Annotated in this window: 45 protein-coding genes (1 of these 45 only partly in view); 27 read left to right on the top strand and 18 right to left on the bottom strand. The window is 29.3% G+C overall.

Going from position 1 to position 53,069, the window contains the following annotated elements; genetic code table 4:
* From VBN07_RS02645 to rpmA, 5 genes are all read left to right on the top strand, one after another.
* Positions 1-5, top strand: partial view of a trigger factor-related chaperone gene (locus tag VBN07_RS02645; protein WP_323177728.1) — the 3' portion only. Its footprint begins 1,141 nt before the window's first position; 5 of the gene's 1,146 nt are visible here — the last part of the coding sequence; its start codon lies beyond the left edge, outside the window; it ends in the stop codon at positions 3-5.
* A gap of 220 nt (positions 6-225) precedes the next feature.
* On the top strand, positions 226-1,608 hold the full coding sequence (locus VBN07_RS02650) for a YitT family protein (RefSeq protein WP_323177729.1): 1,383 nt from the start codon (positions 226-228) through the stop codon (positions 1,606-1,608).
* 54 nt (positions 1,609-1,662) lie between these two features.
* Positions 1,663-1,905: a hypothetical protein gene (locus VBN07_RS02655; RefSeq protein WP_323177730.1), complete on the top strand. Its 243-nt coding sequence runs from the start codon at positions 1,663-1,665 to the stop codon at positions 1,903-1,905.
* A 204-nt stretch (positions 1,906-2,109) separates the two neighbouring features.
* Positions 2,110-2,409, top strand: a complete 300-nt coding sequence (rplU, locus tag VBN07_RS02660; RefSeq protein ID WP_257089080.1) for a 50S ribosomal protein L21 — start codon at positions 2,110-2,112, stop codon at positions 2,407-2,409.
* A 7-nt stretch (positions 2,410-2,416) separates the two neighbouring features.
* The gene (rpmA, locus tag VBN07_RS02665) at positions 2,417-2,677 is read left to right on the top strand and encodes a 50S ribosomal protein L27 (protein ID WP_257089078.1); all 261 of its coding nucleotides are present in this window, start codon (positions 2,417-2,419) and stop codon (positions 2,675-2,677) included.
* A 55-nt stretch (positions 2,678-2,732) separates the two neighbouring features.
* Here rpmA and VBN07_RS02670 read toward each other — a convergent pair whose 3' ends face one another.
* Positions 2,733-3,458 (bottom strand): DNA-processing protein DprA, encoded by a 726-nt coding sequence (locus tag VBN07_RS02670; protein WP_323177731.1) that lies wholly within the window; start codon positions 3,456-3,458, stop codon positions 2,733-2,735.
* Between the two features lie 168 nt (positions 3,459-3,626).
* Between VBN07_RS02670 and VBN07_RS02675 the strand changes: the two genes are divergently transcribed.
* Genes VBN07_RS02675 through VBN07_RS02685 form a run of 3 tightly spaced genes read left to right on the top strand, consistent with a single transcriptional unit; the run spans position 3,627 to position 7,941 of the window.
* Positions 3,627-4,664, top strand: a complete 1,038-nt coding sequence (locus tag VBN07_RS02675; protein WP_323177732.1) for a 2-hydroxyacid dehydrogenase — start codon at positions 3,627-3,629, stop codon at positions 4,662-4,664.
* Complete coding sequence (locus tag VBN07_RS02680; protein ID WP_323177733.1) at positions 4,657-5,742, top strand: aquaporin; 1,086 nt, start codon at positions 4,657-4,659, stop codon at positions 5,740-5,742. The genes VBN07_RS02675 and VBN07_RS02680 overlap by 8 nt, the downstream gene beginning before the upstream one ends.
* Positions 5,743-5,799: 57 nt before the next feature.
* Positions 5,800-7,941, top strand: coding sequence for a Tex-like N-terminal domain-containing protein (locus VBN07_RS02685; RefSeq protein WP_323177734.1), 2,142 nt, complete (start codon positions 5,800-5,802; stop codon positions 7,939-7,941).
* Positions 7,942-7,984: 43 nt separating this feature from the next.
* Here the strand turns inward: VBN07_RS02685 and VBN07_RS02690 are convergent, their stop codons facing one another.
* Together VBN07_RS02690 and VBN07_RS02695 are read right to left on the bottom strand one after the other, a co-directional pair.
* Complete coding sequence (locus VBN07_RS02690; protein ID WP_323176731.1) at positions 7,985-8,674, bottom strand: ribonuclease HIII; 690 nt, start codon at positions 8,672-8,674, stop codon at positions 7,985-7,987.
* Positions 8,674-9,582: a Cof-type HAD-IIB family hydrolase gene (locus VBN07_RS02695; RefSeq protein WP_323176730.1), complete on the bottom strand. Its 909-nt coding sequence runs from the start codon at positions 9,580-9,582 to the stop codon at positions 8,674-8,676. The genes VBN07_RS02690 and VBN07_RS02695 overlap by 1 nt, the downstream gene beginning before the upstream one ends.
* A gap of 311 nt (positions 9,583-9,893) precedes the next feature.
* Between VBN07_RS02695 and pyrH the strand changes: the two genes are divergently transcribed.
* The 6 genes from pyrH (at position 9,894) to VBN07_RS02725 (ending at position 15,785) form a co-directional block, all read left to right on the top strand.
* A complete protein-coding gene (gene pyrH / locus VBN07_RS02700; RefSeq protein WP_323176729.1) occupies positions 9,894-10,613 on the top strand; it encodes a UMP kinase in 720 nt (239 codons plus the stop codon).
* Positions 10,613-11,164, top strand: coding sequence for a ribosome recycling factor (gene frr, locus VBN07_RS02705; protein WP_323177735.1), 552 nt, complete (start codon positions 10,613-10,615; stop codon positions 11,162-11,164). Before pyrH ends, frr begins: the two co-directional genes overlap by 1 nt.
* A gap of 54 nt (positions 11,165-11,218) precedes the next feature.
* Positions 11,219-12,586, top strand: coding sequence for a tRNA uridine-5-carboxymethylaminomethyl(34) synthesis GTPase MnmE (mnmE, locus tag VBN07_RS02710; protein ID WP_323177736.1), 1,368 nt, complete (start codon positions 11,219-11,221; stop codon positions 12,584-12,586).
* Position 12,587: 1 nt separating this feature from the next.
* Entirely contained in the window at positions 12,588-13,391 is an 804-nt protein-coding gene (locus VBN07_RS02715) for a TatD family hydrolase (RefSeq protein ID WP_323177737.1), read from the top strand.
* Entirely contained in the window at positions 13,391-14,170 is a 780-nt protein-coding gene (gene rsmA / locus VBN07_RS02720) for a 16S rRNA (adenine(1518)-N(6)/adenine(1519)-N(6))-dimethyltransferase RsmA (RefSeq protein WP_323177738.1), read from the top strand. The genes VBN07_RS02715 and rsmA overlap by 1 nt, the downstream gene beginning before the upstream one ends.
* Positions 14,171-14,333: 163 nt before the next feature.
* A complete protein-coding gene (locus tag VBN07_RS02725; RefSeq protein ID WP_323177739.1) occupies positions 14,334-15,785 on the top strand; it encodes a DUF2130 domain-containing protein in 1,452 nt (483 codons plus the stop codon).
* A gap of 35 nt (positions 15,786-15,820) precedes the next feature.
* Here the strand turns inward: VBN07_RS02725 and rsmI are convergent, their stop codons facing one another.
* From rsmI to dnaX, 6 genes are read right to left on the bottom strand one after another with little or no spacing between them, the layout of a single operon-like run.
* The gene (gene rsmI / locus VBN07_RS02730) at positions 15,821-16,528 is read right to left on the bottom strand and encodes a 16S rRNA (cytidine(1402)-2'-O)-methyltransferase (RefSeq protein WP_323176723.1); all 708 of its coding nucleotides are present in this window, start codon (positions 16,526-16,528) and stop codon (positions 15,821-15,823) included.
* Positions 16,521-17,444, bottom strand: coding sequence for a hypothetical protein (locus VBN07_RS02735; RefSeq protein ID WP_323177740.1), 924 nt, complete (start codon positions 17,442-17,444; stop codon positions 16,521-16,523). The genes rsmI and VBN07_RS02735 overlap by 8 nt, the downstream gene beginning before the upstream one ends.
* Positions 17,444-18,094 (bottom strand): dTMP kinase, encoded by a 651-nt coding sequence (tmk, locus tag VBN07_RS02740; RefSeq protein ID WP_323177741.1) that lies wholly within the window; start codon positions 18,092-18,094, stop codon positions 17,444-17,446. The genes VBN07_RS02735 and tmk overlap by 1 nt, the downstream gene beginning before the upstream one ends.
* Positions 18,095-18,121: 27 nt before the next feature.
* Complete coding sequence (locus tag VBN07_RS02745; RefSeq protein WP_323176720.1) at positions 18,122-18,706, bottom strand: toprim domain-containing protein; 585 nt, start codon at positions 18,704-18,706, stop codon at positions 18,122-18,124.
* 5 nt (positions 18,707-18,711) lie between these two features.
* A complete protein-coding gene (locus VBN07_RS02750; protein ID WP_257089044.1) occupies positions 18,712-18,996 on the bottom strand; it encodes a YbaB/EbfC family nucleoid-associated protein in 285 nt (94 codons plus the stop codon).
* Between the two features lie 8 nt (positions 18,997-19,004).
* Positions 19,005-21,467: a DNA polymerase III subunit gamma/tau gene (gene dnaX / locus VBN07_RS02755; protein ID WP_323176719.1), complete on the bottom strand. Its 2,463-nt coding sequence runs from the start codon at positions 21,465-21,467 to the stop codon at positions 19,005-19,007.
* 571 nt (positions 21,468-22,038) lie between these two features.
* Between dnaX and VBN07_RS02760 the strand changes: the two genes are divergently transcribed.
* On the top strand, positions 22,039-24,627 hold the full coding sequence (locus VBN07_RS02760) for a DNA topoisomerase (ATP-hydrolyzing) (protein WP_323177742.1): 2,589 nt from the start codon (positions 22,039-22,041) through the stop codon (positions 24,625-24,627).
* An 86-nt stretch (positions 24,628-24,713) separates the two neighbouring features.
* Here VBN07_RS02760 and VBN07_RS02765 read toward each other — a convergent pair whose 3' ends face one another.
* Both VBN07_RS02765 and VBN07_RS02770 read right to left on the bottom strand, forming a co-directional pair.
* The gene (locus VBN07_RS02765; RefSeq protein WP_257089038.1) at positions 24,714-25,106 is read right to left on the bottom strand and encodes a hypothetical protein; all 393 of its coding nucleotides are present in this window, start codon (positions 25,104-25,106) and stop codon (positions 24,714-24,716) included.
* An 80-nt stretch (positions 25,107-25,186) separates the two neighbouring features.
* A complete protein-coding gene (locus VBN07_RS02770; protein WP_323177743.1) occupies positions 25,187-25,744 on the bottom strand; it encodes a hypothetical protein in 558 nt (185 codons plus the stop codon).
* Between the two features lie 125 nt (positions 25,745-25,869).
* On the opposite strand from VBN07_RS02770, the gene uvrB reads away from it, so the two are divergent.
* The 7 genes from uvrB (at position 25,870) to VBN07_RS02805 (ending at position 37,582) form a co-directional block, all read left to right on the top strand.
* Positions 25,870-27,867, top strand: a complete 1,998-nt coding sequence (gene uvrB / locus VBN07_RS02775) for an excinuclease ABC subunit UvrB (protein WP_323177744.1) — start codon at positions 25,870-25,872, stop codon at positions 27,865-27,867.
* A 13-nt stretch (positions 27,868-27,880) separates the two neighbouring features.
* Positions 27,881-30,721 carry an excinuclease ABC subunit UvrA gene (uvrA, locus tag VBN07_RS02780; protein WP_323177745.1) on the top strand — a complete coding sequence of 947 codons (2,841 nt, stop codon included), beginning with the start codon at positions 27,881-27,883 and terminating at the stop codon, positions 30,719-30,721.
* Positions 30,722-30,784: 63 nt separating this feature from the next.
* Positions 30,785-31,723: an HPr(Ser) kinase/phosphatase gene (gene hprK, locus VBN07_RS02785; RefSeq protein WP_323176713.1), complete on the top strand. Its 939-nt coding sequence runs from the start codon at positions 30,785-30,787 to the stop codon at positions 31,721-31,723.
* On the top strand, positions 31,716-32,702 hold the full coding sequence (gene lgt, locus VBN07_RS02790) for a prolipoprotein diacylglyceryl transferase (protein WP_323177746.1): 987 nt from the start codon (positions 31,716-31,718) through the stop codon (positions 32,700-32,702). Before hprK ends, lgt begins: the two co-directional genes overlap by 8 nt.
* Positions 32,703-32,916: 214 nt before the next feature.
* A complete protein-coding gene (locus tag VBN07_RS02795) occupies positions 32,917-33,834 on the top strand; it encodes an NAD(P)/FAD-dependent oxidoreductase (RefSeq protein ID WP_323177747.1) in 918 nt (305 codons plus the stop codon).
* Positions 33,835-33,861: 27 nt separating this feature from the next.
* Positions 33,862-35,655, top strand: coding sequence for an ABC transporter ATP-binding protein (locus VBN07_RS02800; protein ID WP_323177748.1), 1,794 nt, complete (start codon positions 33,862-33,864; stop codon positions 35,653-35,655).
* Complete coding sequence (locus tag VBN07_RS02805; RefSeq protein WP_323176709.1) at positions 35,648-37,582, top strand: ABC transporter ATP-binding protein; 1,935 nt, start codon at positions 35,648-35,650, stop codon at positions 37,580-37,582. Before VBN07_RS02800 ends, VBN07_RS02805 begins: the two co-directional genes overlap by 8 nt.
* Before the next feature lie 92 nt (positions 37,583-37,674).
* Here the strand turns inward: VBN07_RS02805 and VBN07_RS02810 are convergent, their stop codons facing one another.
* From VBN07_RS02810 to VBN07_RS02835, 6 genes are all read right to left on the bottom strand, one after another.
* Positions 37,675-39,699: a lipoprotein 17-related variable surface protein gene (locus VBN07_RS02810; protein ID WP_323177749.1), complete on the bottom strand. Its 2,025-nt coding sequence runs from the start codon at positions 39,697-39,699 to the stop codon at positions 37,675-37,677.
* 200 nt (positions 39,700-39,899) lie between these two features.
* Entirely contained in the window at positions 39,900-42,830 is a 2,931-nt protein-coding gene (locus VBN07_RS02815) for an AAA family ATPase (RefSeq protein WP_323177750.1), read from the bottom strand.
* On the bottom strand, positions 42,830-43,510 hold the full coding sequence (gene rnc / locus VBN07_RS02820; protein WP_323177751.1) for a ribonuclease III: 681 nt from the start codon (positions 43,508-43,510) through the stop codon (positions 42,830-42,832). The genes VBN07_RS02815 and rnc overlap by 1 nt, the downstream gene beginning before the upstream one ends.
* Before the next feature lies 1 nt (position 43,511).
* Positions 43,512-44,531, bottom strand: coding sequence for a phosphate acyltransferase PlsX (gene plsX, locus VBN07_RS02825; RefSeq protein ID WP_323177752.1), 1,020 nt, complete (start codon positions 44,529-44,531; stop codon positions 43,512-43,514).
* Positions 44,531-46,195, bottom strand: coding sequence for a DAK2 domain-containing protein (locus VBN07_RS02830; protein WP_323176704.1), 1,665 nt, complete (start codon positions 46,193-46,195; stop codon positions 44,531-44,533). The genes plsX and VBN07_RS02830 overlap by 1 nt, the downstream gene beginning before the upstream one ends.
* The gene (locus tag VBN07_RS02835; RefSeq protein ID WP_323176703.1) at positions 46,188-46,514 is read right to left on the bottom strand and encodes a hypothetical protein; all 327 of its coding nucleotides are present in this window, start codon (positions 46,512-46,514) and stop codon (positions 46,188-46,190) included. The genes VBN07_RS02830 and VBN07_RS02835 overlap by 8 nt, the downstream gene beginning before the upstream one ends.
* A 94-nt stretch (positions 46,515-46,608) precedes the next feature.
* Between VBN07_RS02835 and recO the strand changes: the two genes are divergently transcribed.
* The 5 genes from recO (at position 46,609) to VBN07_RS02860 (ending at position 51,754) form a co-directional block, all read left to right on the top strand.
* A complete protein-coding gene (gene recO, locus VBN07_RS02840; protein WP_323177753.1) occupies positions 46,609-47,280 on the top strand; it encodes a DNA repair protein RecO in 672 nt (223 codons plus the stop codon).
* A gap of 28 nt (positions 47,281-47,308) precedes the next feature.
* Positions 47,309-48,451 carry a DnaJ C-terminal domain-containing protein gene (locus VBN07_RS02845; protein ID WP_323176701.1) on the top strand — a complete coding sequence of 381 codons (1,143 nt, stop codon included), beginning with the start codon at positions 47,309-47,311 and terminating at the stop codon, positions 48,449-48,451.
* An 87-nt stretch (positions 48,452-48,538) separates the two neighbouring features.
* Positions 48,539-48,922 carry a YigZ family protein gene (locus tag VBN07_RS02850; RefSeq protein WP_323177754.1) on the top strand — a complete coding sequence of 128 codons (384 nt, stop codon included), beginning with the start codon at positions 48,539-48,541 and terminating at the stop codon, positions 48,920-48,922.
* Between the two features lie 4 nt (positions 48,923-48,926).
* Positions 48,927-50,294 (top strand): leucyl aminopeptidase family protein, encoded by a 1,368-nt coding sequence (locus tag VBN07_RS02855; RefSeq protein ID WP_323177755.1) that lies wholly within the window; start codon positions 48,927-48,929, stop codon positions 50,292-50,294.
* Positions 50,295-50,374: 80 nt separating this feature from the next.
* Positions 50,375-51,754, top strand: coding sequence for a M17 family metallopeptidase (locus VBN07_RS02860; protein ID WP_323177756.1), 1,380 nt, complete (start codon positions 50,375-50,377; stop codon positions 51,752-51,754).
* Between the two features lie 770 nt (positions 51,755-52,524).
* On the opposite strand, the gene VBN07_RS02865 is transcribed toward VBN07_RS02860, so the two are convergent.
* On the bottom strand, positions 52,525-53,069 hold a 545-nt coding region (locus tag VBN07_RS02865; RefSeq protein ID WP_323177757.1), incomplete at its 5' end, for a hypothetical protein.

The raw sequence follows: 53,069 nt of genomic DNA on the forward strand, positions 1-53,069 counted from the left end.
AATAAATGTATTAAATCAAAAACACCTCAATAATGCCACGAGGTGTTTTTGATTTTTTATAAACTGATTACAAAATCTTCTAGCTTGAACTGATTATATGTGTTTTTGTGTACTTAAAAATTAAAGTTTTATGACTATTTTGCAATTCTAATTATCATAAGAATATTACTTATATGACTAGGAATTTTTTAATTATTTAATGGATAATAATATAAAATATGTTTCATGAAGAATAAAGATAATTTTGCAAATGAAAATTGCAATAAAACTACTACACCAAAATCATCTTGAATTACTAATTATTTCAAATTTAAGTCAAAGAAAATTGACCTTATTAATAAAGCTTCAATGAATCTGGATGCTAATAATTCAGCAGTGATAATTAACCCTGCTGATATTAAAAAAGAAGAAGAAAAATTAAAATACAAGATGGCCAAGTATTTAAATAATTCAAAACAAAGTAAGCTTACATTTAAGACGTTTTGGGTTAAATATTGATTAAAACTAGTGCTTACTTTTGTATCAGCATTAATTTTTAACTTTGGAATTCACATCTTTTTATCAAAAGCAGACACGATTCCTTCTGGAATTACAGGAATTCCTACTATTTTGCAATATTTATTTCCTGTTTTAAGAAACTATTTTGCTTTAATTTATTTTGCATGTAATTTACCTTTATTCATTATATTTTGAAGAAAAGTCAAGTTTAGTTTTATAGGATTAACTTTATTCTTTATGCTTTGTTTACAATTAACAAACTTTATTTTCACAGAAGAGCATGTTCATTCATTCTTGTTTGAGAAAATCAATTTAGTTCCTATTGACTATGATAATTACAATATATCAATTAAAGATACTAAAGCAATTGTTGAAGTCGCTTCAACACCTGGGCAATCTAATTTAAAAGAATTAATTGATTTTAAACTAAACCCAAGTGCATTTAGTGCTGAGAAAGCTGCAGAATTTGAAAAATACGCTCAATATTCAATTGAACAATTAACACAATTAGCTTGATATTCAGATGGAATTAGCTGAGGAGTTTTACTTTATGGATGTCTTGGAGCAGTATTTATTGGTACAGGAATAGCTATTTCATGAAAAGCTGGTGGTTCAACTGGTGGAACAGATATTATTGCTTATTACTTTTCAACAAAACATAAGAAAAGCGTTAGTTTAATTCTTGTTATTGTTGGTTTCGTAACAGCAGTTACATTTGTACTTATTTATGGATTTGTTCGTCCGAATCAAAATGGTGAGTTATTCGGAATGAGAGAACTTTCAACATTCTCATACTTAATAGTTACTAACTTAGTTGTTGGTATGTTATATCCTAAATATAAGAAAGTAAACTTAACAATTATTTCATCAAATCCTGAAACAATTATTGCTTACTTCAAACTTATTAATTATTGACACAGTTACAGAATTGAACGTTTCAAATCAGGTTACACAGGTAAAACTTCAATTAAAATTGAAACTACAATTCTTCTTCTAGAAGAAAAAAACTTAATTGCTGATTTAAAAATAATCGATCCTACTGTTTGAGTTTCTTGCTCAAAAGTAGCTAAAGTTTCTGGTAATTTCAATACAAACTATGTAGAACAGTAAAAAAACTGTTCTTTTTTGATCAATTTTTACTATATAAATGAAAGGAGGCTAACTATGAAACTTAATGATCTAAAACCACTAGAAAAAGAAAAGTATTCGCAAATTCAACCTGGGTTTTCATTTGCTACTTTAGTTCCGTTAATTCCATCGATAGTTCAAGGCGCAATATCTATTCTTGGTTTATTTAAGACATTTACATCAAATTCAGGTTCAGTTAAAGGAAAAGATCAAGAATTCAAGTGAGATAATACTGTTAAGAAGACTTCTAATGTAATTGAAAATTACTTATTATTTTAAAGAAATCCTTATTCATAATTTTTCAATTTAAAGTCATCATTTCATTGAAAAAAATTTGTATAACTTCTATATTTTAAGACTAAAAAAACTTACTAATTTGACTTTATTGCTATATAATAAGCATGTTACATTTGTAACCGTACTAAAGAGGTTCATCAAGTGCATAAGCCACCTCAAAGACGAGCCACATTTTGGAGGTATTGCATGTTTGCAATTATCGAATCAGGTGGAAAACAACTTTTAGTTAAAGAAGGTCAAACAATCTTCGTTGAAAAACTTGAAGGTCAAGAAAACTCAGAAGTTAAATTTGACAAAGTTTTATTAGTTAACGATAAAGTAGGGAGACCTTACTTATCTAATGCTGTAGTTTACGGAACAATCGAAAAACAAGGAAAAGCAAAGAAAATTGTTGTATATCGTCACAATGCAAAGTCTACTCACAAAAGAAAATTAGGACACCGTCAACCTTACACACGTGTTAAAATTACAAAAATCGAAGGGTAATTAGAATATGGCACACACGAAAGCCGGTGGTTCTACCCGTAACGGTCGTGATTCTCATAGTAAGCGTTTAGGTGCTAAATTAGGTGATGGACAATTTGCAACAGCAGGATCAATCATTTACCGTCAAAGAGGAACAAAAATTTTCCCAGGACAAAATGTTGGTCGTGGTGGAGACGATACATTATTCTCAAAAATCGATGGATACGTAAAATACGAAAGCAGAAGAAACAGAAAGTATGTTTCTGTATATCCTGAAAGACAAAACTAATTTTAATTTATATAGTAAAACGCGTCACAGCAAGTATGTGACACGTTTTTTATTTCTAAATTTCAGTAACAGAAGTAATTAAAGTAGCTCCAGACTTAATAAGCTGATTATTCAAATCACTAAAATCATCACTAGGGAAACATTTTATATCCTTACCAATATCAGCAAAGTAATTTACTAACTGTATTGCTTTTGAGTCTCCTTTTAAGGAAAATGAAATAAATTGTTTGCTTAATAAAGAACTTAATAAATTTGCTTGTTTAAAATATTCTCTTCTAGGATGACAATTTAAGGGATACTGAGATATATAAAGTTCATTTGGTTTTAAGTTTTGTTTTAAAATTTCATCATTAAAACCTTCTTTTAGAATGTGAATAATAGAACCATTGTGATTTCTATAAAAATCAACAATAGATTTTTCACTTTCTTTATAGTCATTGGTAATTAGCACATGAGAATTAACCATATTTTCAAGCTGTTTTTCAGAATTAAAACTATCTAGGATGTTTCTTTCATCGACTAGATAAATTTTATTTTTGTTTTTAAGTAGTGTAGTGTTTCCATACATATAAAGTACATAAGGTGGATATTTAATAATGTTTAAATTCAAAGGATATTCTTCATCTAAAATGGTGATGAACTTTATTTTCTTTTTCACATACTCTTTTACTCATTGTGTTAATAGATTCATATCGATTTTAGGAACGCTTTTAAGATTTTTATAAATTATGTAGTTATTTCCCTTGTGTAAGTTAGATAAATAAAATAATATTAAGTTCATTTTCTCCTCCTATTTACAATAGTAAATTTAGTTGAAAATGAACTATTTTTATACCTAGCACACTATTAGTTTAGTTTAAATAAAAAGCCTTTGTTTTAGTGTAAATTTAATATAATTACTTTAAAAATTATTAGGTTTATTTTTATTCATTTTTATCTAGGAGAAAATATGAGAATTGCATTTTTCGATTCTAAAGATTACGATATTAAATACTTTGAAAAATATAATGATGGAAGACACGAAATTACTTTTTTTAAAGAAAACTTAAACTTAGATACAGTTAAGTTAGCTAAAGGTTACGATGCTGTATGTGGGTTTGTTAACACTTATGGTGACAAAGTAATTTTAGAAGTCTTAGCAAAAATGGGTGTAAAAGTTTGATTGCAAAGATCAATGGGATATAACAAAATTGATGTTGCTAAAGCTAACGAGTTAGGGATTCACGTCTACAGAATTTTTAACTACTCAGCTGAAAGTATTGGTGAATTTGCTTTTGCAGGATTATTAGCGCTTAACAGAAATCTTTTAATTGCTAATAAAAGAGTTAAAGATTACAACTTCTCATTAAATGGACTTGATGGACTTTGTGTTGGAAACTCAACAATTGGGGTTGTTGGTTCAGGAAAAATTGGACAAACATTTATTAAAATTGCTAAAGCAACAGGTGCTAGAGTTTTAGTATTTGATGCATTTGCTCAAGATAACTTCCCTCAATTAGCTGAACAATTTGGATTTGAATGAGCTTCATTTTCAGAAATCTTACAAAACTCAGATTTTATTTCAATCCACTGTCCTTTATTACCTTCAACAAGATACTTATTCGATAAATCTGCTATTGATATGCTTAAACCAGGAGCAATTATTATCAACACAGCCAGAGGGGAAATTATTGAATTACAAGCAATGATCGATGGGCTTAAATCAGGTAAAGTTCGTGGATTTGCAACTGACGTTTTAGAAAGAGAAGAAGGAAGATTTTACGAAGACATTTCTTCAAGAATTAAAGAACTTAAAGATCAAGATCCTCAATGAGCAGAATTAATTGAAATGGACAACGTTTTAGTAACATCACACCAAGCATTCTTAACAGATTTAGCTTTAACTCAAATAGCTAAAACAACATTAGAAAATGCAGATGCTGCGCAAGCAGGAGATTACTCAAAAGCATTAGTTTTATTAGAGAATGGAAAAATACAAAATGGTTAATACACAGGAATTATTAATTAAGAAAAATAGCTTTTTCAAAGATTTATTTAGCTTCTTTAAATTAAGAACATCAGAAAGACAAAATGCTGAGAAACCAGCTGATTTAAAAACTTGAATTATCCACGGTTTATCAGAATTTATCGGAACAATCTTTTTATCGCTTGCATTAGCAGGTCTATCTATTTACACATCTTCAGGTAAAGTTGCTGAAGAATATATGTTACATAAAATCATTGTTGGATTTTATGCAGGATTTATTGCTGTTGGGGTAGTGTTATTCATCTTCTTACGTTGAAGTTGTGACCTTAACCCAGCTGTAACTATTTATCGTTATATAAACGGTAGAAATAATGGTTACTATGCTTTATATAAAATTGCAATTCAATTCTTAGGAGCATTTGCTGCTGCAGGATTTATCTATTTATTTGGATACTTATCAGTAGGGAAAGATCATTTACCTAATGCCCCAATTACTGCAATTGGAGCTTACAAAGCTTCTTTTGTTGCAGAATTAGAAAAAGGTTCAAATCCATCAGCAAACCACGTTTTAGCAAGTGGAACAGCGTGAATTTTCTTTGTTGAGTTAGTTATGACAGCTATCTTATTGTTCCCAATTTTTTCACCAAACATTAACAATAAATACCGTGATTTAATGATTATGTTCATCATTTCATTATCAGTATGAATGGGATTTTTAGGTGCCACAGCGGCTATTAACCCAGCTAGAGGATTAGCTCAACAATTACCTGCATTCTTTACATCAGAAACTCATGTTGGTAAGCATTTAGAAGCACAAATTACTGGAATAGCCCCTGATTTTGGGTTCGATACTTCAGTAACATTGGATCAATTAAAAAATTCAAAAAATTCATTTGCATTTGATTCATTAGTTTACGCAACATTTGCTATGTTATTAGGAGATTTATTAGCTCCAGTATTCTATGCATTTATTCAAGGATTTACACAAAGAGTTGTAAACCCATTTGTTGTTAAAGTTATTGCATTTAAAAACTTTAGAACAGACTCAATGACAACGCCAGAAAAAGAAGCAAATAAACCAAACAACAATAAACAATAATAATCTTAAGAATCACTTCTTAAAGTGATTCTTTTGTTTCTAATAGGAAAGGATAATATGAAAAATAACGAATTAGCCTTGGAGTTAGCTTCAAAAGAATTAAACATTCCTACAAATCAAGTTCAAATAGTTTTAGAAATGTTATCTAATGGAGATACAGTTCCGTTCATTTCACGTTATAGAAAACAACAAACTGGTGGGCTTAATGAAGAACAAATCTATCAAATTGAATCTATTTACAAATACAAAGAAGAGCTTTTAGATAGACAACAAGCAATTATTAAAATTCTAAGTGAAAAGAATTTACTTACAGACAAGCTTAAGGAACAAATCTTAAATACAACTGTCAAAAGTGAATTAGAGTCAATTTATGAACCATTCAAGGTTGGTAAAATCACAAAAGCAACAAAAGCCGTTGAACTCGGTTTAGAGCCACTTGCAAAGAGAATTTTTGAGAATAAAAACCCTCAATTTGATGTTGCAAGAGAAGCTAAAAAATATTTAACAGAACAAGTGCCTACAGTTGAATTTGCTATTGAGCAAGCTAATTTCATTATTGCACAGTGAATTTCACAGAATGTAGAAATTAAAAAACAAATTAAAGAATCAATCTACAATTTTGGAAGAATTAAAACAACAAAGTCAAAAAAAGTTAATGATGAAAATGATGATTTAGTATTCTTAAATTACTATGATTTTTCAACACCTATTAAATACATTAAAAACCACAATGTATTAGCAATTAATAGAGGTGTTAAATTAGATAAACTGAAACTTGAATTTGAGTACAAACACGAACCATTAGTTATTATCATTTTAAAAGCTATCGATAAAACAAGAAACAATAAAGACAATGTTATTGATGCGATTAATGATTCACTCAAAAGACTTATTTTACCTAGTGTAGAAAGAGAAATCTTTAGTGACTTATTTGAAATAGCTGAAAAAGCAAGTATTAATATATTTGCAAATTCAGTTGAAAAATTATTAACTGCTCCAGCAATTACAGGGCACAATATTTTAGCCATTGACCCTGCATATGTTAATGGATGTAAAATAGCTGCATTATCTGAAAATGGAGAAGTTTTAGGTATTGCTAAAATTTACCCTAACAAACCACAAGAAAAAGTTGCAGAAGCAACTAAGGTAGTTTTAGATTTTATTAACAAGTATAAAATTACTATTGTTGTTATTGGAAACGGAACAGCTTCAAGGGAAACTGAATTATTTATTTCTAATATTATTAAGCAAAACAATTTAAAAGTTAAATATGCTATTGTTTCTGAAGTTGGAGCTAGTGTGTATTCAGCTTCTCAAATTGCAATCGAAGAATTCCCTAACTTAAGTGTTGAAGAAAGAAGTGCAATTAATATCGGTAGAAAATTCTTAGACCCATTAAATGAGTTAGTCAAAATTGATCCTAAGTCAATTGGTGTGGGTCAGTATCAACATGACTTAAATCAAAAAGAATTAGAACAATATTTAAACTTTAAAGTTCAAAAAGTAGTTAATGAGTTTGGTGTTGACTTAAACACTGCTACAAAGCATATTTTGATGTATATAGCAGGTTTAAGCAAAAAGATAGCTCAAAATATTATTGAATACAGAAATAGTAAAAAAAGTAAGAATTTCGAAAACAGAAATGAACTTCTCAAAGTTCCTGGATTAGGTCCAAAAAGTTTTGAGCAATCAGTTGGTTTCTTAAGAATATTCACTTCATCAAACTTCTTTGATAAAACAATAATTCACCCTGAATCATATAAATTAGCATCAAGAATTGTTGAAAAATTTAACTTACAACCTAATGAGCAAGGGATAGATGTTTTCAACTTAAATGCACAAACAATTGCTGATGAGTTAAATTCGGACATTTATACAGTTGAATTAATACTTCAAGCATTATCAAGTCCTACTAAGAAAATTGTTGATAATAAATCAGGATTTATCTTAAAAGACAGTGTGTTAGATGTAAATGATTTAAAAGTTGGAGATACAATTCAAGGAACTGTTGAAAATATTACTGATTTTGGTATATTTGTTTATATCGGAATTAAGAAGAATCTATTTATTCACGTAAGTAATTTAAACTTAAACGGAAATGAATCGATTTTTGATAAGTATTATCCAGGTTTAGTGATTAACTCTGAAATCACTGAAATTGACTTACAAAGAAATCGTTTAAGTGGTAAAGTTTTATAGGACTAAAAAAATGAATAGACCAGTGTATAAGGTCTATTCATTTTTATTTAAGCTTAAAATTAAGTTTTAAAACAGAGTTTAATGAGCTTTCTCCATAAGTTTGTGTGAACTCGTGGATTTGAGCAACAACGTGCTTGCTAGCTCCAAGTAAGAAATTGAAATTTCAATTCTTGCATTGTTCTTCCATATATTGCAATAAATGGTATCTTGCAATAATTGAAGCACATGCAACTGATAAGTGAATATCTTCAGCTTTATTAACTAGCAATGTTGGTAATTGTAATTCATTTAATTTAGCTCAGTTATTTTCAATAAAGAATTTTTGATGATATTTTAATATTGAATTAGTTGTCGAATATTTATCAATAATAATTGCAGTTGCTTGAATTTTGTATTTTTTAGCTAATGAACTCAATGCACTTGCATGAGTGAAAAATTTAAGTTCATTAGCATTATAAGACTTGCTTAATTTGTTATATCCAGCTTGAGTAAGTGTGTAAACGGAATATTCAAGAAATTCCATTAATCTAGGAGCTAAAGATAAAATTTGTTTATCAGATAGTTTTTTAGAATCCTTTACACCTAATGAAGCAACAAATTGTTTAAGCTTATTTGGTAAATAAACTGCACAAGAAACAAGTGGTGTTCAGTAATCGCCGACCCCTGTTTCATCAACCCCGATTACTTGTTCTAAATCAACATTAAGTTGTTTGATATCATCAAGATATTTCATTATTCTTCCTCGATAGCTTGAATTTTTCTTTTACGTGCGTTTGATTTTTCTATCTCGGCTTGTGGATTGTCTAAGAATTTGTGAATGTATTCTCCAACTCCACCTTCTTTGTTTGTTTTAGAAATTCTAATTGATGCATATTTTTTAACGTCTTTTGAAGCATTAGCCATAGCTACTGAAATGTTTGCGATTTTAAACATAGGAACGTCGTTAAATCCATCTCCTAATGCAATTGTGTTTTCAACTTTAACGTCGTAGTATCTAATTAACATACTTAAAGCTTTACCTTTGTTAGCTGTAATGTTAGTCATATCAAAAACAGGTGTTAAACCTTCTCCTTTTGATCAGTATGAGAATTCAGCTAAGTCACCATATCTTGATTTAAGGTATTTTCTAAGTTCTTCAATGTTTGTTGTCTCTTTAACGTCAAAGATAATTCCTGTAGGCATCAAAGGAATTTTGTATAAGTCTAAACCGATACGTAATTTTGAACTTGTTTTAAATCCGAAAACTTTTTCAAGTTCTTCATCGCGGTGATCTAATTGAACTCAGTCTGGTCCTTCAATAGCGATGTTTGAAACTTCTTTTTTAACTTTAGGATCACCTAAAATGTATAATGCTTCATTTAAGTTTAAATATTTAATGTAAGGGATGAATTCTTGATCATATGGATGGTGAATATGCGCTCCATTGTAGTTAGCAACGATTGTGTCAAGACCTAATGATTCATAAATGAATTTAGTACTTCTTCAAGGTCTTCCTGTAAGGATACATACAACGTGTCCTTCCTCTGTTGCTCTTTTAATTGCGCTAAGTGTTCTGTCGTGAATAACACCTGTTGCACTAGATTGAAGTGTTGTACCATCTAAGTCAATAGCAAATAAAAATTTTTCTTTTTCTGCTGCCATAATCTACCTCTTTCTTTAAATTATTTTTGGAAAATTTTATTCCTATGGCATAGGAATATTAATTGAAAATACAACATATTTGTAAAATATGTTTATAAATTATAAAGTATTTTTTAAAAAACGGTAATTTGTGAGAAAAATTGTGAAAAATTCCATAAAAAAGTGAAAAATTGCAGTTTTTATCCTTAAATTTAGAGATTTTGTAAAAAGTTAAAAAAAATAGACTGAAAAATCTTTTTTCTATATAATTAGTTTAAACATTATTATTTATATTAAATAATAAAAACTTAACTTGTTAAATAGAGGTAGTGATGATTAAGTATCAAAGAATTCTTTTAAAACTTTCCGGAGAAGGTTTTGCAAACAAAGAAAAACATTTAGCAATTGACTATGATTTAGTTCACAAAATTGCATTACAACTTAAAGAAATTGTAGCTAAAGGTATACAAGTATCAGTAGTTATTGGTGGAGGAAACTTCTGAAGAGGTGCTTCTGCTGAAAAAAATGGAATTAACAGAAATAAAGCTGACTATATTGGAATGCTTGCTACAATTATGAATGCTATTGCCTTAGGTAGCGGTTTCGAGCGTGTCGGACTTAAAGCTAGAGTTCAAAGTTCATTAAACATTGATCAAAGAGTAGCTGAATATTACATTAATGAAAAAACAATCAAATACTTAGAAGATGGTGAAGTTGTTATCTTTGCCGGAGGGACAGGTCGTCCATTCTTTACAACAGATACAGCAGCAACATTATATGCATCAGAAGTTGGTGCTCAAGTTATTTTAATGGGTAAAAATGGAACTGATGGAATTTATGATTCAGATCCTAAGAAAAATCCTGATGCAAAACATTATGATCACATCACTTATGATGAAATCTTAGAAAAGAAATTACAAGTTATGGACTTAACAGCCACAAGTATGGCTAGAGACAACAATATTAATTTAATTGTGTTTAACTTATTAGAAGAAAATTCAATTTTAAATGCACTTGAAGGAAAAATCAAACATACAGAGGTTACTAAATAATGGAATTAGATATTTATTTATTAGATTTTGCTGAAAAAGCAGAAAAAGCACTTTCACATTACCGTTTTGAATTATCAAAAATTTCAACAGGTAGAGCTAACCCTCAATTGATCAAAGGCATTCGTGTCAATTACTATGACACACTTACACCACTTGAAGAATTATCAAACATTTCAGTTCCTGAACCACAACAATTATTAATTAAACCTTATGATATTACATCAGTTAAGGAAATTAATAAAGCTCTTGAAAAAGCAAACTTAGGTGTTATGCCAATTGATGAAGGAAGTCAAATTAGATTAAACTTCCCTCCTCTTACAACTGAAAAACGTAAGGAAATGGTTAAATCATTATCTAAGTTAACTGAAAATGCTAAAGTAGGTGTTCGTAATGCTCGTCAAGAAGTTAATAAAGCTATCAAAGCTAATGAAGAGTTATCAGAAGACGAACAAAAAAGATACTTAGATGTTATTCAAAAAGAAGTTGATAAAGAAATTAGTAAAATCGACAAAATTACAAGTGAAAAACAAGAAGAATTAATGAATAAATAAATGTCAAACTAGCTTTTTAGCTAGTTTTATTGTATTTATAAGAAAGGAGACAATATGACTAATGAAACAATTGCAGCAATCAGCTCAGGTTCTCATATAAATCAACCAATTTCAATTGTTCGTGTATGTGGTCCTGATGCAGTAAATGTTGTTTCTAAAGTTTTTAAAGGAAAAATTGGCGCAGATCACACAATTTCATATGGTTTCATTCACGATAATGGACAACTTATTGATGAAGTTTTAGTTATGTCATTTGTTGGTAAAAAAGATGCAAATGGTAATGATGTATTCAATAACTATGTTGGCGAACCTTTAATCGAAATTAACTGTCACGGTGGAATTGTTGTTACAAACAAAGTTTTAAGTTTATTACTTGAAAATGGTGCTAGATTAGCTGAACGCGGAGAATTCACTAGAAGAGCTTTTTTAAATGGAAAAATGGACTTAATTAAAGCTGAAGCTATTCATGATTTAATTATGGCTCAAACTTCGTCTCAAGCACTTGCATCAGTTAATAAATTCAAGGGTAAAACTTCAGGTTTAATTGATGAGTTCTTAAATAAGATTGCTGTTTTAATAGGTCTTGCTGAAGTTAATATTGACTACCCTGAATACGATGATGTTGAACGTTTAGATTCAATTAATATGTCAGAGAAAATTTCAGTTTTAGTCAGTGATCTAGAAAAAATAGTAAAAATTTCAGAGGATTCGAGATATGTTTTTGAAGGTGTTAAAGTTGCGTTTTTAGGAAAACCTAACGTTGGAAAAAGTAGTATTTTAAATGCACTTTTATCAGAAGATAAAGCAATTGTTACAGATATCGCAGGAACCACAAGAGATTTAGTTGAAGCCACCTACAAAATCAATGATATGTTATTTAAACTTGTTGATACTGCTGGTTTAAGAAACACTCAAGAAATTATTGAAAAAATTGGTATTCAAAAATCATTAGATCAAATTGAAAAAAGTGATCTTGTAGTTCACGTTGTATCTGCAAATGAATCTGAAGATGATTTTGATAAATTGATTGAGCAAAAATCAAAAGAGTTAGGTAAGTTCTATTTAAAAGTTATGAACAAAAAAGACTTGCTAGAGTCAGATAAGTCATTAGATGATAACGTTATTTATATTTCTGCTTTAAATAACGATATTGAAGCATTAGAACAAGGTTTAGTTTCAAACTTCCAGAATATCAACATTTTAGATGAGCGTATTTTTTCAAATACACGTCAACTTTCACTTATTAAGCAAGCTTTAAATTCGCTTAAGGATGCTAAAAATGCACTTGACAACTATGCAACTTTTGACATGATTATAATCGATTTATATGCAGCGTGAGATCAATTACAAAATATTAAAGGAAATGTAAACAGAGAAGACTTATTAGATGTTATGTTCAGCACTTTCTGTTTAGGTAAATAATATGAGTTCAAAGAAAAATAAATTTGTTGATGCACATAATCATTTATCAATGACTGCTTACAAACACGAAGATATTATTGATATGATTTGTGAGCAAGCTTATGCTAATAGACTTGAATTTATGATTGTTAACGGTGGTCATGCTGAAGAAAACAAAGAAGTTATCAAGTTAGCTAAAAAGTATCCTGATTTAATTAAACCTGTTATTGGAATTCATCCTGAAGATGGAATTGATGAGAATGATTACTTAAGATATAAGGATTTAATTGATGAAACTATTGTTGGAATTGGGGAAATTGGATTAGATTACTTCTATGAAGAAGGTGTTCCGACAAGAGAAAATCAAATTAAATCATTTAGAAATCAAATCAAATTAGCACAAGAATTAAACCTACCAATTGTTGTTCACATTAGAGATAAAATTGACCAATACCAAGCTTACCAAGATGTTTATGATATTCTAAAAGATTTTCCTAACATTAAAGTTATGCTGCATACATTTGCTGGAAATATGGAATGAGCTAGAAAATTCTTAGAATTTAAAAATCTTTATTTTTCATTTAGTGGTGCTGTTACATATGGGACAACAAACCAAACTAGAGACATTATTGAGTTTTTACCACTTGAAAGAATTCTTACAGAAACTGATGCTCCATTCTTAAGAGTTCATCCATATACAGAACAAAAAAATGAACCAAATACAGTTTTATTCGTTGCTTACTACATAGCAGGAATTAAAAAAGTTGGTATGGATAAATTTACAGATAGAATTAATAAAAACTTAAGGACTTTATTTAATTTATAATGCAAAATAAAAAAGAAGTTTATGCAAAAAAGAAGTTTGGACAAAACTTCTTAAAAGATCAAAACATTTTACGTAAGATAATCAATGTATTTGATGTAAAAGAACAAAAAGTGTTGGAAATAGGACCAGGTAGAGGTGCTTTAACTAATTATCTTCTAAATGCAGGTGCTTATGTAACTGCTTTTGAAATTGATACTGATATGGTTGATGTTCTAAATAAAGAAATAAACAATCCTAATTTTAAACTTATTCATCAAGACTTCCTGGAAGCTGATATAACTAATTTTAAGGACACTTACATTATTGCTAATATTCCTTATTACATAACAACTGATATCCTATTTAAAATATTTGAAAACAAAGATAATTTTGAGGGTGTATTAGTAATGGTTCAAAAAGAAGTAGCTCAAAGGGTTTGCGCTAAACCTAATAGTAAAGATTATTCAAAATTATCAGTTTCATCACAGTTTTTAGCTGATTGTAAATTAGAATTTATTGTTCCTGCAAATGCTTTTTCACCTGCTCCAAAGGTGGATTCGGCTATTTTATCTTTGAGATTTAAAAATAATGTTTCATTAGATGAATGAAATTCAATTAAGGATTTCTTCAAATTATGCTTTGAAAACAGAAGAAAGAAACTTTCTTATTCATTACAAAATAAATATTCAAAAGATCATATTCTTAATATATTTGAACAATTAGGATATGATGACAATTTAAGAATTCAACAATTATCAGTAGAGAAAATTGTTGAACTATTTAATATGTTAGAAAAGTAAGTGCAACCACTTGCTTTTTTCTAACATTATAAAAAGTAAAATATTATAAAAAATACTAATAGTATTTAAAATAAGGCATATAAAAATTAGGGGTGAATGTAAAAAAAAAAAAAAAAGTATAATAAAAATATAGGACAAAAAACAAATCAGAAAGGATGTTTGTATGAAAAAGATTGAATTTAGATTTAGTGAACAAAATCCAATGAAATTGGTTTTGGTTGAAAATGCTTGTGCTGGTGATATTATTGATTTGTCAAGCTTAAGTAATAAAGAATTATTCATTTTAAGTAGCAGCATAAACAATGAAAGAAATGATGATATTAGAAATCAAGTAAAAACAGAAATACTTGAAAATCTTACAAATTTACCTGAATATAAGGTTAATGTTCAAGGTGTGATTGATGAGTATAATAAAAAGATTACTGATCTAAAAACAGAACTTGAAGTCTCAAAAAAAGCAAGACAAGACGAAATTGCAAAATTAGAATCATCATTTAAATTAGCTCACGAAATAGAAAAACAAAAGCAAGCTGATGCTTATAATGATTTAAAAAATAAGTTAAGTGAATTAAATGCTTCAATGAATTCAACAATTGAAGCTGAAAAAAGCAAGTTTGAAGTAAATAATATTAAGGCAATAGAGAAAGCTAAAGAAGAATACAAAAAAGAATTAGAAAAAGAAAATAAAGTTAAGAATAATCAAATTATCGAAGAATTAAGAAACAATTATAAAGAGCAAATTGAAGAACTTAAAAAAGAAAAAATTGAAGTTCAAAATAGATTAGAAGCTGCCAACGACACAATTGATGCTCTTAAAACAAGTAAATCATTATTATCTTCAAAGAGAGTTGGAGAAAACTTTGAAGAACAAATTGCTCACTTATTGGATCAGTACACGAACTTGGATGATTTAGTTGATTATGAAAAAACAACAACTAATATTGATGGTACAAAACCAGACTTCTTAGTTACTTTCTACAAGAACGAAAATAATAATAGAGTGAAAATTGGTTCTGTTGTTATTGAAGCAAAATCAGAAACAGAAAATGGTTCACAAAAGAACTCACAATTCATAAATAAATTAATCAAAGATCAAAAAGCTCGTCACGCAGAAACTGCATTCCTAGTTACTGAATTGGAAAAAGAAGATGACTTTCTTGTAAAGATTGAAAGAGATAAAGATAACAAGAACCAAGTTTGAGTAATAAGATTACCATTTATGATTCAAATGTTGCAACTACAACGTTATATGTTTTTAAAGGCTTCTGAATTCAATTTTGTCGAACTTAGAGATAAAATGAAAATTCTTGAAGAATTTGAACAATTCAAAAATAAACTTTTAGAAACAAGATTAGAAGCACTTAATAAAGTTGCGACTGATATGAAGAAACAAGTTGAAAAAATTCAAGATTCAGCTAATACACTTGAAAACTTACTTACAAATGATCTTGAAAGAAAATTCAGATACTTAGTTGATGAAGTTGAAAAATTCAAATTAACTAAGAAAATGAAAAAAGTTAATTGAGATAGTGCACCACAATCTGTCGAAGCTAAAACTCCACATTTAATCGAGGGAGCACAAGAAGCTCACATAGTTGAAGTAGAAGAAGAATAGAAAAAGAAAATCAGCAAATAAACTGCTGATTTTTTCTAATCCTTTTTATATTTATTTACTTTTTCTCTTTTGATTTTAGGTAAATTCAGAACCATTGTAAACTCACCTTTAATAGAGTCTAAATTTGCAAAGTGCTGAAGAATTTCGCTAGCAGACCCATAAAAAAGATTTTCGTGTAGTTTTGTAAGTTCTTTAGCTAAACAAATTTTTTCTTGTCCATTAAATACAGAATTAATGTCTTCTAAAGTTGAGATTAATTTATGAGGCGACACATAATAAATGTGTGTACCGATATTCAATTCTTTAAGTTGATTAATTCTTTGTTGAGTTTTGTCTTTAATAAAACCGTGAAATGTAAAGTCATTAGTAAAGTTAGAAGCAACAAATGCTGTTATAGCTGCATTTACACCTGGAATAATTTCGATATCTATGTTGTTTTTTCTTGCTTCTGCAATAACTTCAAATCCAGGATCTGATACAACAGGCATACCTGCATCAGATACTAAAGCAACGTCTTCTCCATTAGATATTAAGTTAATAATCCCTTGAGCACTATGTTTTTCGGTGAAATTATTGTATGTTAATAATTTTTTATTTGATATTTCATATCTTTGAAGAAGTTTAGAAGTGACTCTTGTGTCTTCGCAAGCAATTATGTTTACCTCTTGTAAAGTTCTTAACGCCCTTAAAGTTATATCTTCAAGATTACCGATTGGTGTTCCTACAATATATAATTTAGCCATAGTACTCCATTAATTTGTTTAATAAAAGTTGTTTATGTAATTCAAAATTACCTTGAAAGTTTTTTGATGAGTTATTAAAGTCATCTAAGTCAACTATAAATGTTAATAAGTTAGGGTGCTTTTCTAATAATTCTTGTCTTAGTTTATTTAGTTCTTTGTGCAATGGTAATGTTTGGAATTCTAAAAACTTACCTAATATGAATGCTTTTAATAGTGATAAAACAAAGTGTGCATCTTTATCGTTATCCTTATTTATTAGTGTTCTATCTAAATATTCAAACATATAAATTTTATTTAATAAAGATTGTCTCGTAGCAATTATGAAACCTGCAATAAGGTGTTGATATTTAACTAAGTTTTCAGAAGCTTCAGTTAAAAAAGTTAAATCGTTAGAAAGCATTTTGACAACTGAAAAAGTTGGATCATTTTTCAATGAAGCAAATTTTTCTTCTATTATATCAGGTGAGAGAATATCAACTTTTAAGACTTGTGCACGTGATAATATGGTTGGAAGAACATTATTCACATTGTTTGTTGTCATTATAATAACAACTTTATCTGATGGTTCTTCAATTGATTTTAAAAGTGAATTAAGTGCAATTAATGAAGAGTTTTCAATGTTTTTAATGATAACTATTTTGTACTTATCAAAGTTGCTTGAATAAGAAACTTCATTAAAAACATTTTCAAATTCTTCTTTTTTAATAGGTTCTTCTGAACCGTCTAAATAGTAAATGTTAGATGGCAGGTTTAATTTGTCTAATTTAGCTATTGGAGCAGGGTTAATCTTGTTGATAAAATCTAACAAATCGTTGTCAAAATTGTAGTTACTACTAGCAGTTAATAAAAATAAATGATTTAGCTTATTTAATTTTGCTGAATCATTTATTGACTTTAATATAGATTGATTAATCATTACTCAAATGATTTAAGGTAAGATAAAAATTTTGGACTTTGTTGTAACTGCTTGATAATATCTTCTAAAACTTCATCTTCTGTTTGAGTAGCGTCAATAATAATGAAACGTTGAGGGTCTGATTTAATCATTTCTAAGTACCCTTTGTAAACATCGTGGTGGAATTGTAATTTTTCTTGTTCCATTCTGTCTTCAACTAATCTTGTTTCTTCACGACGCTTTTTAGCTTGCTCTGGAGTTAAATTTAAGAAAATTGTAATATCTGGCATTGTTCCATTAATAACTATGTTAGTAATAGCTTTTGTAAATTCAATACCTAAATTTCTTGCGTATCCTTGATATGCATAAAAGCTATCTACATATCTATCACAAATAAGAATTTTATTTTCTTTAAGTGCTGGTCAAACTACTTTTTCTAAGTGAATTCTTCTACTTGTTGTGTATAAAAGAGCTTCAGCAACAGGTGAAAGATCTGATTCTTTGCTTAAAATAATTTCTCTAATTTTTTCAGCTTCTTTAATCCCTCTACCACCAGGTTCTCTTGTTCAAAGAGCAGGAATGTGTGGGTAAAGTTCCTGAAATTTTACGTAAAGTTTCTGTGTTAAAGTAGTTTTACCACTACCGTCTAAACCTTCAAATGATATAAACATAGTTTCCTCCAGATGATTGTAATTAATTTATTTTTGTCTATTTATAAGTGAGAATTTTAAAGTGATAGCATCAATGTAGTCGACTGATGAACCCACTGGTAAACCAATGGCTAATCTTGTCACTTTTAAATTCTGTTTAGTAAGTTTCTCCTTAAGGAATTCATTAGTTACCTCACCTTTTATGCTTGGAGAAATCCCTAAAATAATTTCATCAAATTTTTGAGCATAATCTAAAAGTTTTTGAATTTCTTTTTGATACTTTTGCTCCTCATATTCATTGATAATTAGATGTGAAAATACATAATACTTACCGTTGTAAATATTAGCATCTTCAATTTTTTGCATAACTTGTCTGTTTTCCACAATTAACAACGTGTTATCTCTTGAACTATTGTCACAAATACTGCAATAATTGTTTTCAATAACTTGCGAACAAATAGGACAAAATGTTGTTTTTTCTTTTACATCGATAAAAGCTTGTGCAACTTGTTGTACTTGCTCTTTTTCAGCTTCTAATATTCAATAAACAATTTTTTCAGCTTGTTTTTTAGAAATACCAGGAATTTGCCTGATAACTTCTAAAAATTTGTTAATTTGTTCAGTATTAAACATTCTTATTAAAATGGCATTCCAGGCATTGATGGAGCTAATTTATCTTGCTCTTCTTTGATTAAATCAATACCTTCATTGATCGCTATTGTAATTAAGTCTTGAAGAATGTCTTTATCTTCAGGATCAATTAATAATTCATCAATTTCAATTGAAACGATTGACATATCTCCTTTAAGAACTACTTCAATACCTTGTTTAGAAACTGTGAATGTTTTTTCATCTAATTCTTTTTGTTTTGTTTCTAATTCTTTTTGCATATTTTTAATTCTTCTTAAAAAATCATTATTCATAATAACCTCTATTCATATTCGATTTCTAATTCTTCATCATCACCTAATAATAATTTACCAATTTGAGTTAAGTCAGTTAAAGTGTTTTGTGCAAACTCATCTTCTCATTTTTTAGGTTTATAATCTGCAATTTGGATGTCTTTATTTTGTCCAATTGTTTCTCTAATTTTAGCAAGAGCTGCTGCATCAACTGGATAAATATATTTGTTTTTGTTATCAAAAACATATTTAACAAATTCTTGCATTTTAGGTGTGTTAGCAAGCTCTTTTAGCTTATTAACTTTAGCAGTATCTTTATTGTAAATGTTAATGAAATATTCTGAAGCAGCCATAATTAATGAGTCTTCAAACAACTCAGCAATCTCAGAAAACTCAGGTTTGTTTTGAGTGATTATTGCTAAATCTTGATTAATTGATCTTTGGAATTGAGCTACTTTATCACGTGATGGATCTTCTTTAGATCAAAGAGTGTTGTATATATATTCGAAAACATTAACTTCTTGTGGTTCACCAATTTGTATTGGTTCATCATTAGTTGGAATTTCTTCAGGTTCTAGGAGTTTTTCTTCTTCTTTTATTTCTTCCTGAATTTCTTTTTGAACTTCCTCTACAAATTCCATTGTTTCACCAAACTTAGGAACTTCTACTTCACGAGTGTTAATTAATATTTTATTTGTTGATGTATCTGATTGTAATTGGATAATATCATCATTAACATCATCAAAATCACTTGATAATTCGTGTTTTTGGATAATAAATTCATTTGTTTTATTAACTTGATCAGAAATTTCCTTTGTGAGTGCTTTATTAATTTCTAAAGATTCAAGTAAGATGTTTTTTTCTTCTTGCGCTTCAGTAGGTACGTTTTCTTGTTGATAAGGTGTAAATTCATCAGTTAATCCATTCCCGACAGGTTCAATTTCAGGAATTATTAATGCATCAGCAAAATGATTATCTGATTGTTTTGTTTCTTGTTCAACTTTTTCTTCAGTTTCTTTCTTAATTTCCTCTGTTTGTGTTTGTGAGGACTCCTGATTTACCTGATTTATTTCAATATCAAAGTTACCGGATATAACTGAAAAAATGTTTTCAGTTGTTAAAACAAACTTTTCTTCCTCAAGTTTTTCTTCTTCTATTTTTTCACTCAAAAATGAGTTATCTATAAAACCATCATCTTCAATTTCTTCAACTTTTATGTCTTGGAGAATAGTGTTTTCATTTTTGTCGACTTCCATTGAAATATTATTTTGAGGTTCATTAGAAGTTAATTCTTCTTCAATAATTTCTTTAGTTTCTGTGAAAACATTATTAGTTGAAGTTTTGTGATTTTCTTTGTTAAACACAGGTTTGATAAATACAGGTGCAACATAAGTTTCATCTGAATCTTCATGTAAACTAGGATTGATAGCATTTAAAGCTTTCAAAACACCTAATTGAATAATTTCAAATGGATATTCGCTTTTGTTAACTTTAATTAACATATCATAGAATATGTCAGTTAATTCAAAACAAGTTTTATTATCTAAGTGAACTGATGATAACTCTTCAGGTTCAAATCAACTTAATAAACTTACATTATTTGTTTTAGATAATATTATCTTTTCTTTTAAGAAGTTAACTAAACTTAAAACGAATTGCTGAGGTTCAACACCGTTATTTTGGAATTCATTTAATAATGAAATTAATTTAGTTCCATTGTTAATAGAAATTAATTGGAAGATTTTAACAATTTGCTCTGATGATAAAACACCGAAGTTTTGATAAATTGATTCAGCACTTATGATACCTGAATGCAACATACTAACTTGGTCGGCAATTGTAAGCGCATCCCTCATACCACCGCTAGATAATCTTGCGATGAGTTTAAGAGCTTGAGTATCATATTTTATATGTTCTTGGTTGAAAACTTTTGAAAGTTGTTTAATGATATTATCATCATTCATTCTATGGAACACAAAGTTTTGAACTCTTGATCTGATTGTTAAAGGAATTTTATGTAAGTCTGTTGTCGCTAAAATGAAAATAGCGTGTTTAGGTGGTTCTTCAAGTGTTTTTAATAATGCATTAAAAGCACTTTTTGTAAGCATATGAACCTCATCTATGATGTAAATTTTGTATTTACCATTCATAGGCGTTTGCTCAATTTTTTCCTTAAGATCTCTAATTTCATCAACACCATTATTTGATGCAGCATCCATTTCGATTATGTCAATATTGTTGTTTAAATTACTTAAGCAAATTTCACATGGATTAAGAACATCAGCAGGATCTTTATGAACACAATTTAACATCATTGCAAATATTTTTGCAATCGATGTTTTACCAGTTCCTTTTGGCCCTGAAAATAAATAAGCATGTGATATTTTGTTAGTCTTTAAAATGTTTTTCAAAGATAAAATTATGTGCTCTTGGCCTATAACATCATCAAATGTTTTTGGACGATATTTTCTATACAACGCTTTATATTCCATGTTTAATTACCCTTCTTAAAATTTGATATTGACATAAAAGATAAAATCTTTATTTTAATTATTATACTAATAAAAAACATATAGTTTTTTAAAAGTTTTAAAAAACTTGTCAGATTACACAAAGAGAGAATAAAAAACTTTTATACCTATGTGCTAGGAATAAAAGTCAAAAAAGCTTAATTTAGTAAATAAGCATAAAAAAAGACCGAAAGGCCTTGATTATTCAGCGCTTCTAGCAGCTCTTCTAGCGTCTCTTGCACGTTCTTTTGCAAGTTTTTTAGCACGAGCTTCAGCACGTAATTTGTTTTTTAATCTAACTACTTTACGCATTTTTATCCTTTATTTAAACTATTTTTATAATGATAATTTTTATGAATTGTGCATATATATTTTTGCAAAAATACATGCTGTTTTTCTTATGTTATTTTACTATAAAAAGTCTTAAATCCTTCATATTTTTTAATCTTCCAAATTTTTATTTCGATACCTATGAATATACTTTAAAAATTGTAATTAGCATCTATATAATAAATTATAATTTTAATTAACAAGCATTTAAGTAGGAGTAAGTATGAAAAAAAACTTAGAACAAAAAATTGCAGACAAAATTATCAGACAGTCATTAGATAAGATTATGGATGATCGTTTTGGTAGATATTCAAAATACGTTATTCAAAATAGAGCTATTCCAGAAGCACGTGATGGTCTGAAACCAGTTCAACGTAGAATTTTATATTCTATGTTGGGACTTGGTTTAACTCACGATAAACCATATAAAAAGTCAGCTCGTGTTGTAGGGGATGTAATTGGTAAATATCACCCACACGGTGATTCTTCAGTTTATGAAGCTATGGTTAATATGTCTCAATGATGAAAAATCAATCACCCATTACTTGATATGCACGGTAATGTCGGTTCTATTGATAACGACCCTGCTGCCGCTATGCGTTATACAGAGGTTAGAATGTCGCCTATTGCTGAATATGTTTTAGGTGAAATTAAAAAAAATCCAGTTAAGTTTGCTCCTAACTTTGATGATTCAGAAATTGAACCAATAGTTTTACCATCATTATTCCCTAACTTACTTGTTAATGGTGCTTCAGGTATTGCTGTAGGTATGGCAACTGAAATGCCCCCACATAACTTAAATGAAATTATTGATGGAGCTATCTACAGAATTACAAATCCATTTTCACATTTTGATGAAATTTCAAAAATCGTTAAGGGTCCTGATTTCCCAACAGGTGGTGTAATCAAAGGGAACAAAGGTATCTTAGAAGCGCTTGAATTTGGAAACAATACAAAAAACAAAATCAGATTGTTTTCTAAATACACAACTTCTGAAGATGAAAAACATAAATATATTGAAATCACAGAGATTCCTTATGGTGTAGTGAAGTCGAAATTAGTTTATGAGATTGACAAAATTATTAAAGATAAGTTAATTGATGGAATTACAGAAATTAAGGATCAATCAGATAGAGATGGAATTAGCATTTTAATTACTTTAAATAAAAATGCTAATGAACGTAGTATTTTAAATTACTTACTTCAAAAAACAAATATGCAAGTTATTTATACATACAACAATACTTGCATCCTTAAAAATGAACCTGTTACACTTGGTGTAATTGGACTTCTAGATGCTTACGTAGCTCATGTTAAAGATATTAAAGTTAAGACTTTAACATACGATTTAGAAAAACTTAAATTACGTTTAGAGCTTGTAGAAGGGTTTATTAAGGTTTCAGAAATTTCAGATGAAGTTATTGCAGTTATTAGAAGATCAGAAGGTTCTAAAGCTGGTGTTATTCAAAACTTAATTAAAGAGTTTGGATTTACACAAAATCAAGCAACAGCTATTGCTGAAATGAGACTTTACCGTTTATCTAAAACAGATAAGCAAGCCTACTTGAATGAAAAAATACAATTAGAAAAAGACATTAAGAAAATTTCCAAATTGCTTATTGATCCAAAAGCGTTTGATCAATACATTATTGAACAATTAATGGAAATTAAAGTTAAATTCGGAACTCCGAGAAAAACTCAAATCGAAGATCAAGAATATGACTTTAGCTATGATCAAACTGATTTAGTAAAAGAAGAAATTCTTAACATTGGAGTTTCAAGAGCAGGATACATCAAGAGATTTTCACAAAAAGTTCTTGATAGTAATAAGATTGAAAATTATGGGCTTAAAGATGATGACTATTTAGTTTTCTTCGGAAAAGTAAATTCATTACACAACTTAATTTTTATTACAGCTCAAGGTAACTACATCGTGTTCCCTGCTTACAAAATTCCAGAAGATAAATGAAAAGACAATGGAACTCACTTATCTGCTTATGTAGATATCCGTGTGATGGATGAAATTGTGGGAGTGTTTGAAGTTTCGGATTGAAATATTTTATCTTACATTGCTCTAGCGACAAAAGATGGATATGTTAAGAAAACTGTGCTTAAGGATTTTGAAGTTTCAAGGGTTAATAAAATTTACAAAGCTATTAACATTGAAAAAACAGATGCAGTTGTTAATGCTGTTATGACAGATGGAACAACTAATGCAATCATTATTACTGAAAAAGGTAATGTAACTAAGTATTCTGAAACTGAATTACCTCAATTTGGAACTAAAGCAAAAGGTAATAAAGGTGTTTACTTATCACTTGATGATAAGATAGCTGCATTTACTTGTGCTAAATCAGATCAAATGGTTGGTATCTTATCAACTAACGGTCAAATTATCAAAATTAATTCATCTAAATTACCATCTGTACCTAAAAACATTAAAGGTAAACCTTTAATAAAAGATAATAAGAAATTTATTCCATATGTTTGTGAACCGATTAATGATGAATCAGTTATCTACATTAAAGATGATTTTGAGCACACAATTATTGAATCAGTCAAATCATATGGTGTTTCAAATGATAGTGCAAGAGTTTACAATATAGATGTTCCAAGTATTTACAAAATGTCATTTAATGTTAAATATTTTGACAAAGATTATGCAATTGCACAAAACTTATTCAGCCAAGAGCAAGTGAAAAAAGAAAAAGATCTATTAGAAAAAACAGATGCTGTTGTTTCTAATGTTTCGAAAAGTTTAGATGACATTTTAAAACGTATTGATGAATTAACTAAGAGTACAAAGAAATAATATCTCAGCAATGGGATATTTTTTTATTTGCAAAATTTGATTAAAAAAAGAATAGCTATTTTTTAGCTATTCAATTACTAATTCATCTAAACTATTTTATTCTTTAAAGCAATTATTGCACCAATCATTGAGAATAATGGTCCTAAGAAAATAGAAATTATGTAAAGTACCATTACAGCTGTATTTTGTGATGAAACTCTTATGGCTCCTATGATTACAAGAATAAATCCTGTAAGTCCTGTTGCAAAAGATATAAATCCAAGAATACCAAAAACTATAAAGTATAATACCATGAATGCTGCAACATCAGAATAGTCTTTTTCATAAGTTCCATCACCTGAATCTGTTATTGTTGCAGATACACCAGCAACTGCTACAGAGAATAAGAAAATAACAACTGCAAAAACTATGCATAATAAAAGGTTTACAATTGATAAAGCTAAAATAGGTTTAGATAAATTGCTTTGTTGTTTGTTCATAATAACTGATGTTTCCTTTTTATCCTCGTTATATTTTAACAATATATCATATTAATTATATATTATTTGAGTGCGTTTAACTAATTTAATGGAATAACAGTTATTTTGTAGGTTGTTTGTGATTTGTTGATATCAATTCTTGTTGATTCAGTAGTCATTTTGTAACCTTCCGGAACTAATTTAGCTACGTCATAGTAGTAATAGTAATTAGGCAAGTTAGTTGTATTTGTGAAAATAACTTCATCATTATCATTCACAAATTCAAATGTGTATGGGATCATAGTAACAGGAGCACGTTTTTTGGTGATAGTTATATTTATAGTTTCTGTATCATCTAGAGCATAAGTGCTTTTGTTATATTCATATTCACCAGTCTTATATTCTTTAGGTAAATTCTCATCATCTACTTCAAAAAATTGAATATATTCATCAGCATCTATTGAATGCATATAGGAGTGAACAATTTCATTTTTGTATAAAAAATTAATTTTGACTTCTCTTTTAGGTATTTCGTAGTGTCTATTTGAATTTTGCACAGTAATAACGATTCTTGCTATAGTCACACCTAAGCCACAGACCATTAAAAATGACGCTCAAATTATTCATATTAAGGTTTTCTTATTAATTTTCTTTTTCATATCGATCCTGTTAGTTAATAAATTTAATTATAAAGATTTATGAGATTTTAAGTTTAAAAAATAGACTTTTTAGTCATTTTTAAAAGAATATTATGCAAAAAATTAACATATATAATATATTAATCATGAGTATATTCGATTTAAAAGCAGACTATAAACCACAAGGTGACCAACCTAAAGCAATTAAAGAATTAGCAGAGGGTGTTAAAAAAGGAATTACTGACCAAGTTCTTTTAGGAGTAACAGGTTCAGGAAAAACTTTTACTATTGCTAATGTTATTAAAGAGGTTAACAGACCTACTATTATTTTGTCTCATAATAAGACTTTAGCAAGTCAGTTATATAGTGAGCTAAAGTCATTTTTTCCTAATAATGCAGTTGAATATTACATAAGTTACTTTGACTATTTCAGACCTGAAGCTTATGAACCAAGTACTGATGTTTATATTGAAAAGGATTCTAAAACTAATGAGCAAATTGAAATCTTAAGAATGAGTGCAATTAATTCATTAATTACACGTAAAGATGTAATTGTTGTGGCCAGTGTTTCGGCTATTTATGGAGCACTTTCTCCTGCAGTTTATAAAGATTCATTCTTTAGATTTTACAAAGGTCAAGAAATTGGGTTGAATAACTTTATCACACAACTTATCAAAATTAAATATGATAGAAATGATATAGACCAGTCTCCTGGAGATTTCACGGTTAAAGGTGACACGGTAATTGTTAGACCTGCTGATTCTGAAAATCATGCAATTAGGATTTCATTCTTTGGAGATGAAATTGAAGATATTGCAACAATAGATCCACTTACAAAAGAAGTCTCTAAAAAACATAATATCTATGTACTTTCGCCTGGAGATGAGTATGCTACAGATAAAACTGTTTTTGATAAGATAATTCCAAAAATTGAAGAAGAATTAGCGCAATCAATTGCAAAGTTTGTTAAAGAACAGAAAATTCTCGAGTCTGCTAGATTATCACAAAGAGTCAAAAATGATATTGACGATATGAAAGAATTTGGTACTTGCAAAGGTATAGAGAACTACTCAATGTACCTTGATGGCAGAACTTTTGGTCAAAGACCATACACAATTTTAGATTACTTCCCTGAAGACTCATTAATGTTAATTGATGAGTCACATATGTTTATTCCACAATTAGGAGCAATGTATAAAGGGGATAGATCAAGAAAAGAAAAGCTGGTTGATTTTGGTTTTAGATTACCATCTGCCTTCGATAACAGACCTTTAATGTTTAATGAATGAGAAACCGAATTTAAGTTTCCTAGAATTTATATTTCAGCAACACCGGGTGATTATGAACTTGAAAAAACTGAACCAAGTAATATTTCAAAACTTTATGTTCGTCCAACAGGGTTAGTTGATCCTGAAATTATTATTAAACCAAAGGAAAATCAAATTGAAGACATCTATGACACCATAATAAAACAAAGAGAAACTGGTGAAAAAACAATCATTTTAACAGTCACAAAAAGAAGTGCTGAAGAGTTATCGACTTACTTAATTGAGCACGGAATTAAAGCTGCTTACATTCACTCAGAACATAACACTTTTGTAAGAAATGAAATTATTAGAAAGCTTAGAAAAGGTATTTACGAAGTTATTGTCGGAATTAATCTTTTACGTGAAGGTATCGATATACCTGAAGTTTCTAGGGTTCTTGTTTTAGATGCTGATGTAGCTGGATTTATGCGTAATGCAAGAAGTTTAATTCAGATTACAGGTCGTGCAGCTCGTAACGCAAATGGTAAAGCAGTTTTCTATGCTGACAGAATCACCGAAGCTATGAAAATTTGTATGGATGATAACGAAGAAAAAAGACGTATTCAACTTGCTTACAATGAAAAACACGGAATTGTACCTAGAACAATTATAAAACCTATAAGTGAACCAATTCACGGTCACGATATTACAAATGCTGTTGAAGCTATTTTGGCTAAACAAAACAAAACTAAATCAGGCGACAAAATCGATAAGAAAGCTAAGCAAGAAATTATTGACGACATTAGAAATCAAATGAATCAAGCTGCAAAAGAGCTTGATTATGAAAGAGCTATTGAGCTTAGAAATATATTATTAGAATTACAAGAAACACAATAGAAAGGAGTATTAAATGAGTAAAGAAAATTTATTAATTATTCAAGGAGCTAGAGAAAATAACCTTAAGAATATTGATTTAACTTTGCCTAAAAATAAGTTAATTGTATTTACAGGTCTTAGTGGTAGTGGTAAAAGTTCACTTGCGTTCAACACAATCTATGAAGAAGGAAGAAGAAGATATGTCGATTCTCTTTCATCTTATGCAAGAATGTTTTTAGGAGGGACTAAAAAACCGGATGTTGACAAAATCGAAGGATTAAGTCCATCGATTTCAATTGAACAAAAAACTGTTCATAATAATCCTAGATCTACTGTCGGGACAGTTACTGAAATTTATGATTATTTCAGATTACTTTTCGCAAGAATTGGTAAACCATATTGTCCTACACATAACATTGAAATTTCAACTCAGACAACTAAAGACATTTTAAATTCAATTTATGAACAAGAACCTAATTCAAGACTTGTTATTTTAGCCCCATTAGTTGATGGAGAAAAAGGAACACACCAAAATCTTTTTGAAAAGCTTAAAAAAGAAGGTTTCTTAAGAGTTAAAGTTAACGGTATGTATATGATGCTTGATGAACCTATTGATTTGAACAAAAACAACAAGCACACTATAGAATTAGTAATTGATCGTGTTAGATTAACTGAAGAAAATTACAATAGAATTTCACAAGCTTTGGAAATTGCAACTGAATATGCAGATGGATTAATTAAGGTTGAAAATGTTGACTTAGATAAAACATTTATTTTCTCAAAAACATATTCTTGCATCTACAAAGATTTCAATATGCCTAAAATTGAAACAAGATTATTCTCATTCAATGCTCCATATGGAATGTGTGATAACTGTAAAGGTTTAGGTCTTGAATTTAAAGCTGACTTTGATTCAATTGTTCCTGAACCTTGAAGATCAATTAACGAAGGTGGTATTGAATATTTCCAAAATACAGTCAATACCCAAAACCTTGAATGACAAGAGTTTGATCAACTTTTAAATTACTACAATATAAATAAAAACACACCTATTGAAGATTTATGAGAAAAGGAGCTTGAAATAATTAAATATGGTTCACACGAACCTATTGCTTACACATTAGTTTCTTCATCAAATAACATCATTAGAAGAGAAAAAGAAATTGATGGTATCTTAACTAAGATTGAAAAAATGTATTACGAAACTACTTCAGATAGAAGAAGAGATTACCTTAAAAAATATATGGGTTCATTCACTTGTTCAGTATGTAAGGGTTCAAGATTGAATGAATATGCATTAGCAGTTAAATTAGATAATAAAAATATTTATGATTTTATTGCTTTATCAATCGAAGATTCACTTGAAGCGGTTAATAAATTAATTGATACATTAAATGATAATGACAAGCAAATTTCATCATTAATTACAAAGGAACTAATCGACAGATTAAGCTTCCTTAAAAATGTAGGTCTTGACTATTTAACCCTTAACCGTAGTGCTGAAAGTTTAAGTGGTGGAGAAGCTCAACGTATTAGATTAGCTACTCAAATTGGTTCAAATTTAACAGGTGTTTTATATGTTTTAGATGAACCATCAATTGGATTGCATCAAAAGGATAACTTAAAACTTATTGATGCACTTAGAAAAATGGTTGATATTGGAAACACATTAATTGTTGTTGAACATGATGAAGACACAATGTTTGCATCTGACTATATCGTTGATATAGGACCAGAAGCTGGTTTAAATGGTGGAACAGTAGTTGCTCAAGGTACTTTAGATGAAATAGTAAAATCAAAAAATTCAATTACAGCTAAATATTTATCTGGTGAATGAAAAATCGAAGTTCCAGCAACACGTAGAGGTGGCAATGGTAAACAAGTTACTATTTATGGAGCTAGAGAAAATAACCTTAAAAATATTGATGTAACTATTCCTCTAGGTAAATTAGTTGCAGTAACTGGAGTTTCAGGATCGGGAAAAAGTACATTAGTTAATGAAATTTTAGTTAGAGGAATTCAACATTCACTTGGACTTAGTGAAGGTTTAAATCACAAGAAAGCTAAATTTAAAACTATTTCAGGCCTAAATAACATTGATAAAGTTATTGCAGTTTCTCAGTCACCAATTGGAAAAACTCCAAGATCAAACCCTGCTACTTACACAGGTGTATTTGATGATATTAGAGAAATTTATGAAAACATTGAAGAATCAAGAATTAGAGGATATACAAAAAGTAGATTCAGTTTCAATGTACCTGGTGGTAGATGTGAAAAATGTTCAGGAGATGGTTTCATAAAAATTGAAATGCATTTTTTACCTGATGTTTATGTGCCTTGTGATCAATGTGATGGTCAAAGATACAATAAAGAAACACTTGAAATAAAGTACCACAACAAAAATATTTCTCAAGTTTTAGATATGAGTGTTGATGAAGCGATTGTATTTTTTGAACACAGAAATAAGATTATTGACAAACTTCAAATCCTACAGGACGTAGGTTTAGGTTACATTAAGCTTGGGCAAATGTCAACAACTTTAAGTGGTGGAGAAGCACAACGTGTTAAGTTAGCAACTTACTTGCAAAAGAAACCAACAGGTAAAACAGTTTATGTCCTTGATGAACCAACAACAGGATTACATACTCACGATGTTAAGAAATTAATTCATATTCTTAATAGAATTGTTGAAAACGGTGACTCAGTTATTGTTATCGAACACAACTTAGACGTAATCAAATCTTGCGATCACATTATCGATTTAGGACCTGATGGAGGAGTTCACGGAGGACAAATTGTTTCTCAAGGTACACCTGAACAAGTTGCTGTAAATCCAAGAAGTTACACAGGTCAATTTCTTAAGAAAATTTTGTAATTAAAAACTTAATTAATTTAATAAAATTAAATTACAAATTTTAAATTTCAAGGAAAATACTGAATGAATAAAGAACGTAAAAAAATTAATGTCAAGAAAATCATTGATTTCTATGATTTAAAAATCATAAATGGTGAAAATCAAGAATTGGTTTATAACGACATTTATCAACCTGCAATCAAACGTGTAGGGTTAGAATTAGCAGCTAATTATTTAAATGACAGAATTAACAAAAATGTTATTGCTTGGGGAACTGCTGAATCATCTTGATTTTTTGAAATAGGTAAAACTAAAGCTTACCAAGCTATAGAGTGTGTTATTTCACAGCAACCTCCACTTGTTATTTTGTCTAAAGGGTTTAATAAACCTGCGATTAACTGAGTTGTAGATATAGCGAACAAATATAAAGTTCCAGTTGCACTTGTTAATATGAGTACATCTTACATATCAACAAACATCGGTTCATATTTAAATAACTACTTTGGAGAAGTTACACAAGTTCACGGAACATTAGTTCTTATTGGAGGAACAGGTGTGCTTATTACTGGAGCTAGTGGAGTTGGTAAATCTGAAGCTGCTTTACAATTAATTCAGCAAGGTGCAGTTTTAATTAGCGATGATGCTGTGTTGATTAAAGATAACGGAAACATTTTTATCGGATCATCACCAGAAATTACACGTAATTTTCTTGAAATCAGAGGTATTGGTTTAGTTGATATTAAAAAACTTTATGGAGTATCAACTGTAGCCAAATCATCAATCATCGATCTTGTTATCGAACTTGTTAAACAAGATGGTAACAGTGAATTCGATAGATTAGGTGTTGATTATTTAGAATATCCAATTTTTGGACGTTCAATTAAGAAAATGCAAATACCAATCAAAGAAGGGGGTTCAGCTGCTTCATTAATTAGAGCTGCTGTTAATACTTACTTAGCTAGAAATGATGGTATGAATGTATTAGATGAAATTTATGAAAGGACACTATTAGAAAATGAATAATTCAGCATATCCTGCTTGAGTACCTGATTCTCCAATAGCAGAGGGTACTTCAACAATCTTATTTAGTATTGGTTCCTTTCAAATGCACCTTTACTCATTTATGATTATGTTAGGTTTTATCCTATCAATTCTTACTGTTTTCTTCTTCTGATATAAAGAAGGCTGAAATATAGATATCTTATTTGTGATAATTTTAATCACAGTTCCTGCTGGTATCATTGGAGCTCGTTTAGGGTTCGTTATTGAAAGACTTATTTATCAACCTGATAATCCATTCCCTAACTCGCATTGATACGCAATTTGACAAGGGGGATTAAGTATTCAAGGGGGAGTTGTTCTAGCTGCTTTCCTTGATATAGTTTACTTATACACAAAGAGAAAAGATGTTGATCTGAAAAAAGCATTTGGATACATTCTTCCAGCAGTTTTAGTAGGACAATTTGTTGGACGTTTTGGAAACTATGCTAACCACGAGGTTTATGGAAAAATAGACTGAACCGGTTCATCAGTATTAGTATTCGGAAAATCATTTGCTTCAAATATGTACATTTCTGACTCATTAACTACAAGTATGGGTCTTGAAGGTGCTTACAGATATCCATTATTCTTATACGAAGGATTAGCAAACTTAATTGGTTACATTTTAATTTGTTGAGTTGTTAACTACTTTGGATTATTAAGACCAGGGTCAGGTGGAGCTTTATACTTAATTTGATATGGTATAACTCGTGCTGCAATGGAACCTTTACGTGAAGAATCATATAACCTTTATTCAGTAGTTGCGATCTTATTCATCATCGGTGGTGGATTGGCACTTGTCTACTTTGAATTCTTAAGAGGAAATTTATATGTAAGAAAATTAGAAAAATACAAATTTGTATTTGAACATAAAAATAAAGAAGCTTACTTAAATCACGTAAACATCACAAGTTTTAGCTACTTATTTAGTAAATTATGAACTAAAAGACCCGTAGCTTAATTTAGATATATCCAAGCAATTGGATATATTTTTATTTTGCTAATTTTGATGCTTAATCAAACTAAAATTTATTTAGCTCAATTAGCAAAAACTTACTTTTTAACCTATATAAGTAGCAAATTTGTATTTTTTGATAAAATCTACTCACATTTAACAATGATTTAAAAAGTTATAAAATTTAAAACTAAATAATTAGTTTTTAAGGAGAGAAGCTATGAACGAAATTTATGATCTTGTGATTATTGGTGGAGGACCTGCTGGATTAAATGCAGCTTTATATGCATCAAGAGCAAACTTGAATGTTGCATTTATTGAAAAAGGTGCTCCTGGTGGTAAATTATCATCAACTGCAAAAGTTGAAAACTGATTAGGTATATCTGAAATTGAAGGCTGAAAATTAGCTCAAGAATTCTTTGACCATGCTAAAGAATATGGAGCTAAATATCTTTACGGTACAGTTACAAAAATTAATAACTTAGGTAAATATGATAAAGAAATTGTTTTATCAGATGGTTCAGTTGTAAAAGCTAAATCAGTTTTAATTGCAACTGGAATGATAAATAGAAGACCAACTTTCATACGTGAATATGATAGATTTGAACACTTTGGAATTAGTTACTGTGTTGTTTGTGATGCTCCATTATTTGGTAAAAATCCATCGGTAGTCTTAGGTGATGGAAATTCAGCTGTTGAAGAATCAATTTACTTATCTAGAATTGCTAGTGAAGTTAATTTAGTTATCAGAGATGAAACATTCAAAGCTGATAAAGTTTTAGTTGAAGAATTATTGAAGCAACCAAATATTAAAGTGTTTAAAAATTCACAAATAGTTCAGTTATTGGGCGATAGACAACTTGAAGGGGTTGTTATTAAAAATAAAAATGGTGAGCAAACAGAACTTAAAGTTTCATCGTTTTTCCCTTACATAGGATTTGAATCGTCTGCGTGATTTGCTCAGGATTTAGGAATACTAGATGAAAAAGGTTTTATTGTTACTAACGATAAAATGGAAACAAATGTTCCAGGAATTTATGCAGCAGGCGATATTAGACAAACAAAAGTTCGTCAAATAGTTACGGCAGCATCAGATGGTGCAGTAGCCGCTAGAAGCATAATTGATTATTTAAGTTAATTTGCAATTTAAAAGAAAGGAGTAATAATGGAAAGGACACAAACTAAAAATTATGTTCCAACACATTTTAGTTTCTTTGAATTAACAAAAAATTATAGAACTGCTTCATTGCTTTCTATATTATTTGCAATTTTAGAAGTTGTAGCACAAGTACTTATTCCGTTAGCTGTTAAGAAATTAATGGATAATGGAATTCAAAAGTTAGCATTTGCAGCATTACAAAACGAAGCGTGAAATGGTATTTTAAAATATTCACTTGTTATTATTGCGCTTGCTTTAGCATCACTTGCTTTTGGTGCACTTAGTGGAATTTTTGCATCCAAAGCAGCTGCAGGACTAGGCTATAATGCTAGAGCATATGCTTATAAAAATTTAATGAGATTATCATTTAAGAACTTAGATAACTACTCAAATGGTACTCTTATAACAAGACTAACAACCGATATTGTTTCTATTCAAAATGCTTATTTAAACATCATTAGAATGATGCTTAGGGCACCAATTATGATTTTGGTTGCTATTTCTATTGCATTTACAATAGCACCTATATTAGCATCAATTTTGCTTGCAATTATGGTTGTGTTAGCTATATTTATTGGTTTTGTAATGTTTATGGTTTATAGAAGATATCATTTAATGCTCAAAGCTTATGATGGCTTAAACACAAAAATTGGTGAAAACTTAAATGCAATTAGAACAATTAAATCATTCGTTAAAGAACATGATGAATTGATTGATATTAAGAACTCATCAGCATTAGTTAGAAAAATTTCTATAATGACTGAAAAATGAATTAACTCAAACAGAGCTTTATTTGGGTTACTTATTTATGTTTGTTTAGTTTCATTTATTGCAGTTGCTACAAAAGATATTGTTGTCAATAAGCAAAATGCAACAATGGATTTTGGTTCATTAACTTCTTTCATTGGTTATATGTTCCAAGTTTTAGTTAACTTCATTTTATTCTCTGTAGGTGTTATTAATGTAACTTCTGCTAAGGCATCAGCTAAAAGAATTAGAGAACTTATTGAAGAAAAACCAATTTTAGTTCAAAAAGAAGATGGGTTCACAGAAGTTGCTAGTGGAAAAATTGAATTTAGAAATGTGTCTTTAAAATATAAAGAACATGCTGAATTAAATAACTTAAATAATATTAATTTAACAATTGAACCAGGTGAAACTGTTGGTATTTTAGGAAAAACAGGAGCTGGTAAATCTTCACTTATTTCACTTATACCAAGGTTATATGATGTAACTAATGGAGAAGTCTTAGTTGGTGGAGTTAATGTTAAAGATTACAATCTTGAAGCACTTAGAAATCAAGTTTCTGTAGTGCTTCAAAAGAATGTTTTATTCACAGGAACAGTTGTTGAAAATATGCGTTGAGGAAATGAAGAAGCAACTGATGAAGAAATAATTGAAGCACTTAAAAAAGCATCGGCTTATGACTTTGTTTTTGCCAAAGATGGCTTGAGCACTTGAGTAGAAGAATCAGGAAACAACTTTTCAGGTGGACAAAAACAACGTCTTTCAATAGCAAGATCTATACTTAAAAAATCAAAAATTCTTATCTTAGATGACTCAACTAGTGCAGTTGATAATAATACCGATAAGAAAATCCAACACTCACTTAAATACGAATTAGGAGATGTAACTAAAATCATTATTGCACAAAGAATTTCATCAATTCAGCACGCAAATAAGATTGTAATTATTAATGATGGTGAAATTTCAGGAATTGGTAAGCACGAAGAACTTTTAAAATCAAACGAATACTACAGACATTTATATGAAACACAAAATAGAGGTAGTGATGAATAAAAGAAAAACTATAAAAAGCTCAGAAGCTAAAGGCGCTCTTAAAAGAGTTATTGCACTTATCTGAGCTACTAATAAATGATATTTCATGCTCATTATTTTCGGTTTCGTTATTTCATCAGTAGTAAATGTTTTGGGTCAATCTTACCTAGGGTTAGTGCTATTCAACAAATTCTTAGTTCCATTTTTTCAATCAGGTTTCACTGAATTTGATTGAAATGGATTCAACCTTTCAATCATTATCTTAGTTAGTTTATTTTTATCAGGTGTGCTTTTTGAATTTATAGCAACAAGATTAGCAGTATTCTTAACACATACAACTATTAAAAACCTACGTGATAGCTTATATGAAAAAATGCAAACATTACCAATAAGCTACTTTGATAAGAAACTTAAAGGTGACTTAATGTCATTGTTTGTTAATGATGTTGATGTGCTTAAGCAATTCATAATGCAAACTGTACCAACAATATTTTCAAGCTTAGCAACACTTATTGTGACAACAGTGTTTATGCTTTACTACAACTGATTTTTATCATTAATAGTATTTGCACTTGTAGGAACAACTATGTTCTTATCATCTGTTTATGCAAGGAAATCAAGTAAATTCTTTGCATTAAGACAAAAACGTCTAGGTATTATTAACGGATTTATAAATGAGATGATTAATGGTGTTAAGGTTATTAAAGTCTTTAATCATCAAGAAGCTTCATTTGAAGATATGCAAAAGAGAAATAAAGAGTTCTATGAAGCTGACTACAAATCAAAAGCTTATGTAACTGTTTTATTCCCTGTATTTATGAATATTGGAAATATCAACTATGCAATTATTGCTATTATTTCTGGACTCATTTACCTTAACGGTGGTAAGATTGGTTCATTAGATGTCACAATCAGTGCAGGAGTTATTGTTGCGTTCTTACAATATGCAAGAAACTTCTCATTACCAATTTCTCAAATTGTTCAAGAGTTTAATACACTTGCAATGGCCGCGGCTGGTGCAAGACGTGTGTTTGATGCAATGGATAATTTATCAGAAGTTGATAAAGGTTCAATCGAAATTATTAATCATTCAGATTTATCTAAATCAAGCATTGTTTGATTTAATTCTCATGATAAAGAAAAATTCTTAAGCGAACCATCAAGATACTACTTCAAAATACCAATGGGCTCAATGGGATGCTTAATTAAAAGAATTGATGGTAAGTTTGATTTCAATCACGTTTATGCAGGTTATGTTGAAGGAAAACCTATTATTAAAGATTTTGATTTACATATTAAACCAGGTGAAAGAGTTGCATTTGTTGGTGCGACTGGTGCTGGAAAAACTACAATTACAAACTTAATTAATAGATTTTATGATGTATTTGAAGGTTCAATTAAACTTGATGGAATTGATATTAGACTAATTAAAAAATCTTCATTACGTAAATCGCTTGGATATGTTCTTCAAGAAACTTCATTATTTACTAAATCAATAGCTGACAACATTGCTTATGGTGCTCCTGATGCAGCAATTAAAGATATTAAAGAAGCTGCAAAAATTGCTAATGCAACTAGATTCATTAAACAAACAGAAGATGGGTTTAATACTATCTTAGAAAATTCAGGAGAATCGCTTTCACAAGGCCAAAAACAACTTCTTTCAATTGCTAGAACAAGTATGTTAGATCCAATGATATTAGTGCTTGATGAAGCTACTTCAACAATTGATACAGAAACTGAAAGAGAAATCCAAGAGGGTATGTATGAACTTATGAAAAATAAAACTTCATTTGTTATAGCACACCGTTTAAGTACAATTAGAGATGTAGATAAAATCGTTGTAATGGATCAAGGACAAATTAAAGAAGTTGGTTCTCATGATGAGCTTATCAAATTACACGGTATCTATCACCAACTTTACACAGGTAAAATTGAACTTGATTAACTCAAATCAGAATAGCTTAAATAGCTATTCTTTTTTATATAAAAAAACACCTTAGTAATTACTAAAGTGTCTATGTGCAAGTGAAATAAGTATTATTTACCTTCTTTGATTTTAGTTCATTTAGCTACAAAATCAGGTATTGATTTGAATTCTGATAATTCAAAGAATGTTTTAGATGGAATGAAGTATTTGTAAACTTGATCAAGTTCTTTAATGTTTGTGTCATAGAAACCATTTTTTGGTTTAGCTTGATCTCTTCTAATAATGTGGAATGTAGTAGGAATTGCAAAATCTTCAGGATCAACAAATGCTTTAGCTTGTTCTAATGATAAGTTGTAAGCTGATCTAACAAATGCAAGTGTTGATAATAGAACGGTTGATGAAGCTTGAATTCCGAATATATGTGTTTTAGAATCGTTGTTAAATGTCTCGTTGAAGAATACTGACTTACCATAATCAGCTTTAGAGTGATCAACTGCGATAATGTTTTCTCAAGAAACTGAAGAGTCAAGAATAATTGCTTTATTGTTATCTCCAAATAATGTTCTAATGTACTCGATTGATTCATCTTTTGAATAAACTGGGTGCATTTTATACATATAATTGTATTCAGATTCAGGATATTTAATTTTTATAGCATTGATGAAACTTATAATTTCTTCTCTATTTTCAGTAAGTTCTTTAATTCTTCATTTTCCATATAATGGATCAGTCTCAACTTTTGTTTCGTATTTTCTAAATAATGATGAACCCATAAATACTAAGTTCTTCTTAGATGAATCATAATGTTCTTTTCCGTGAATTACAAAGTCAAGAGCATTACGAACCTCTAATCTATTTAGTTTTTCATATTCAGTAATTGCTTTTTCCATTTCTAATTTATCATTTTTGAAAATTTGTGAATAATCAGTTGGGTAATCTTTAATTGATAATGATAAATTAGCCTTGTCTAAAGCTCTAAGTTGCTTGTTGAAATATTCAATGTATGAACCATCAAAGTTGTAAAGTTTAACTTTGTCAGTTAATTGGAAGTAGTATCTATAGTCAATTGTTTGTTTTTGAGTTCTTTGCATTTCTTCAAATGAAGCTGCGATTTCATCTTTTGAAAGATTGTTTGAAGTTCTGTTAGCTCAACTTTGATATGAAGCCTCAACAAATTTATAAGGTTGTGCATTTCCATCTGATAAAAGTACTATTTTATTAGCGTGTTCTAGAACGTAATTTCTAACTTCTGCTGGTAATGATGGGAATGAAATGTCCGGAATGTAGAAGTCGAATTTATTTACACCTGCATCTTTATATGGTTTTAGGTAAGTTAATAATTCATTTAATGTTCTCGGAAATACGTCGTATTTTTTGTTAGCATTATCGTTTAATGATGGATTCATATCTTTTAATTGTGATGCAACCATTAATTTACCATTACCAATGTTGTATTGACCTGGTGTTTGTAAAACGTCTCCATATTTTTGCAATAAATAGTCAAAATTAAATCTTTGGGTTCCTGTGTTTGACTTATCATAAACTGAATTGTCTATTAAAAATAGTACATCATTAAGTGAATCTTGATTTCTATTTTTGTAGTTTAATTCACCTAACATTAACATAAATGCAGAGTTGAAATATTGAGCTGCATTTCTAGACATAAACACAGTTGGAACTGAGTTTTCAGCTGAATCAACAATCTCGTTGAAGAATTGTTGATATCTTGGATTAAGTGGCTGAGATTTAATATTTTTAAGAAAACCTTTAATTAAAATTTCTTTTGAATATGTAAGTTTACTATCTTCTTTTGATTCAAGTAAAACAGTGATTTTTAATGTTCCTTTATCATCGTCAGTTTGTGAAACTGAAATAGTTTTATAAATTACAAGCTCATCTGTTGATGGATTAATAGTTACATATTGACTAAGATTTTCTGTGTTTATAACAGAGGGTTTTACATAACTATTAACAACATTATATGTAACATTAGTGTTTGCTAATGGATTTTTTGTATTGCTTGGTGCTGCTGCACAACCCGCGCTGGTTGCAACAAGAGCAGTTAAAGGTGCGCTTGATAATATAAATAAATTTTTTAAATTTTTTAAATTTTTTATTAATCTTTTTTGTTTCATAATTAAATAATACAACTTTTAAAGTAATATGTCAAGTTTCATGTTTTACCGAAACCATAGTCAGCAAGTCCTAAAAGCAAAAAAAAAAAAAAAAATAGGGTCATAAAAGTGCAAAATTTCGTTATTTTGCTTATTTTTTACACATTTAGATAAACAAAAAACTACCACAATTTTTTGTGATAGTCAAATGTCAAATTGAATTAGTTAGCTTCTTCAGTAATGTATTTTTCAACATCTTTTAAGTGAATACTGAAGAAACTTGTAATTCCACGTGTTTGCATTGTTGCAGCAAATAATGAGTCAACTCTTTGCATTGTTCCTGTTCTGTGTGTGATAACAATGAATTGAGTTTGTTTTTTAAGTTCTTGTAAGTATTCTGCATATCTAACAACGTTAGCTTCATCGAGCGCAGCTTCAACCTCATCAAGAATACATAATGGAAGAGGTCTAGCTCTTAAGATGGCGAATAATAATGAGATAGCAATAAGCGCTTTTTCTCCCCCTGAGAATAATTTAAGGTTTTTAACACTTTTTCCAGGAGGTTGAGCAAAGATGCTGATTCCTGATTCTAAAATATTATTAGGTTCAACGAATCTAACTTCAGCAGCTCCTCCACCAAACATAGATTTGAATACGTTGTTGAATTCTTGGTTAACATCATGAACAACATTTGTAAGTCTTGTAACAATGATTTTGTCAAGTTCAGCAATAGCTTGGTATAAAGTGTCTCTTGTTTGAATTAATTCATCTCTGTTAGCTACTAATGTGTCATATCTGTTTTCAACTTCTTCAAGTTGTTCGATAGATTCTAAGTTAACATTTCCAAGTTCAGCAATTTGTTGTCTTAATTCTTCAACAAATTCTTTTGCTTTTTCATAAGAAATTTCTAAAACAAAGTTTTGATCAGCGTATTCAACTGTCATATGGTAAACGTTAGCTAATCTGTTTGTATATTCAGTGAAAATCTTGAATGATTCAGATTTGTTAATCATTTTGCTACTGTAACCTTTGTTTAAGGCATTTTGAGAATCTTGAGCATCTGATAATTTAGTGTTGTAAAGTGATAATGCTTCATCTCAAGATTGATATAAGTTTTTAGCAACAGCAAGCTCATTTTTAACAACGATAAGTTTTGCTTGTAATTTGTTTCTTTCAATAACTGTTTCAGAGTTTTCGAAATCATCAAGTGATAATGAAGAAGCATCAACTTTTCCTTTTAAGTTTGTAACTTCTTCACGTTTTTGTTTGATTGAGTTTTCTAAGTTGTGAATTTCTAATTCAGTACTTCTGCTCTTTTGGATTAATTGGTTACGTCTAAATGATAATTGTTCGATTTGTTGTTCATTTTTCTTAATCATTGGTTCAATACCAGCGATTTTGTTTTCAAGGTTAGCAATTTTTTCATCAATACCTAAGACGTTATCACTTTCTTGAGCAGTTCCTCCAACGATAACCCCTCCAACACGGATGATGTCACCATCAAGAGTTACAATCATATATTTTTTCTCAAGAAGGTTTGAAATTGCATTAGCTGATTTAATATCATCAACTACTACAACGTTCCCTAATAAGAATTTAACTAAAACTGAATATTGTGGATCTGCATCAACTAAATCTGAAGCAAGAGCAACAAATCCAGGGTGTCCTGTAACTGCTAATAAATAGTCGTCACGAACAAATTTTTCTTGGATAGATGTAAGAGGAATAAATGTTGCTCTACCACCATTGTTTTGTTTAAGGAATTCAACTGCTTTAACAGCTGTGTTTGGGATATCAACAACAATGTGTTGTGCAGCGTGAGTTAAGACAGTTTCAATAGCTGTGATGTATTCTGGTTTAACTTTAATTAAATCTCTAACAAGTCCTTTAACACCTTTGAAAGACATTTTATTTTCCATAATTGTTTTAGGACCTTTGAAAAGGTTTAATTTAGATTCTTTAGTTCTGTATAAAGATTGTAAAGTTGTTTTTGCAGAAATTAAGTTGTCTCTGTGGTTTTGGTTAGCGATTCTTAAATTGTTTACTAAGTTTGTATCTTCTTCAATTTGTTTTCTAGTTTCTTCAAATTGAGCTTTAAGTTCACCATAAGTATGTGTGTTGTAAAGTAATTCAGCTTCAAGTCTTTTAATTGCACTTGCATATGATTTGATAGCTTCATCATTATCAACTGTTACTTGTCCACTTGTGATTAAGTTAATTTTTGCAAATTGTTGATCAATTGTTGAGTTTAATGAGTTTAATCTTGAAGCCATACCATTGTATGTTCCTTCAAGTTCATCAACTTGTTGTCTTGCTTTTTCTTTTTCAACTTTTGCGTTTTTAATTTCGATTTGTAAACTAGCAATTTCTTCTTTGTATTTTTGCATTGTTTCGTCTACACCACGAAGTTCTTCGTCTAATTCTTCGTAAATTCTTTTATTTTCTTTTATTCCTTTAGCTAAGAATGGAATTTCAACTTTTTTAAGAGCTTCTGCTTTATCTCTATAGATTAAAGCTTTTTCAGCTTGTTTTCTTAATGGCCCAAGTTGTTTTTCAAGCTCTGAAATTCTAGGTTCAAGTTGATTCATTGAATCTTCAGCACTTTTAAGCATTCTTTCTGATTCAGTTTTCTTGAATTTGAATTTAGAAACCCCAGCAGCTTCTTCGAAAATTCCACGTCTATCTTCATCAGATGCTTCAGCGATGTCTGAAACAGTTCCTTGAGAAATAATAGCTAATGAGCTTTTCCCAATACCTGTTTCCATTGCGATACTTTTAATATCTTTGTATCTGCAAGGTTGCCCATTCATATAGTAGTTGTTTACACCTTTACCACGTTGTAATTCACGTGTGATTGTTACAACTTCATCAGGAATTGAGTTATTTGAGTTTTTGTTATCAAAAGTTAATGTAACTCTTGCGAAGTCCATTGGTTTAGCTGTTTTAGAACCAGCAAAGATAACATCTTGCATTGAGTCTCCACGAAGTTCTTTAGAACTTTGTTCTCCTAAAACTCATTTAATAGCATCATTGATGTTACTTTTACCAGAACCGTTTGGTCCGATAATACCAGCAACTCCTCCATCAAAACGTAAGATTACAGGTTCAGCAAATGATTTAAAACCATGTGCTTCGATTTTTACTAATTTCATTATTGCACCTCAATTTTATCTTTAAGCTTTTGTAGCGCATCAATAGCAGCATTAGTTTCAGCCTCTTTTTTGCTTAAACCAACACCTTCACCATAAATAACACCATCGTGTTTAGCTTTTGCTAAAAAACGTTTATCACTGAGTTGATCAGTTTGATATGTGATACTTTCCTTTGTCATACTTTGAAAGTATTCTTGTAGTTGACCTTTAGGATCTTTATTTTCGTCATTGTGTACCGAGTCAATGATAGGAGATATATGTTTGATTATGAATTGTGAAGCTTTTTCAAATCCTTGATCTAAAAATATAGCTGCTATCATTGCTTCGAATACGTCTGCTTGAACTTTTGGTGAATTAATCACTGATTCACGCATTTTTCCAGGTCCAGTTCTTAAGATTTTTAAAAGACCTAATTCGTTAGATATTTTGGCAAGTGCTTCCGTTCTAACTGCAGTTGATCTTAATCTGGTTGCGTGACCTTGTGATAATTCAGGATACTTTCTGAATATGTAGTTTGAACTAACAAATTGTAGAAGTGAGTCTCCTAAAAATTCAAGTCTTTCATAGTTGTCATCTTTATCTCTATTAAAAGACGAATGTGTAATTGCTAATAGATAATAGTCTGTTCTAATTGGCTGAATATTATTTATTTCAAAAAAGCTTTTAAGTGAATTAACCATATTATTCTTCGCTTTCTAAATTGTTAACTTTAATTGAATCTGATAATGTTTGCAATTTTTCTAATAAGTTATTTTCAAGAGCTTCTTGAATTGATAATAATGCATTGTAGTAAGCTTTTGCATCAGATGAACCATGAGCTTTAATTGCTAGTCCATTAACACCAAGTACTCAAGCAGAACCAACTGAACGGTAGTCAAGTGATTTACCAACATTTTTAAATGCACCTTTTAAAAGTAAATAACCAATTTTGTATTTTAATTTAGTTAATATTTGACCTTTAAGTGCTTTTGAAAATGCACCAATTGCTCCTTCATAACTTTTAAGCATTGTGTTACCTGCATAACCATCTACAACAGCTACATCAATGTTTCCATTAAATAATTCTCTGGATTCAACAAATCCAACATAGTTAATATCATTCAATGTTTTCAAATATTCGTGAGCTTGTTTAGTTGATGTAGGACCTTTGTAATCTTCAGTTCCAATGTTAATAAGTGAAACTCTAGGTTCTGCTACTTTAAACATTGTTTTATAGAACAATGAAGCTAGCATGGCTCATTCAACTAAATATTGTGCTTTTGTTTCTAAGTTAGCACCTACATCTAAAAATAGCAATTTGCTACCTAAAATAGATGTAGCAACTGGCATAAATGCCGGCCTAGAAATGTTTTGTAATCTTTTTAATTTAAGCGTTAATGTTGATATATAAACTCCACTATCTCCACTTGATAAAACTGCATTAGCTTCATTGTTTATAACTTTACTAATTGCAAGATTCATTGATGTATCTTCGTTCATTGATTTTCTAATGTTCTTAGGTTCACTAGGAACATTTTTGTTTTTAATAAGTAAGATATTTTCAGGAAGTTTTGTTTTATCAATATTCGAAATTTCACCAATTAATTGAATTTGTGTTTCAGGGAATTGAAGAGCAAATTTACTAGCAGCCTCAACTGCTGCACTCGGACCATTATCATTTCCATTTATGTCAAAAGCAATTTTGATTTTATAGTCTTTCATTATTCAACTCCAATGATGAATTGATATGTAGGCTGATTACCTTCAATAATTTCAACTTCAATATCATAGTTTGATTCAATGAAGTTAAGAATTTCTTCAGCTTCATCAAGTGAGCTTTCGTCACCGTAGTAAATTGTGACTAATTCTTTGTCTTCTGTAATTGCTTTTTTAACTATTTTTTTAGCAGCATCTAAGAGTTTTGATGAACTTGCAGTGATTTTTCCATTGATGATAGATAAATAATCACCATCTTTAATTTGAACACCATTTAATTTTGTGTTTCTAATTGCTTTTGTAATTTCACCAGTAGTTACATTAGCAATTGCATCATTCATCATTTCAACGTTCTCTTCGACTGAAGATTCGTGATTGAAATTAAGCATAGCTGTTATTCCTTGGATTTGTGTTTTTGTAGGAATAATAATAACGTTTTTGTCTTGGATAACTTGCGCTACTTGTTGTGCAACAAGTATGATGTTTGAATTGTTTGTAAGAATAAATACTGAATCTGAATTTACATTATTAACTGCATTTATCAAGTCTTGAGCTGATGGGTTTTGTGTTTGTCCACTTTCAACAACAAAGTCACAACCTAAATCTTTCATTCTTGCGACTATACCTGAACCTAAGTTGCATGAGATAATTCCACAAGGTGTTCTACTTTCTTCACTATGTTGTAATTGTGACTCTTTAAGTTTTTCGGCATTAGCTTTTGAATAGTTAGCTTGAAGCGTCATATTTTCTGATTTGATTTTGATAAATTCACCATATTGTTGAGCAAAGTTTAACATATCACCAGGTTTAACTGTGTGTCCGTGAACTTTAAGGATATTGTCGTCAGAAACAACAACAAGTGAGTTAGCCAATTTTTCAAGTTTTGCAACAAAGTTTGCTTTCTTGAATTTAGCTGGTTCAGTTAAATCGATAAGAACTTCTGTACAGTAACCAAATTCTCCTTCATAAACTTCGCTATCACCAATAAAGTTTGTGACTTCATCAGAATTATCTTTAAGTTCAACTGGTCTATCGTGAAGAGCTTCGTTCATTCCTCAGAAAATTGTGTAAAGACCTTCACCACCACTATCAGTAACTCCAACTTCTCTTAAGTTCTTAAGTTTGTTAGGTGTTTCATCACAACTTTTCCGTGCAAATGCAACAACTTCTTCAAAGAATACTGAATAGTGAATGTCTTTACCCTCGAATTCTTTTTTAAGATTTTCGGTTGTTTCTCTAATAACTGTAAGAATTGTTCCCTCAACAGGTTTAAAAACTGATTTGTAAGCAATTTCAGTCGCTTTCTCAAAAGCTTGGATTAAATCTTGAGTATTTAATTCAACTTTACCATCTGTACCTAAAGCAAATCCTTTGAAAATTTGTGAAAGGATAACACCAGAGTTTCCTCTAGCTTCATAAATCATATTTGTTGAAACTTTTTTAGTAATAGCATATACTGGTTCATTTTGAGCTTTTTCTAAATCAGGTATAGCAGCTGCTATTGTTGAAGACATATTTGTTCCAGTATCTCCATCAGGAACAGGAAACACATTTAACGCATCGATTTTGTTTTTTGCATTAACTAATGCTTTAGCTCCTGATAAAAATGCTTTAGCTAACTCAGAACCATTCAGGATATTTCTTTTATCTACTTTCTTACTTTTACTCATTGGTTACTCCCTTGACAATGATAATTAGTTTATTGAATTTAAATTTCTTAGCTTTTAATTTCATTTCCATAATTTTGTAAATTTGTGAAATGATGAATTTAATTGGTGTCCCATCAAAAACAGTAATTGCTGCCTTAATTTCAACACGTGAATTTTCAGTTAATAAAACCTCAATGTTTTCAAAATATTCTTCAGGATTTAATCTGACAATTGTGCCAGGTTCACAATTGATATCTAAAGTCGGTTCGTGTAAGAATCTTACACCTGGAACTTTAGAAATTGAATCAATGAACATTTGTTTAATTTGCAATGTATCCATCCAAAACCTCCGTGTTTGATAAAGTATATATATTTTACCCTAATTTATTTTTATAAATATATAATATTTATACACTCTAATAAGCAGTGAAATTATGGCTGAAACAATCAAAAAAGCAATAGTTTTAAACTTACACGAAATATCAGACAATGAGCATATTGTCAGTTTTTTCACTGCTTTTGGGAGATTAGATTTAGTTGCTAGAGGTCTAAATAATGTACATTCAAAAAATAGAAGTAACTTAATAGTCGGTTCAATTGTTGAAATTGAATATTTTGCTTCAAGAACACAAAATAAGTATGGAAGATTAAAAAAATCAAGCACAATAAAATTACTTGATGTTACTAATTTAAATAATATTAAGCTATTTAATAGTTTGAACTTTTTATTCCAGAATATAAGAACTAGAAATCATTTATTTGCTGAATACAATAGACATTTTGATAGTTTTAATAATGTACTTTGAACTAAAGTTTCAACATACTTTTATGCACACTCATTACTATACTTTGGTATTGATTTATCATTTAATTCTTGCAAAAGATGTGGAAGAATTAAGGACTTTATTTCTTTTGATTTTAATTTAGGTTTTATTTGTCAAAATCACGATATTACCCAAAGACTTGATGTTCCAGTTTTACAAGCTATATGATATTCATTTAACGACTTTTACGCCTATGTCAATGATGTAAACAGTGAAATTAACAAGCTTATTTTTATTGAATATAAGAAACAAATAATTAATCATTTAAATATTAGCAAATAACTGAGTTTTATGCTAAAATAATAAAATTATGAGTAAAAGAGATTATTATGAAATTTTAGGTGTTTCAAAAACAGCTACTGAACAAGAAATTAAAACAGCTTACAGAAGTTTAGCTAAAAAATATCACCCAGATAAATTGAAAGATGGAACTTCTGATGAAAAAATGAAAGAATTAAATGAAGCTTATTCAATTCTTTCAGACCCTGAGAAAAGAAAAGTTTATGACCAATACGGACACGATGCAGCTAATGGAAGAGCAGGAGCAAACACAGGAGGAGGAAACTACTATGGTGGTGGATTCGGTGGTGCACAAGGCTTTTCTGAAGATTTCCAAGATATTTTTGAGAACATTTTCGGTGGATTCGGAGGAAGAAGACAAAGAAGTTCTCAAGGTTCATACCAGCAAAGAGGGGATGATTATAGAACTAATATAAACATTTCATTTATGGATGCTCTTAAAGGAAAAACAATTAAAGAGAAATTAGATAAATGAGAAATGTGTATGTTCTGTACAGGGACCGGAGCAGAAAATCCAAATGATTTACAAACATGTAGTTCATGTAATGGAGTAGGACACAAAAGAAGAGTTGTTAATAGTTTCTTTGGTCAACAAGTTCAACAGGTTGTTTGTGAAACATGTCATGGAAAAGGTAAGGTTGTTGTTTCAAAATGTAAAAAGTGTCGTGGCGAAGGTTACTCAGCTATCCAAAAAACCGTTTCTATTAAAATAGAGGAAGGGACAGTTTCAGGAACAAGATTAAAAGTTGCTGGATATGGTGGTTTAGGTAAAAACGGTGGAACACCAGGGGACTTATACATTACAGTTAACGTGCTACCTCATAAATATTATGAAAGAGATGGGATGGATATTGAAATGGACTTTCCAGTTTCATTCATTGATATTATGTTAGAAAACACAGTTGACGTCCCAACTCCTTGAGGAAATGTAAAAATTAAAATGAAGAAAACCTACACAAACTCAAAAGTGATTAAGGTTCCTAAAAAAGGAGTTCACTTCAGAGGTATGGAAGGTGATTTAAGGTTACATTTAGAAGTTATTATTCCTGATTTAGATAGAAAAAATAAAAAAGAAGTTTTAGCTGCATTACAAAATGTAACTGATTCATCAAATCAAGATTTTGTTCAAGCAGTTGAAAAAGCTAACAAATAATTTTTTTACCTAACTCTAGTAGTTAGGTTTTAATTTAGCAATTAATTTTAGTTAGTTTATTAAATTAAATTATAATTAATTTAATTTATGTATAAGAACGAGTTAATTATTAAAAAATCAGAATTTATTGGTTATTTATATCCAGTTTCCTCAAGAGAAGAAGTTAACCAAATTCTAAATAATCTTAAAGAACAATATAAAGATGCAAGACATATTTGCTATGCTTATTTATTAAATTCAAATGGTGCTGAAACAGGTGGATTTTCAGATGATAAAGAACCTAGTGGAACAGCTGGTAAGCCTATGTTTGAATTAATCAGACTAACAAAAGCGCAAAATGTTTTAGTTGCAGTTGTTAGATATTTTGGTGGAACAAAATTAGGAGCTGGACCACTTAAAAAAGCTTACAGGCAATCAGCTTCAACAGTAATTAACTTATATTTAAAAGATAATCAAAGTAAGGAGAAATAAAAAAATGATTAAAGTAATTAAAGAACTTAAAAAAGATGTTTTAGTTTTAAAAGCAGCTTATGAAAACAAAGATTTTCCTTCTTATGTAGCTACTAAAAACGGAAAAATTACAGATAACTTAAGCGAAAATGTTTCATACATTTACATTGATAAAAAACATCAATCATTTGATGAATTAGCAGCTTTATTTGAGAATTTAGCAACATCAGTTAATAGAGATTATCAAGTTGATGTCGAATCATTTGTTTTAAATAATGATGTGCTAAAAACATTTAGAATTATTTATTCAAAATTATTATTTGGACAAGTTAAATTATTCAAAAAATCAATCGAAGAAGATAAAGAAAAATTCAAAAATATCTATGTGTATGTGAGAAACGAAAATGTTTCAACTAAATTGGTTAAGAAAATTGAAGTAGTTGCAAAAGCAATTAATGATGTCAGAAATCTTCAAATTAAACCAGAAAACTTCTTAAACTCAGAAATGTTAGCTAGTGAGATTACAAATGATTTTTCAGGTATTGAAGGTCTTGAATTAACAGTTTTAACTAAAAAAGAAATTGAACAATTAAATATGGGCCTTTTATTGTCTGTTAATAAAGGAAGTGTTCATGAACCAAGAGTTGTAGTTGTATCTTATAAAGGGAACAAAAAATCAAAAGAACATATTTCTATAGTTGGAAAAGGTATCACATTTGACACAGGTGGAGTTAATACAAAAGGATATCATATGGAAGGTATGAAATATGATATGTCCGGTTCAGTAATTGCAGCTTATGCAGTTAAAGCTTTAGCTAAATTAAAAGCCAATGTTAATGTTTCTGCTGTTATGTGTATTACAGATAACAGAATTAACAATGATGCTTCATTACCGGAAAATGTTTACCAATCTATGTCAGGTAAATGAGTTGAAGTAGTTGACACAGATGCTGAAGGAAGATTAGTTTTAGCTGATGGGATTTTCTATGCAGCTGATAAATTAAAACCAACAACAATTATTGATGTCGCAACATTAACAGGTTCAATGTTAACAGCATTAGGAAATACTTTCACAGGAATCTGATCAACAAATGATTCAAAATGAGATGACTTTTTAGCAGCTTCTAAAGAAGCAAACGAAAAAGTTTGAAGAATGCCTTTACACGAAGATTATAACAAAGGTAACAAGGGTTCAAAAGTTGCTGACTTAGCTAACTGAAGTTCAAAAGTTAGACCTGATTCATCACAAGCAGCAATGTTCTTAAAAGAATTCACTAAAGATATTGATTTTATTCACTGTGATGTTGCTGGTACTGCAGATGTTCAAGGTGAACCACAAGGTGCATTAGTTGCAACATTAGTTGAATATGCGTTATTAAATGAAAATAAGTAATATAATTTACTTACTTATTTAGAAACTTTAATATTTATAAAATATTAAATAACTCACTTATATTTGTATGAAAGGAAATTATGATTAAAACAGTTGATAAAGTTAGAAATAACTCAATGCTTTTAAAAGCGGTTTATAAAAATGATGAAAACTTACCATCAACATTAATTCAAAAAAATAATGTTGTAACAGAATACTTTAATAAAAATGAAGCTCTTGTATTTATGGGAGAAAAAGATAAATTATCTTTTGATTCAGTAGCTAAATTTGCAAAAGGTTTCTTTACAAATCAAGGTAGAGATGTCCAAGTCGATTTAGATTCATTTGTAACAGAAAAAGTTACATTATCACAAGTTGTTAAAGCTTTTGTTGAAGCTTACAACTATGTAAATGCTGATTTATATTCAGCTAAAACAGCTAAAAAAGCTGAGAAATTTGCAATTTCTTTATTATCGGTTAAAGATGAAAATGAATATGCAGATGCATTAAAACAAGCAGTTGTATTATCGGAAGCTGTTAACTTCGCAAGAAACTTACAAGTGACACCACCAAACATTTGTAACTCAGAATGATTAGCAGAAGTTGTTAGAAAAGACTTAGAACAATACTCAAACTTAAAAGTTACAGTTCTTAACAAAAAACAAATTGAAGAGCAAAAAATGGGACTTTTACTTTCAGTTAACCGTGGAAGTATGTTTGAACCAAGAGTTGTTGTTATTGAATACAACGGGAACCCTGAATCAAACGAAAAAACAGTTTATGTAGGTAAAGGAATTACATTTGACTCAGGTGGATACAATATTAAAACAGGTAGAAACATGTTAGGTATGAAATTTGACATGTCAGGTTCTGTGTTTGTTGCTTCAGCTCTTAAAGCTATTGCTCAATTAAAACCAAAGACAAACGTTGCTGCAATTATGTGTATTACAGACAACAGAGTTAATGGAGATGCTTCATTACCTGATTCAGTTTGAACATCAATGAATGGTAAAACAGTTGAAATCAACAACACAGATGCCGAAGGAAGATTAGTTATGGCAGATGGATTAACATACGCTGTAAGAAACTTAAAAGCTACAAGATTAGTTGATGTCGCTACATTAACAGGTGCTATTTTAGTAGCATTAGGACAAACATACACAGGTGCATGAGCTACTACAGATGCTGCTTGAGAAGAATTATTAAAAGCTGCTAAAGAACAAAATGAATTAGTATGAAGAATGCCTCTTGATGAAGCTTTCGCCAAAGAAATTAGAAACTCAGTAGTTGCAGACCTTAAGAACACTGACTTAAGCGGTATTGGTGGAGGTTCATCATCAGCTGCTATGTTCTTAAAAGAATTTACAGAAGATGTTGAATACATTCACTTAGATGTTGCAGGAACAGCTGATATTGCTTCAAGACCTACAGGTGTAATGGTAAAAACATTAACACAATTAGCTCTTGATTCATCTAAATAATAAAACCTCAAAAAAGTTATATAAAAATACAAATATCACTTGCTAACTAGGATATTTGTATTTTTTGTACTAATTTTTAAGATTGAAGAATATATTATTTTACTTAATTCAATAAGTAAAAGATTTATCAGCACTCTTATTTTGTTTGCTTGCTAAATATAACTTTTTACCATCTTGAAAGACTAAAATGCAAATGAAGAATAAAATTACTAGTGATAATATTGTGGAAGTAGTTCAAGAAATAATAGGCGTGGAAATACGGCGAAGTAAAAGATATCCAAGAGAATTTGATATAAATTGAAAAACTATACCTGTTATAAAAATAGGAATAACAATTATATATGTGCATATAAATGTAATAAATTTCATTTTATATGCAAATGAATATTGAATATTTATATTTTCACACAAGAAAGGGAAGAAACTTGTAAATCAATTATTTTTGTTAACTTTTCTTAAGTAAATAACATTATGTATTATTATAAATATACAGATAAAATATGTGATTAAATAGTCTTCGAGAAACATTAGATAAGCTTTATATCCAATGGATTTAGGGATATAAGGAGGTACATCTATCGCGAGACCTGGCACATCTGATCATTTTATTCGATATATGTTTACAGCATAAATAGGTAAGGCAACCACAAGAGAAAATAATAAAATTAAATATACACTTAAAGTTGAAAATTTTAATCAGTTTTTTCTTAACATGATTTTATTAAACCTTCTTTCTTTAGAGTTCGATTATTAATTAACATAACTCATACTTATTTAGTAGTTGCTTCCTTGTTTGTTAAATATAATTTTTTTCCATCTTGAAAGACTAAAATGCAAATGAAGAAGAAAATTATTATTGATAATATTATGTAAGCAACTGAAGCAATGAGAGGCATAGAAATATATGTGTTAAGTCCAAAGGAATTGAATATAACTTGAAAAACTAAACCGGTTATAAGAATTGGAACAACAATGATATATATGCATATAAATGTAATAAATTTCATTTTATATGCAAATGAATATTGAATATTTATATTTTCACACAAGAAAGGGAAGAAACTTGTGAATCAACTATTCTTGTTAACTTTTCTTAAGTAAATAACATTATGTATTATTATAAATATACAGATAAAATATGTGAAGAGATAGTCAGCTGCGAAATCCAGATAAGCTCCATCAGAATAAGTTTTATGTATTCCTTCTGGTAAATGTGGTAAATTAGTTTTATATAAATCTATAGCATAAATAGGTAAGGCAACCACAAGAGAAAATAAGAAAATTAAATATGCACTTAAAGTCGAAAATTTTAATC

Source organism: Mycoplasma sp. 4404 (assembly GCF_034863325.1).
GTDB lineage: Bacteria > Bacillota_I > Bacilli_A > Mycoplasmatales > Metamycoplasmataceae > Mycoplasmopsis.